The following is a 52,843-nucleotide window of genomic DNA, read 5'->3' on the forward strand; positions in this document are numbered from 1 at the left end:
GCTTCGTCGTCGATGTAGAGGTTCAGGTCAAGGCCGTTCGCCTCGTCCACCGTGTTCTGGAGGATGGACATATCCGCACGCATTTCCAGCTTGTCGATCGCTGCCTGCAAGTTGTCATATGCCTCGTCTACGTCCGCCTTCAGGGCGTCTTCCTCTGCATACACGTCCTTCGCCGCGTCGAGCGCTTCCTCGAAGCCCTCGGTCGTGCCCGGCTTGAACTGATCCAGCATGTCTTTCAGCTGCTCTGCAATGTTGATCAGCGGCAGCAGGGTTTCCTTATCGCCCGCTTCGAATTCCAACAGGTGCATCGCATCCAGCAGGTCGCTCCAAGCCTCGTTGACCTCTTCCTGGGTGGCATTCGCATTGTCATAAACGGTCTGCGCATTCTCCAGGGCGTTCTCGAAGAACTCCTTCGCCGCCGGCACCAGGCCGTCGATGACGTCCTGCGGCACGGCGTTGGCCTGCTCCAGGACAGCTCCCAGGATGCTCTTATCCACGCTTGTGAACGTGAAGCGCAGGGTCGTGCCCTCGTTCGGCATCGTGAAGATGTACGTGCAGCCGTCCGCTGCAAACTCGATGTCCTCACCGTTGAGCTGCGCTCCGGAGAATCCATCCTTGGTCGGGGTAAAGGTGAAGGTCAGCTCTTCGCCCGGCTGCACCTTCGCGCCATAGATCGCATCTGTGGAGATGATTGCCTCCGTTTCGCCCTCGACGCTCATGGATGCGTTGCCGCTCCACTGTACCGTCAGCAGCTGCGGTTCCTTCGGCAGTTCCGTCACATGTACGGATGCACCTTCTGCGGTGTACGGGACAGCTTCGATATTCCAATCCGCCAGGAAGACATCTTCCAGCGCCAGCGTGTAATCGCCTTCCGCCATATCCGGGGACGCGGTAAACTTCGCCGTGAACAGGCTGTCCAGGTCCGCCGGCAGGCCCTCGCCGATCATCTCCGCCAGGTACAGGAAATTCACCTGAAGTTCGCCGTCATGGATGCTGTATTCAAACGTATCTCCCAGCACTTCGTTCGGGACAACCTCTGTACAGGTCAGGCCTTCCGGATACGTCATGAGCATCTGCAGGGACGCCACCGGGCTTTCCAGCGCATCCAGGCCGCCGATCGTGCCCTTCACTTCAAACTCACTGCCCGCTTCCACCGTCTCCGGTGCTTCCAGGCCAAGCGCGACGCCGGTTTCCTCCGGGATCTCTTCATAGCTCAGGAACTTCGCGTCCGCCCAGTTGCCGTGGTCGCCGTTGATGGAACCGTTGCTGTCCAGTTCCAGGCGGATGGTCCGCACACCGGTCAGGTCGAGGCTGACGAATTCAGCCGGGACCAGATAGGACATTTCCGGGCTGGTATAGCGGGGCTCCGTCTCGTTGTCGAAATAGACCTTAAAGATCATGGAGTTGGCGTATTCCTTGAGGTGGTTTGCGCCTACCCAGCTTTCGAAGCGGCTATAGCCCTTGCCGGCGATGTCGTAGGTCACCGAGCAATAGGAATGCATGCCGATGCCCTTGCGTTTGCCATCGACCAACGGCAGGTCGAGCGCCTCCCCGTCGGGACCGGTGACCACCATGTCCAAACCTTCGACGCCGCTGTCCTTGACCGCATGTCCATAGGTCCCCTGGTTATCCAAGGAATCCCATTCCAGGTCGCTCAAATAGACAGCCTTTGTTGTGCAGAACGAAATGCGGTAGACAAACGTGCCGCCGTCCGGACGGTGGACCGTGATTTCGGTCACGCCCGGGACCTTCTTTGCCGGGGAAATCTCATAGGTGACCGCGTCATTGCTCTTTTCCACGGTCACTTCCGGCACCGCGTCGCCTTCTTCGATGGGATAATAATAGTCATACTGTCCCGGATCGAATTCCTGCACCGGTTCCCCGTCGATCGAAATCCCGGTGATCGTGCTGGACGGGTCGATCTCCTTCATCGTGAGGAACTTGGCGTCCGCCCAGTCCGCATGGTCGCCCGTATCCGGCCCGTTGGTATCCGCTTCCAGGCGGAGAATCTTTGTGTTTGCAACCGGGATAGAGATCTTCTGCGCTTCCGTCGCGCCGTTGCCGGACGGCTGGCTCTCATAGATCAGCACGTCGTCAGAATATACGCGGAAGATGATATCGCCCATATTGTCTTTGAGTGCATCGACGCCCACATAGGCTTCGAAGATCTCATAGCCTTTGCCTTCGATGTTGTAATAAATCTCAGACGTGGCATGGGCGCCAAGGCCCTTTTCAAAGGTGGTCCGCTCGCCGTTGACGATCAGCTCCAATTTGGGATTCTCATGCGAACGGTCTTTCTGGATGGCCGTATAAGCACTATAGGATTCCGGTTCAAAGTCCAGATCGCTGAGGTACACGGTGGTATCCAGCTCCAGGGCCTTCTTGACCAAACCGTTCAGAGCGTTCTCCAGTTTGACAGCCGCTTCGTCCAGCTGGCTCTGGGAAACGTCCTCTACGCTGGCGAGCAGCGCATTGGCCTCTTCCATCGCCTCTGCAAGCGGCGCCCAGCTCTCCGGCGTATAGTGCGCTTCGGGCAGGCACTTGGCCTTGTTGACCTGCTCCAACAGCACGTTCACCGAGCGCAGGCCCTCTTTGGCCGCATCCAATGCAGCTATCGCTTCCTGCGCCTGCTCATCCGTGATCGCATTGCCGGATTCCAGCAGCGCATTTGCCGCGGCAATGGCCTCTTCCAGCCGCTGCCACGTTGCAACGGTATAATCCGATTCCTTTAAAGAATCCAATCCGGCCAGATGGTTCTGCAAGCGCTCTGCATTCATATTGTAGACCGGCAGGCCCGCATCTTCCGCCGTCGCCGGACGGAAGCGGACTGCATAGCCCGTTCCATACGCCATGGGATAATACATCGTGTCCGTAGAATCCACGAGGTAGCTGATGCAGATCAGCGGGCTGCTGTTTTTATCGGAAGAAGTCCCGCTCAGGCCGATCTCATCCTCATAGACCTCCGCCACATACTGCTGGCCAGGGGTCAGGAAATCGAGCGGCATCTGCAGCTCGCGGTCGATCGCGGAGATGCTTCCCGCAAACCATACGTCCTCGCCGCGCGCTTTCCGCGCATAGGTCGCATATTCGGACATAGAAGCTTCCAGCACGCGCAGCTCATCCCAATTGCTGGGCAGGTCCTTCCAGAACTGCCGCTCCTGCTCCGGGATCTGCGGGATGTTGGTCGGGTTGCCGTACCAATACAGCGAGTGCATGCCGGTGCGGAACAACAGGGAGGACGCCAGCGCGTACCCCTTGGTGGCCTTGCCCGGATAGCAGAAGGTGTGGTCGGCCGGCCCCTGGATGGCGCGGGTGAACAGGGTGGAGATGTCCTGCGCGATCTGGTCGCCCTGGATGCCCTCGTCGCCCAAAATGCCTTCCGTGGTCAAAAGGTTCGGGTAGGTGCGCTCCAATCCCGTGGGGACGTATTCGTCGTGGATGGTCAGCACCAGATGATGGCGGGCGGCTGCCTCGACCATCTCTTGGTTGCGCTTTTCATACTCCTGGTCGCCCTCCTGCATAAAGCCGGGCTTTACGCCTGCGGCGCCCCATTCTTCGAAGCGTGCAAATAGCTCATCCACCGTATACCGCCCGTATTTGTCAAACATATGGCGGTTGTTGACGTACAGGATCATGCCGACGCCCTGGGAATTGGCGTATTCACAGATGGCGGGGATGTCCAGATGGGGCTTGAACAGGCCGCCTTCCGGCCAGCCGGGAACGGGTTCGCCCGTAATCAGGCCATACGGCGGGAAGCCCTCTCCGGCGTCAAACACGCCGTCCTCGGGGATAAATTCCTTCATGATGCGTTTGACTTCGAGCAGCTCCTCGGAATCGCCCGGCTCCGGCTCCAATTTGGACGGGTCCAGGCGCGGGTCGCACCGGTCGTCCAGCTCCGGCCCATACCAGCCGTAGTCCAGAAGGACATACTCAAAGTTCTCCGCTTTCGCGGTGTCGATCCAGTCTTTCAGGGTCTCCGTGGTCTCGCTGCCAGCGCCGAGCATCAGGTTGCGGCCCGGCTTGACCCACTCGGAGAATTTGTACATATCCTCGTCCGCCGGCTCGTTGAGGTTCAGGATGATGTCCTCGTTCTCCGGCAGGCGGGCCAGCTCTTCGGCCACCACAAAGGTGCGCCACGGGCTGCACTTCTCCGTATTGGCGGAGACGTTGACCACGCTCCCGTCGTATTTCGCCTGGAGCGTGCGGTCCGCACACTTCGTCATATACATGACGGCGTAATCGTCCAAATTGGCCTCGCAGATGGAGACCACTTCCCCGTCCGCATACTCCACGGTCATCGGGCGGCAATAGTGCCTGCCTTCAAACGATTCCACCGGGATGGTCTGCGGGACGGTCTGGTTGGTTCCCTCATGGATCTGGGCGACCGCGCCCTCCGGGAAGGCAAACTGCGTGTATTCGTCCGTGATCTGGTAGTCCGTTTCCATCTCGGGAAGGACATAGCGGAATGCCACGCCCGTATTGTAGGCGCGCATTTCAATGGTGACCGTCTTGCCCTCTGCGTTGGAAAGGGTGACCGCCGTCTCGTTGAAGCGGTCCTCGATCACCGACTTATCGCCTACGAGAGGGGTCCAGGTCTCGTCCCCGCTGCCAGTCTCCTCCGAAACCAGGGTCAGGTTGTTCTGGAACGAACCGGCCGTGGTATTCAGGCCCAGGGTCCCATCCTCCAGCAGGGCGGTCCCATTAAGCACAACATTATAATAGGGGACGCCTTCGTCCATCCAGAAATTGATCTGGAGGTCTTTGTCCGGCGCTGTTGTGCTTTTGGCGTCCGGCGGGAGCTCCGCGCCGCTCTGTGCAGCAAACGCCGCCGGGGTGGTCCCCAGGCCCGGCGCTGCCAGCGACAGTGCCAACAACAATGCTAACAGTCTCTTTTTCATACTTCTCCTCCTATTTGATCTGTGTACACGCGGCGTGTACATCGTTGTCCGGTCTGTGCCCCTCCTTTCGTATCTGAAAAAATAGCAACAAAACAATAGCCCTCCTTTCCAGCAAAAAATCGTTCATTCTATAATAGCATATCCTCTAATTTAGCAATTGCTTTGTAAAGAATTTTTAATTGATTTTTATAAATTTTAACTTGGAATGTATCATATCAATGATAGAGGCATTTCTTTCCACCCGGAACACGCGGCAAAGCGTTCCTTTCTCACCTGCTTCGCGCATGATATGGACAAATTTTCTAAAACAGGATTGGAACGTTTCCATCCATTGTTTGAAAGAATCCCTTGCTTCGCAAACAATATATGCACGTTTTGTATTAGGATTTTTTATATCGTGTATTATTTCTATTGTTCTTTTCTAAATTTACTTGTAGTTTAATCAGTAAATATATTTTTTGAAAGTGAAAATATTTCCTATATAACATTATGCTTTGTAAAAAATCGTGTATAGTGTAAAGGAAAAGCCCTATCCGCGACAAAACCGGCGGATCGGGCAACCCACTACAATCAACACTGGAGACTGCAATATGAACGCTTCAAATCAAAAAAGTATCAACCAGGAGAAGAGCCAGGCCATCAACCGCGCATTAATCATCGACCTCCTCCGGCAACAGGGGGTTTGCTCCCGCGCGACATTGGCCCACCTCTCGGGCCTGAAACAGGCCACCATCACCAATATCATCGCCGAATGCATAACGAGCGGGCTTGTGATGGAAACCGGGTTGATGAGCGGCAGCAAAGGCCGCCGCTCCATTGGCATCACACTGAACGAAGAGCACTGCCATGTCATCGGCATCCGTATGACGCGCAGCGCGTTTTATCTATGCCTGGCGGGCCTATCGGGGAAACCGTTCCACGTGCAGGAATTCCCGATTGCGCCCGGGGAACCCGTGCAGACGACCTTGCCGCGCATCCGCCGGGCGGTGGAAGACACGCTGGCCCAGTCGGAAACGAAGATCGCCGCGGCGTGCATGGCTATGCCCGGCCCATATCACGAGGACCGGGATTGCCTGTTCTTTGTCACGGAGCTCTCCGGCTGGCAAAACTACCCGATCCGGGCGACCCTGACCAAGGGCCTCGACCTCCCCTTCCTGGTGGTCAACGACGCGAACGCCAGCGCCTTCGCCCAGCTCTGGTACCACGGGCAGGAGCCCGCCACGCAGAATATGCTGTATGTGCTCGCCGGGCAGGGCGTGGGCTGCGGCATCATCTCGGAGGGGCGCCTTGTGACCGGGCAGCGCGGGCTGGCCGGGGAATTTGGCCATAATTCCATCGATTACAACGGACTGCCATGCGAGTGCGGCAACCGCGGCTGCCTGGAAAAATATTGCTCCACGCTGGCACTGCGCAGCCGCATCCGGGAACGCCTCGCCGCCGGGGAAGCCTCCAAGCTACAGGCGGACGCGCTCTCCACCGAGGCCCTGGCGCATGCGGTGGCACAGGGCGACCCGGTCGCCTGCGAGGAATACGACCGCGTGTGCGAATTCCTCTCCATCGGTATCACGAACCTGATCAACCAGCTCAACCCGGGCATCATCGTAATCGGCGACGAACTCGCAGAGATCGCACCGGACCGGATGCTCGCAACCGTGCGCGAGCGCGTAAAAGAGAGCGTCCATACTTTGTCCCCAGGCGAGGTGGCCATTGAGGTCAACCGCCTGCCGGGCAGCCCGGTCCTGTTGGGCGCCGCTGCCTTTGCCGCGCAATCGGTCCTGGCCGACCCCGGCAAGCTGATCCAGGAGGCGGCGGTTTCGCAGGAGATATCCTCCGCGCCGTTGGAATTGGCGGCTCTGTAAGCCGGCCGCATCGAATCATACAAAAAGGGCAGCAGAGATGTTTCTCCGCCGCCCTTTTCAGCGTTCTGCATGTTCCATGCAAATGCTTTTCTTTTCGAAAGGAACCTCCTTTCTCTCCCCTGTAGAGGTCTCTGCACCGCGGGAAAGAGAGGGGGTTTTTGCTGCGTTATTTTCCGGGAAAAGCCCCGCGCAGGGCTGCGCTTTTATAGGGTGATCTCTTTCGTGGCGATCCGCTCCCGGAACGCGCGGTCGTGTTCCACAAACAGCAGGGTGGGACGGCTGGCAAGGAGCAGGTCCTCGATCTGCACCCGCGAAAGCACGTCGATGAAGTTGAGCGGCTCATCCCAGACATAGAGGTGCGCGGGCTGGCAAAGGCTTTTCGCCAGCAGCACCTTTTTCTTCTGCCCTTCGCTGTACGTCTCCAGATCTTTGTCGAATTGTTCCCGCGAAAAATCCAGTTTGCGCAGGATGGCCTTGAACAGGGGTTCGTCCAAGCCCTCCCGCTGTGCCAGCGCGCGCAGGGACCCGTGCAGCCCGGCCGTCCCCTGCGGCACATAGGACACCACGAGATTCCCGCCGATGCGCAGGGCCCCTCTGTGCGCCACCGGTTCCCCCAGCACCAGTTTCAGCAAGGTGGATTTCCCGCATCCGTTTTTTCCGCAGACCGCCACGCGGTCCCCCTGCTCGATGGAAAAGCGCACATCCGAAAAGACCGTCTTATCCCCATAGAAGGCCGAGAGGTTTTCCGCCTCGGCCAACACGCGCTTGGGGTAGTCCATGGGGTGCAGGCGGAGCGCCTCCGCCTCCTCCAGATTTTTCAGGAGCTTTGCCTTTTCTTCCAGCGCCGTCTCCCGCCGCGCCTCGATGGTTTTCGAGCGCTTCATCATCTTGGCCGCCTTATGGCCCACATAGCCGCGGTCCGGGCGGATGCCCGAATTGCGGGTGTCGAATTTGCCCTTTTCGGTCCGGTCGCTCCAGTCCGCGGTGCGGCGCGCAGCCTGTGCCAGCCGGGCGGTCTCTTTTTTCAGCTTGGCCTGCTCCGCCCGCTCAAACTGGTCCTGCCGGTTGCGGTTCTCCTGCCAGGAGCGGAAATTCCCCGCCTGTACCTCGATGTCCGCCCGGTTGAGCGCGAGGATATGGTCCACGCAGCCGTCGAGCAGGGTGCGGTCGTGGGAGACCAGGAGAAACCCCTTTTTCCCGTTCAAATACCGGCACACGGCGTCGCGCGCCTCCTCGTCCAGATGGTTGGTCGGCTCGTCGATGAGCAGAAACCGGTCCTCGTCGAGGAACAGGGCCGCCAGCAGCACCTTGGTCTGTTCGCCGTTGCTCAAGGTACAAAACGGGCGGTCCAGCACCTCCGCATCCACCCGCAGCAGGGACAATTCCCGCTGTAGCCGCCACAATTCATACTCCGGCGCGAGCGCTTCCACCACAGCCTGGGTGTCCTGCTCCGGATGCGGGACCGGGAACGGGAAATACGCCACGGGGACCGGGCAGGAGATCGTCCCCCGGTACGGGTACTCCCCCAAAAGCAGGCGCAAAAAGGTGGTCTTGCCGCGCCCGTTCCGCCCGATAAACCCAAGCTTCCAGTTGGTGTCCATCTGGAAGGTGACATGTTCAAACACATTATCCGGGTTGCCGTCGTATCCAAACGTGAGATCCTTCACTTGTATCAAAGCCAATGCAATCGCCTCCACGCATAAAAATAAGCCGCAAGAAAGTCACCTTTCCTGCGGCCCTTTTTTACGCGGCTCAACAGAGGCGGTCTTGCCGCTCTGTTTTACGAGGTCCGGCCTTTTGCGTGCGCCAAGATGCGCAGGCGCTAAGGCGCCGGACGGTCAAAGGGGATTGCAGAACGTGTCGCTTTCTTGCAGGGCATCCCAAACCAGAGGAACGTCCCGTTCCCCTTGGAAATGCCGGTTTCTTTCAAACACTCAGCAAGAAAAAGTGCGCACGTTTTCAACTCCCATCGTATGAAATCGCTGTCACTATAGCACATGTCCGGCAGCGTGTCAAGGGATTTCAGGAAAAAGGGCCAGTGCGCGGGGGCCTCGCAGGGCGCGCCCGTCCTGGATGGCCTCTCATCAAAAAAAGAACAGCCGGACCCACGCCCACTTGCATGGGTCCGGCTGTTCTGTATCGGCGAATTCGCCGCAGGGTTCAAAACCCTGTTTACTCCCCAAATAACGAAGCTTGTTTGATCAATAGACACGCAATGCCTCTCGCGGGCACACAGTGCCTTTCGCGCCTACGGCGTTCCCTAAGAAAGCATTTAGCCAATCGTCACTGCACAATGTTTCACTGGGACATTGCCCGGCAGGGTGGTATAAACGCCCGTGCTCTGGCCCGGCGTGCCGGTCGCATAGACTCTGTAATAGTAGTCGTTGCCGATCTTCGCCACGAACTGCGTCTTGAGCACTTCGCCGTTGCCGGCCGTGAAGCCCGGCGTCATGGCGTTGCCGTTGACAACCGTCATCTTGAAGCAGTATGCGCTGCCTCTCTTCAAGGTGAAGTTCACCGTCGTATCGGAAACCACATATGCCTGCTGGCTCGTCACGCCCTGCGCTGCGGATACCACACCCGCTGCGCCATATGCGTTGCCAACATTCGCAGACGTGCTGCCCTTGCTGCTGTTGTTGCCCGTGCTCGGCTTCTCCGCCTTGACCAGGCCGTTCGCCGCAGCTTCCAGGTTCACATATGCACTGGTGACGCTCTGCTCATCCGCATTTGCGTCCGCCGCAACTGCCTTCGCAACGCTCAGCGCTGCCTTAAAGGTTGCCACACTGCGGTCCGTGTAACCATTCAGATCAATGGCTTCGGTCTCCGCAATCAGCTTGTTCAGCTCGTCCTTGTTCGGGATCTTCCGCAGGGCTGCCATCGCATCGGACAGCTCCAGTGCCTTCGCATCCACATCGGCCTGCGCTGCGTCTGCATTCAGAAGCAGTTCTTCCGCCTCTGCCAGCACCTTCTCGAAGGCCGCCATGGCTTCGTCGTCGATGTAGAGGTTCAGGTCAAGGCTGTTCGCCTTGTCCACAACCGCCTGCAACATCGAGAAATCGGTTGCACGGACCAACTGGTCAAACGCGGTACGCAGATCGTCGCATGCCTTCTCGATGTCCCCTGCAAGCGCTTCCTCGTCCGCTGCGACTTCCTCGGCAGCCTCGTAGGCCGGCAGGTAGTTTTCCCAGCTCTCCGGGGTAAAGTCCGCCTCTTCGAGCGCGCGGGCAATCTCCAACAGCGTGTTCAGCTCGGTTTTGTCGCCCGGCGCAAAGCTCAGGAGATGGATCATATCCATCAGGCCGCTCCACGCCTCGTCGATCTCCGCCTGGGTTGCCGTGAGCTCCGCTGCGGCTTCGTTCGCTTTCTCCAGCGCCGCGTCAAAGCGCTCCTTGACGCTCGGGATCACGTTTGCATACTCGTCGCCTTCCTGAAGCGCTTCGGCAATGGCAATCGTCTGCCGCAGGGTCATCTTGTTGACAACCGTAAACGCAAAGTTGAGTTCGGTGTCGGCTCTCGGCATCGTAAGCGAATAGACATATTCGGCCGGGTCGTCAAAGGCCTGCGCCTCGTTGTTGACCATCACGCCGGCGATCTCCCTGCCGTCCACCGCCGGGGCAAACGTCAGATCCAGCTCTGTGCCGGACAGCACGCCGTCCGTATAGCGGCCGATCAGGTCCGCAATGTGCTGGCCTTCTCCGTCCACACTCAGGCTGACCTTGCTGCCGTCGTACTGTACCGTCAGGCTGTGCTCCACCGGCACGTCCTCTGCAAACTCCGCGTCTGCGGTGACGTCCGTGGTCACTTCCATCGTGTACGTATTTTCGGCTGTGAGCGGCACTTCCTCGCCGTTGATCAGCGCGCGGCTCACATAGTACCCCGCATCCGGGGTGAAGGTAAAGGTGACTTTTGTTCCGACGGCTACGGTTTGGCCCGCAACGATTTCGCCACTGTCTGTAGCCGCCGAAATCTTACCGTTAACGGGCTCTGTAAAATTTACGCTAACCTTTTCTTCTTCACTGCTATTCTTTCCAAATATCTGAAGCTCGGTGATGACAGCGTTGACACCCCAATTGGCGTCATACGAACTGTTCACATAGATGCGCAGGCCCAAAATATCCTCCTGCACCGAATCAAAGACAATTTCCTTCTGCTGCTGCTCGCGGTCGGCCGGGTTCTGCTTCCAAGTGATGTCGCCGGAATTGGCAACCGTCTCCCAGGAGCTGCCGTCTTTGGTCACGAGGACGTCAAAGTTCTTCGGGCCCTGGTCCTTGGCAAAGTAGCTCCACAGGATCATGCGCTCGACATCCTTCGGGGTATCCCATGTCACCTGGACATAGCGGTCCTCTTCCGGGATCTGGTCGAGCACCTTCATGCCGAACACGCCCTTGCCGTCTGCGCCGGGCGCCTGGTCGTCATAGATGCCGTCGTTGACAAACGCGGCCTCCTTCTTGTTGCCAAGGGCGGTATCCGGCGCATACGCGGTGCCTTCCGGCGCGATGTTGCGCACGGTTTCCTCGCCTACCGTGACAACGGCGGCGGCCTTCACGTCATTGGTGTTGACAATACATGCCGGCAAGGTGAGTTCGCCGGAGACAGTCTGCTCGCCCGAGGTATACGGGTCGTAGCTCTCGCTGTCCCAAACCACCGGGACCGTCGCGCGCAGGCCGTCCTCCAGGCGCAGCGCAATGGTATCCGGCAGGTCCAATGCATCGAATGCCGTGCCGTAATCCACTTCCTGCGCATCCGGGTTGGCCGCGGAAACAACCGCAACCTGGGTGCCGGTCCCGCCTTCTGCGACGAATTCTGCGGAAATCGTCACATCTTCGGTGATATTGGTCAGGGTGTACTGGTTGTCAACCGGGATCACAATCTCCCCATTGACAACCGCCATGTATGTCACATAGCCTTCCGCCGGGGTGAACGTGATCTCCACCGGCAGGCCGTCCAGGACGGAACCTTCGGGGTCGGTGGTAATCGTGCCGTTTTCGGTGTCTGCGATTTCGATGTTGTATGTCTTTACGTCTTCCAGTTTGGTGACCGTTGCGTCCGCCCAGTCGCCGTGGTCGGAGCCAATGCCGTCGCCCGCATCGGTCACGCGCAGGGTCAGCACACGGCAATCGTTAAGGACCACATTGACCTCTTCGCGGTCGTTCGCGTTCATCACTTCGGACTGATAGACGCGCTCGCCGTCGGCCAAAACCTCAAACTGGATGCTCGAGGCGGCAACCTGCATCTCCTGGTCCACGCCGATGAAGGAATGGAACTGGTAGTCGCCGCCGCCCAGATAGATCTGGACCTCGGAGGCCGCATGGACACCGATACCGGAGGCGTAGGTCTCCCCGCCCAAGCGCAGGGGGTTGCCGTCGATGGACACATTGCGGCCCGGCTCGTCGCCCCAGCCGACCGTCGCGCTCAGCCACGGATAGTCGCCCAGCTTCGTGACGGTGTTTTCAGGCGCTTTGGAAACCCGGACCGTCTCGGTGTCCAGCGTTGCCGTATCCTCGCTGTCGCCGTCGTAGCGGTAGGTGGCCGTTGCAGACAGGATATAGTCGTCCGCCGGCTTGTCGATCGAGCAGGACGCATCCTCCGGCATGGTGACCTGGAAGGTGACGGTCTTCGTCTCGCCCAAGGCCAGCTCGTCGATGGTCTCGCCGCCGGTGACGGTGAAGCTCTCCGGCGCGTCAAGCGCAATGGAGATGTTCTTCATGGTCTCGCTGCCGACGTTCTCGACTTTCACGTCGAACGCTGCAGTTTCGCCCGCGTTGTAAATGCTGGAATCCGAGCGGATCTGGACCGACGCCATCTTATCGATGCTGCCCGGCTCCGCCGCCTTGACGCGATAGAGCTTCACGCCGTGGGCCGGGATTGCGCCGGAGGACAGGGTTTCGCTGCTGACTTCCTCGGTCCCGTCGCCCCACAGGTCCGTCACCATATAAATGGAGCTGGACGGGAGCGTAATGCGGTCGTCCTCGTCCGCCAGGGTGGACAGGTCGACGCTCGCCGCCGCGCCGTCCGCCGCGCTCTTATTGAAGAAGCAGACCGCTGCTTCGCCGTTTTCCAGCGGCTTCACCAGGATGTCGATGCCGTCCGCTGTGGAAATGCGGCTTGCCTGCAGGAGCAGCGGGTCCTGGTTCAGCGCGATGACCGCGTCGTTTGTGACGATGTCGTATGCGCCGTTGTGCACTTCATGGTCCACGCCGTCCGGGCTCGTCTCAGAGACAAAGTCGCGGATGTCACAGCCCAGGATCAGCGGGGAATTCATCATCGCCCACAGGGAGAAGTGCGCCTGGTTCTCCGTCTCCGTCAGGTTGCCGTTGCCGACCTCGAGCATGTCGGGGTCGTTGTAGGTGCCCGGCTTCTGGTAAGACCAGAGGGTGACCGCTTTTTCGTAGTTGCTTATGACGGAATTCCAGTTTGCGGAAATATCACCGGAGGTCCGCCAGGAGTTGGCAAATTCGCCCGCCCAGGTCCAGGGGCTGGTTCTGCCGTGCTCACAGACGGAGAAGAAAATCGGCTTCTCTTCCGCTCCGGTCTGCTCGGCAACGCTTGCCGTCGCCTCTTTCAAGGCGTTGCCCATCTTGGAATACCGGCGGATGGAGTCCGCCTTCTGGCCGTCGATGGGGTTGAAGATCTTGATGGTGTTTTCGCCCGCGTCCAGGTCGATATAGACCTGCTGGCGGCCGGTGTTGCTCCAGCCGCTGGTGCGCGCGATCGTCGTCTCATAGGTGCGCTCCCCATTGACCTCGATCTGCGCATATTTGGACGTGGTGGAGGCGGTCTTCTTAAAGCCGATGGTCAGGACGTACTGCCCCGGCTCGTCCACCGTCTTGTGGAAGGTGATGGAACCGCCGTTTGCGCTCAGGCCGGTCACGTAGCCGGTGCCGTAGCAGCCGCCCCCGTTGACCACAGCGGCGTTCCCCTCCAGAATGGCGTCCTCCGCCTGGAGCTGTTCGCCCTCCGGCGTGCCCGCCTTTGCGACCGTGATGTAGTCCACATCCGGCGCCTTTGTATAGCTGGTGTAGCCGATATCGGACCCCATATCGACCACATGGCAATAGTCATACTTCAGGTATTCGACGCCCCACTCCGCAAAGGTCTGGGCGTCCAGTTCTTCATTCCCCGCCGCACCGGGCATATCCTCGCAGGTGAGGTCGCCGCAGGAGCTGTATACGCCTACCTTGAGCGGGTTCTCCGGGTCGAGCGCGTTAACCTGCTTGATGAAATCCGGGCCGCTCGGGAAGCCCGTGAGGTCAAACTGCATCCGGCCGTTTTCGTCGCGCATATTGGACTGCCAGCAGTCGTCCAAATTGAAATACACGTATCCGTGATCGTTTAGATTGGTGTTTACCAAGGCTTTGGCCGCATCCATCGCCTTTTCTTCGTTGATTTTCTCGCGGAAGAAGTTCCAGGTCGACCATCCCATCTGCGGGGGCAGCTTCCCTGCGGCGGCTTTCTCCTGTGCCTTCAGGGTTTCCTCTTTGTCTCTGGCGCTTTCCGCTGTCTCCCCCGCCGCCGGTTCTTGAGCGGTGGCCGGTACGGAAAGGACCTTCTGCAGGACGCCTGAGGCCGCAGAGGACAAAGCCGTCAGGTGGGCGGCGCTTTGGGGCTGCACAGTGTAGTCCGCCGCTGCAAAAGCGGAGGTTGTCGCCGGCGCCATCAGCGCTGCGCAGAGCAGAAGACTTACCAGTGCTTTTACTCTCTTCACGTTTTTCTCTCCTTCTTGTACAGGTTCGGTTCCTGTGTACTTTATGTAAAAATGGCTGCTGGACCATTTTCACAACGCCAGAAAATCTCTATGGAACAGATATTTACGGTGAAATACCTAAAAAATAAATCTCTGTGTTATTATTTTTTATACTATCATTTGTGCAGCGTTCTTTTTATGCTTACAAGAAATTAAAACAATAATCCATATTTCTGCAACAAAAATCCATATAGATTGAGTTTTTATTCATCCTCCGCCGGACTTTTCAAAACGGCAAGCCTTTTCTTTTCCGGGGGATGCATTGAGGAAAGCGTTTTCCAAACAGATCCCTGCCCGCTCCGCGCAGGGAAATCCCCGCAGGGCCGCGCCCCACCCCCCCGAAGACGGCGAAAAGGCAGCTGCGCGGTTGCACAGCTGCCTTTTCGATGTTTTGGGAAATGGTTGTTTATCGTAGATAGAGTTGCAAACAAGATTATTCGGCGACTACCTCAAAGGTAACTTCCGCTGGATTCGGCACGCCGTCCTTCACCACGATGGTTCTCCACGGGTCCTGGTCATCGGGATAGGAATAGCCCTCCGGGATCTCCACCTGGGAATTCTTTGCATAGAGCATATACCTCCCGTCGCCCGGCTTTGGCATCTGGTAATCCATCGAACCGACAATCGTATCCGTGCCGCGCAGCTGGAAGTTCACCTTGACGGATGCATATTCCTCTTCCGGATTTGGATCGGGCTCCGGCTCTTCTGCGCCGACGATATCGAACTGGAAGGTGATGTTGCCCCAATAGGTGCCGGTCACCGGGATGATCTTGGACGGGATGACTCTGTAGCGGTACTCGCCGTCCTCATCAAAGGACATCACTTCTTTATTGAGTTCGCTGACAAAGTGGGATGTACCGTCCTTATAGAAGCCCTGCACCTCATACGGCACATAGTTGTGGCCGCGATACAGCGCGAAATCCGGGCAGTCATCCGGCATGCCGGACTTGCGGGTGCTGGTAATCGAGAGCACAATCTTGCCGCCGTTCAAATTCGAGATGCCTTCCGCCTTGAACGTGGAGGTTGTGCCGCCCTTGACGAGCTGTACGCCCATCGGGATGGTGATGGTATAGGTCGGCTCCGCCACAGCGTCATATTCCAGTTCTACGCTGGCTTTGCCATTGATAAAGGAATCCTGATCAAACGTTACACTGCCGGGGTTCACGTCCTTTGCCGCTGCAAACGCGGAGGTCGTCATACCGGCCGCCATCAGCGCTGCGAGGCAAAACGCCATTGCTTTTTTCATAATGATTTTCCTTCTTTCTTTGAACCAGTTTGTTTTTTACGGCAAGAGTATAAGCTCCCAATATTAAGAGCGGGTTTTATTTTGTTAAAAATTGGCTAAAGAAGGGATATTTTGCCGTCTAACGGATACGCGCGCTGTATATTTCCCTTCGAAACGGGAAAAATGGGGACTAGCGGATTTATCCGCAAAAGTTAAAGGCCCCGACGGGCCAAAGGAGAGAAAGCATATGTTGGATAAAATCGCATTGACGCTGCTGATTATCGGCGGCATCAACTGGGGCCTGGTTGGCCTTTTCCAATTTGACCTCGTGGCCTGGATCGGTGGTGGACAGGCCGGCATTATCAGCCGAATCATCTATGTGGTGATCGCTCTGTGCGCCCTTTGGTGCGTCAGCTTGCTGTTCCGCCGCGATGACCATCCCGTCCCCCACGTGAGCTAGACGGGCGTCTTTCCGCAATCTGCTTTTAACGGGTATGCGGGCGTTTCTCTGTGGAGTCTGATTTTACATTCCCGTTTTCCATGCACCTATGGGGAAGGGATGCCAAAATTGCCGCCATGGGTTGTACCCGCCGTCAAAAGCAAACAATACAATCCGTATTTTTATATAGTAAAACAACCTGTGGTATCAGAGATGGATACAACAGGTTGTTTTTCTATCCATCGCGTACTTTTCGTTTTAAATGGCTTGTACAGGCCCCGGATGGACGTCTATCCAGCTGCTGCCGGGGGATGCAAAGCCGCATCCCGGCGTTTTTTGCGATCGTTTTGACAAACAAACCGCTCCTTCCTATAATTAGAAAAGAAACGCCCTTCTATGCGAACGGCCGTAAACCAAATGTTATCACCGCCCGGCGGGGGCTTTCCCCGCATTCCGGGCAAAATTTGTTTATTGAAATCAAATGGCTTCTTTCCGAAGCCGGAAAGGTGGTCTCCATGGCAGAAATCGCACCCCTGCGCGCCCTGCGCTATACGGCAAAAGCCGGCAGCCTGGAAAACCTCGTCTGCCCTCCCTATGATGTGCTCGCCCCGGGCGACCGGGAAACCTATCTGGCGCGCAGCCCGTACAACAGTATGCACCTGGAAGTCCCGGATTCTTACCCGCAAGCGGCGGACCTGTTGAGCGCCTGGACCCAGCAGGGAATCCTCAAGCGGGATTCCGCCCCGGCCATGTTCATTTATGAACAGGAGTTTTCCGTCCGCGGGGAAACCCTGCGCAACAAGCTCCTTTTGTGCCGCATGAGGCTCTCCGATTTTTCGGAAAACGTCGTCCTGCCCCATGAGAATACGCTCGACGCGGCAAAGCGCGACCGCTTCCAGCTGATGCAGGCCACGGGCTGCAACATCAGCCCCGTATACGGCCTGTACGAGGACCCAAAGCGCGAGACGCGCGAGCGCATCGAGCGCCTTTCCATGGATACGCCGCGCTACACCTGCACCCTGGATGGGGTCACGCACCGGCTTTGGGTGGTCAACGACCGGGTGGTCCTCGGCGCACTGTGCGAGGATTTCCGGGACCGGCGCATCTACATAGCGGATGGGCATCACCGCTACGAGACGGCGCTGCATTTCCGCAACTGGCGCCGCGAACAGGGGCTGCCCGGCGGGGAATTCATCCTGACCGGCCTGGCGGACCTCCACAGCGCGGGGCTGGCCGTGCTGCCGATCCACCGGCTGGTGCATGGGTTGGAACACTTCGACGAAGCGGCCCTGCTCAAGCAGTGCGAGGCCTATTTCCAAGTGTATGAGATGGACACCCCTCCGGAATACATCGAGACCAACATGGATGCGCTCCACCGGCAGGCGAAAAAGGCGTTTGCCTACTATTCCGGCGGCAAAACCTGGCATCTGCTGCTCTTAAAAGACGAAACGCTGATGGACCGGCTCTGCCCGGAGCAAAGCCCGGCCACGCGGAACCTGAACGTCTCCCTTTTGCACAAGGTCATCCTGGAGGGGATGCTGGGCATCGGCGCGGAAAGCCTCGCCAAGCAGGAAAACCTCACCTATACGCGCCATTTTTCCGAGGCCCTGGCATCGGCGCGTTCCGGGGAAAGCCAATGCGTCTTTTTTGTCAATCCGGCCCGCGTCAAAGAGATCCGCGAGGTTGCGGACGCCGGGGAGACCATGCCGCAGAAGTCCACCTGGTTCTATCCCAAGCTGCTCACCGGCCTGGCGTTCCACCCGCTGGACGAATAATCCCGCCGTTCTATGCGCGCAGTTCATTACGTTTCGTAATGTTTTCCACTGTTTCAACAATCCGTTGTTGAAAGTTTTGCTTCTTGAAAAAGCAAGTGGCTCACTTAATAAAACAAATAGGAGGATTTTGCATGTCTTATACCGCTAGTAATACCCGGTATGCCACGATGACCTACCACCGCAGCGGCAACAGCGGGCTGAAATTGCCCGCGCTCTCCCTGGGCCTCTGGCATAATTTCGGTTCCAACGGCAACTACGAGAACATGAAGGCCATGTGTTTCACGGCGTTTGACCACGGCATCACCCATTTTGACCTCGCCAACAACTACGGCCCGGAGCCGGGCAGCGCCGAGCGCAACTTCGGCCGCATCCTGCGGGAAGAACTGCACGCCTACCGCGATGAGCTGGTCATCAGCACCAAGGCGGGCTACACCATGTGGGACGGCCCTTACGGGGACTGGGGCAGCCGGAAATACCTGCTCGCCAGCCTGGACCAGAGCCTCAAACGCATGGGGGTGGACTATGTGGATATCTTCTATCACCACCGCATGGACCCCAACACCCCCTTGGAGGAAAGCATGATGGCGCTGGATACGGCGGTCAAGAGCGGGAAGGCGCTGTACGCCGGGATTTCCCGCTACGACCTGGAGCACACCCGGCAGGCGATGGAGATCCTCAAGGAGCTCAAATGCCCGTTCATCATCCACCAAACCCGCTATTCGATCTTCGACCGCCACATCGAGACGGACGGCGTAAAGTCCTTTACCGCGCAGAACGGCTGCGGCATCATCGCGTTCAGCCCGCTGGCGCAGGGGCTTTTGACGGACAAATACCTGAAAGGCATCCCGGAGGATAGCCGCATCAAGACGGACGGGCGCTTCCTGCATGCGGACCAGCTCACGCCGGAAAAGCTCGCGCAGATCACCGCATTGAACGAGCTGGCCAAAAACCGCGGCCAGACCCTGGCGCAGATGGCCCTGAGCTGGGTGCTGCGCGATGGCGAAGTGACCAGCGTGCTGATCGGCGCTTCCAAGCCGGAACAGATTCTGGAAAACCTGGAGATCGTCGGCCACACCTCCTTTACCGAGGAAGAGCTTCGGGCGATCGACGCGATCAGCCCCGCGGAATAAGCAAGCAAAAAGGAACTTCTCTCCCCTTGGAAAAGAAGTTCCTTTTTTACGTATCTGCCTTTTGGGAGTCGTTTTTATCCAGATATACCGATTGCCACGCAGCACACCACATATGCGAACGCAGCAATGAGTAGAGGCACCATCGTGGGCGTCTGCCAATCCAATGCCGTCCCCTTTCTCCAGTGATTCCAAAGGAGGCGAATCGCATCTTCGTTGAGCAAGGCCCAGGCCAACAGGAGCAGCACACACCGCCAGACCTTCCCGATTCCGAACGTCCCCGCCAGCGCAACATAGCTTGCCCCGACTACAAACAAGGTACTCAATACACGGAACAGGATGGAAAAAAGCTTCTTCCCTTTCTCCATAATCCAACCCCCAGTCTCCTCAAATGCCTGTGTTGCCATGCTATATACGTCTTCTGGACCCACTTGGCGGCCCACGCATGGGGCCTGTGGAAGCTCCCTCTGCAAAATGGGTGGAGGGTTTCCTCCATTTCCATATCCACGCCAATAATATTCACATTTCAACAAAACGATCTATAAATTTCTATTAACATTTTATCACGCTATGCGTTTGGTTTCTATATCTCTTATTTACAAATAAATTGTATCTATTTCGATCAATTCCCTTATAAAATCGGATTTCTTTCCCTTTCGAGGCCCATACCGATGAAAAATAGACGGCCGGACCTATACCGCAGGGCGCCTGCCGCCAAATAAAAAATTTTTTTAATCGTTTGAAGTCATCCCGATGGGAACCTCGTTTTATCAAGTGAACGGCCGTGAAGCACATGCGGATGGAGGGGGTGGACACGGGCAGTTATGACAAATGAATCGTTTTCCGAATTTGTCGGGCAATACGAGAAGCTCGTGTTTACCGTCTGTTTCCAGATGGTGCGGGACTATCAGGAGGCGCAGAACCTCGCGCAAGAGACGTTCCTCGCCGCCTACCGCAGCATTGACCGCTGCCCGCCCGAACACTACAAACCTTGGATCTGCCGCATTGCGGCGAACAAGGCAAAGGATCATTTAAAAAGCGCCTATGCGCGGCGCGTCAGCGCCCCGGGCGAAGAGGCTCTGGACGCTTTGCCGGCCCAAGGCAGCCCCGAAGAAGCGTTCCTCGCGGAGGAGGGCGAAGCCCGCATCCAGGAACGCATCCGGGCGCTGCCGGAGCCCTACCACAAGGTTTCCATCCTCTACTTTTTGGAGGAAAAACCGGTTGAGGACATCGCAAAGCGGCTCAACCGGCCGAAAAAGACCGTACAGACACAGCTCTACCGCGCGAAACAAATTCTGCGCGAGCAGCTGGGAAAGGAGCTTGACCGATGAAACCCTATTTTGACCAAGACGGCCATCTGACCGGCCGCGCGTTTGACGACCTGCTGCATGGGGAGCCGGATGAGCTCGCCCGGCTGGAAATCGCGGAGCACCTGGCCTTCTGCGACCACTGCACCGAGCGCTACACCGCGCGCCTCTGCGAGGACGAGCTGCTTCCCGCCCCGGAAACGCTGCGGCCCTCCGTGATGCGCAGCATCCGGCAGCGCGCCGTGCAGCTGTTCTTCAACCGCTACGTGGCGGCGGGCGTCGCGGCCTGCCTCACCATGCTCTTATGGCTGGGCGGCGTGTTCACCGTGCCAACCAGTTCCCATACGCCGGACCCCTTCCAAAACCTGACCTCCTTTTCGCAGCAATTTTCCGATAAAACCAGGGAGATCGGAGACCGGATGACGGACGGCATCCAACAATTTTTCCAAAGCTTCACCTTGAAAGGAGATTCCGGCAATGAAAAAAAGTAGTTTTTGGACCTTTGTGTTCTCGTTGTTCCCGGGTGCGGGCCACATGTACCTGGGATTGATGAAAAAGGGCGCCTCCCTGATGCTGCTCTTCTGTTTGACCATCGCCCTGTCCGGCTTTTTGAACCTCTCGTTCCTGCTGATCCTGCTGCCGGTCATCTGGTTCTATTCCTTCTTCGACGCCATGAACCTGCGCAACGTCCCCTATGAAGAGCGCATGGCGCGGGAGGATCACTTCCTGTTTGACATGGACGGCCTTCTGAACAAGGACTGGAAGGTGGTCTTGAAGCGGCGCCACCTGCTGGTCGGCATCATCTGCATCTTCTTTGGCGCGTGGATCCTGTTCCAGAACATCGTCGGCCCCTATCTGTACCAGCTTTCGGAGATCATGCCCTGGCTGTACCATCTCATCAACAGCCTGCCGACGATCCTCGTGGCAACCGCCATCATCCTGCTGGGCATCTACCTGGTGACCGGCGGCAAAAAGAAGTATACGGTCCACGAGCAGGACGATCAGGACTATGTGGAATATGGAGGCGACGACCATGATACAAAATGAGACTTGGATGGACATTTCTTCCGGCATCCCGCAGCCTTCCGCTGGGGATACCGCCGCCGGCTGGGAGACCGAAAAGAACCCCTCCCCGGAACCCGCCGGCTACACAGAGCACGCGGCCCCCGGCCCCCAGCCGCTGCAAAAGCCCCAGCGCGTGCGCCGGGTGGGGAGCTTCACGATGGGGGTCGCCCTCATCGCCTGCGGCGTGCTGGTGCTCCTCTTCCTGCTGTTCCACAACATGGAGATGCTCTTTACCGCCGCAAAGTGGTCGCCGGTGCTGTTGATCCTCCTGGGCGTGGAGGTGCTTGTAAGCAATTTCCTGTTCCGCAAGGACAAACTCAAATACGACTTCCTCAGCGGCTTCTTCTGCCTGTGCGTCATCGGCGGCAGCCTGCTGCTCTCCGCGGGTTCGGTCGTCTATGAATACGGCGAGGGCCGCTATGAGGCGGAGGCATCCATCTCCCAGCAGATCAGCGACCAATGCTATGAGCAGCTCCAGGGGACGCAGGAGATTTCCTCCCTCTCGGTCCACGTCTCGCTGAACGGCGGCAGCCGGGACCTCCCGCAGACCTACCAGGACCTGCGCGCCTACGACGACGTCCACATCGACGTCCGGCTGGTGGGGCAGGACGCGGACGCCCAGGCGTTTGCACAGCGCTGCAAAGCGATCTCCGACCGGTTGGACACCGGCAACCTCCCCCTGGTTTCGGTCTCCTTCTATGCGGGCAATCTGGACAACGGCCAGGCGGAATACGACCTGACGATCCACGACCGCTTCCAGAAGGAGCTCTCCGCCGAACAGTTGGCGGAGCTGGTGGACGTCACCCAGCCCGAACCGGACGAGGAAGGAACCGTATGACCCCTTCCCAACCAAAAACATACGCCCGGAACCTCCCTTCTGGAGGCTCCGGGCGTATTTCTTTTCTTCTCTCTATCAATACATCCCTTTGGGATTGGGGCCATACTGGTTGGAACCGGGCTGGCTGTCCATGCAGGCAAACACAAGCAGGATGAGCGAACCGATGCCGGGGATCAGGTTCAACAGCAGGAACCAGGCGCTCATATTGATGTCGTGCAGCCGTCTTGCCCAGAGGGCGAGGAACGGGAGCAAAATAGCCAACCCATAAATCGTCTGGACCACACCGAAGACGGAAAGAATCCTGGTCAGGATGCTCAGGATCAACGTAATGACGAAGTTGACGAGGACGGCCATCCAGAAATCCCTGCGGCGGGTACGGCCGGAAAAGTTTATATAGTTGCGGAACATATTCACGTAGGGCTGAAAGAATTCCATAGTGGCAACTCCCTTTCATCATTTGTCCAGGATTATCGTATATGCTGCTCTGCAAAAAAGTCTCTTTGTGCAAAAGCAGTTTAAAAATAAGGATGGGCTGTTCCCATGATTTGCTTTCTGTCTTGCAAAGAGGTTGGCTTGTTCCGGGCACTTCTGTGGGGCGAAACATAAATCCCGCCTGCCTTTTTCGAACGCCCCCTGTGGAGCGGGAACGAATCCCTGTTGGCTTTCTTAGAGCGTCCCCCGTGGAGTAAGAAATATCACGATTCCGCTTCGCTTCCGTGGCCCTCGCCGGAGGCGCGAAATGACGCTGTGCGTCCGCGAAATGACGCTGTGCGTCCCCGTGGAGCGGGAAATATCAGGATTCCGCTTCGCTTACGTGGCCCTCGCCGTAGGCGCGTCCTGACCGGAGGTCCGCATGGTGAGGGAAATGCGCTTCTTTTTGGTGTCTACGGAGAGCACCCAGACCTTCACAATGTCGCCGACCTTGAGCACCTCGCTGGGGTGTTTGATGTACCGGTCGCTGATCTGGGAGATGTGTACCAGGCCGTCCTGGTGCACCCCGATGTCGATGAACGCGCCGAAATCAATCACGTTGCGCACGGTGCCCATCAGCTCCATGCCGGGCTTGAGGTCCTCCATGCTCAGCACGTCCGTGCGCAGCAGGGGCGGCGGCAGCTCGTCGCGTGGGTCGCGCCCCGGACGCAGCAGCTCCGTGACGATGTCCCGCAGGGTCGGGACGCCGGTGTCCAGCTGTTTGGCAAGTGTCTCCTCGCCGGCCTGTGCCACCTTATCCCGCAGGCCGTCCAGCCTTCCCGCGCGCACATCCTCCAACGTGAAGCCACAGCGCTCCAAGAGGGCCTTCGCCACCGCATAGCTCTCCGGGTGCACGGCGGTATTGTCCAACACGTTTTTGCTCTCGCTCACGCGCAGGAAGCCCGCGCACTGCTCAAACGCCTTGGGGCCGAGCTTCGGCACCTTCTTGAGCTCCGACCGGCTTTGGAATGCGCCGTTCTCCTCGCGGTACTTCACAATGTTCTTCGATACGGCGGACGATACGCCGGAAACCTTTTCCAGCAGGGCCGGGGACGCCGTGTTCAAGTCCACGCCCACGGTGTTCACGCAGTCCTCCACCACGCCGGAGAGCGCCTCGTTTAAGCGCTTGGGCGGCATATCGTGCTGATACTGCCCCACGCCGATCGCCTTCGGGTCAATCTTGACCAGCTCCGCGAGCGGGTCCTGCAAGCGCCGCGCGATGGAAACCGCGCTGCGCAGGGTCACGTCGAAATCCGGGAACTCCTGGGCGGCCAGCTTGCTGGCGGAATAGACGGACGCGCCCGCCTCGCTCACCACCATGTACGAAACCCCGGCGCCCAGCTCGTGGATCACTTCCGCGGCAAAGATTTCGGTCTCCTTGCTGGCCGTACCGTTGCCGATGGCGATCACCTGCACCCCGTGCTTGCGGATCAACTCGGAGACGGTCTTCTTCGCCTCCTCGACCTTCGCCTTGGAATGCGTGGGATAGATCACGCCCGTATCCAGCACGCGGCCGGTCGCATCCACCACCGCCACTTTGCAGCCCGTGCGGTAGCCGGGATCCAGGCCCATCGCCACGCGCCCCTTGACCGGCGGCTGCATCAAGAGCTGACGCAGGTTGACGGAAAAGACCTTGATCGCGGCTTCGTCCGCGTTTTCCGTCAGGGTGTTGCGCACCTCCCGCTCGATCGCGGGGAAAATCAGGCGGCTGTAAGCGTCCTCGGCCGCCTCGCGCACCGTGTCCGTGCAGGGGGACCCCTCCTTGACCGCGACCGAATACACGATGTTCAGCCCGCGCGCCGGGTCCAGCGCCACGCTCACCTTCAAGAAGCCCTCGCGTTCGCCGCGGTCGGCCGCCAGGACGCGGTGCCCCGCCAGCTGCCGCAGGGGTTGCCGGAAGTCGTAGTACGGCTCATAGACGGATTCCTCCTCCGGCTTGGCGGCCTTGCTGACCAGCTCGCCCTGCGCCATCGTCACCACGCGCAAACGCTTGCGGATCCCGGCGTCGTCCGAAATCCACTCCGCGATGATGTCCTTTGCGCCCGCAAGCGCGTCCTCCGGCGTTTCCACGCCCAATTCGGGGTTGACGTAGGCTTCCGCCAGGTCGATGGGGTAGGAAGCCTTTGGGTCCTGCTTGTAGATTTCCTGCGCGAGGGGCTCCAGGCCCTTCTGCCGCGCCACGGACGCGCGCGTCTTGCGCTTCGGCCGGAAGGGGCGGTAGATGTCCTCGATCTCCGACAGGGTCGAAGCGCCGTCCAGGGCCGCGGCAATCTCTTCGGTCATGCTGCCCGCGGCCGTGATGAGGCTCGCCACCTCCTGGCGGCGTTTCTCCAGCCCGCGCAGGTATTCCAGTCGCTCCGCAATTTCGCGCAGCGTCTGGTCGTCCAGGGAACCGTGGGCCTCCTTGCGGTACCGCGCGATAAACGGGATGGTGTTTCCCTCGTCGATCAACTCTATGACCTTTTCCACCTGCCAATTTTTGAGGTGGAACTGCTCTGAAAGTATCGTTACAAAATCCATCCGCTCACCATACCCTTGCCATCTGCGCCGCCGCGCTCTTCGCCTGCTCCATCCGCTCTGCGACCTCTTCCGGCGGGAGAAGGTCCGTCCCCTCTGCAAAGAGGCAATCGAAGCCCGGGATGCCGAAGAACTGCGAGAGGGCCTTCATCTCTTTTTCGCCCAACTCCAAACCGGACGCCGCCCCGGTATAGAGGCCGCCCCGGGTGGTCAGATAGAGCAAACGGCTCGCCTTGCAGCACCCGATGCAGCCGGTATCGCCCTCGCCATAGCGGAACGTGATTCCCGGCACGGATACCGTCTCGATATACGCTTTCAGGATGGCCGGGAAGCTCAGCTCCCACATGGGCGCGGCGACCACGATGCCGTCCGCCGCGGCGAACCGGCGGGCCTCGGCGAACTCCGGCGCGTCGATCTTGCCTTGACTCTTGAGCGCCTCCCGGCGTTCCAGCTCTTCGCCGCGGATGCAATGGATGTCCGCCTCTGCCAAGCGGACCACATCGACGGTATCCTGGGGATGCGCCTTCCGATAGGCGTTGAGGAACGCGTCCGCCAGTTCGCGCGTCCGGCTGCCCGTGCGCAGGCAGGTATCCACATACAGGAGGGTGCGGGGCGCAACCCATTTTTCCATCACATAGTCGTCCATCACAAAGCCGTTGCCGATGTCCGTCACGAGCGGATAGGCGACGGTAAAGCCCCGCGACCGGTAGCAGGCGATGGACCCGTCGTTGTGTTTATTGACCGTGAGCCAAATTTTCCGCAATCCCTCGCGGCGGCAGAGGTCGGTCATAAAGGCGATGCCGTGGGATGCAATCCCCTTGCGCCGGAAGGATTTTTCCACATAGATTTTGCTGAGGAACAGGCTGTCCCCGTCGCGGCGGATGCCGGTGTACCCGGCCTTCTGGCCGTCGTATAAGAAGAAATAGTAGTGATACCCTTCGTTTGCCATCTGTGCGCGCATGGCCGGGGCCGACTGGAATTTTTCAATCATGTAAGCGGTCTGCCCGGCGCCGATGATGGGGGTAAAATGATCCGTCCAGATGGGCTTTGCCAAAGCGGCCAGCTCGTCCACCTGTTCGGGAAAGACTTCAACCATTTGGATAACAGGCATGGAATGTTTCTCCTTTTTCTTGGATTCTTGGGTTCTATTATACGTGCTTTTCCAAATGGACGCAAGAAGGCCCCCGGCATCTGCCGGGGGCCTTGATTTGCAAGAAACGTTTCTTAGGGCAGCATCCGCACCGAACCTCGGCCCAAAGCCGTTTGGTCCTTGTGGATTCTCTGCTTCTTATCCCAGGAAGCCAAAGAATGCATCCAGCATAGCCAGCGTGTCGAGATTGTCTCTCTCTGCCACATACTGCGTCAGCACCAGGGCAACCTGTACATCCATCGGGTCGACCGTATTCGCTGCAAATGTGGTGATACCGTTGGTGTTGTCCTTCAGGCGCAGGTTCATCAACGCATCATTCAGATCATACATCGCTTCCTTAATCTCGGATTCCGGAGCGGTTGTATCTTCCCTGACTTCCTTTGCTTTGGCGAGCGCTACGCGGAATTCCTCTATGCCTGCTTCTTCATACTTGCCCGCATCGATCGCAGGTACGATGGATTCCGCCTTCTCGATGATATAGTTCAGGCTATCTTTTATTTCCGACTCGTCAATACTAATCAGGTTCGCAAGGCTGTCCGACAATTTTTCATATACATTGGCAACCTCGTCGTCGGTCGCATCCGCTTTGTTCAACACCTCTTCGGCCTGCTGCAAAGCGTTTTCAAAAACTGTCCATCCGTCCGGAAGGAACCCATCTCCTCCCAACTGATAGATGGGATATGCATACATATCATACAGGTCCTGGAGCAGGTCCTTGTTCACTTCGTTGATCACGATGTCGTCCGGGTCGCCGCCATCGGTCGTATCCATCTGATAGGCGTTCAGGACGAGCTTGCCGTGGTAGTGCTGGCCCTGGTAAGCATTGTCGGCCTTCGTCGGCAGATAGCCCGCGATCACATAGCGCACGCTTCCGCCCGCCGGGATCATCACGGTTGTGTATGTATCATTGGCTTCGTCTGCAACGCCGCCTTCGGCAGGATTATAATCCGTGTTCAGGTTGACGTCTTCAATGCGCGTCCAAGCGCCAGAAGAAATCGAGTTGCTATTATAATAGACAAACACCTTGAGGGCTTCCTTCAGGCCGTTGTCGCATGCTTCCGTCTTGCCCTGCGTGATGGTGAAGCCATCCTCGGTCAGAACCGGCTCTCCGTCTGCACAGCCTTCGCCCAATTCCAGGGAAATCTGCACCTTGGTGGGCAGGGTGCCGTCGTTTGTGATGACGACCGGCTTAAAGTAGGCCGGGACCGGGTCATAATCGCCAGGATATACGCCCGTGGTGTTGTCCTGCGTGACATCGTTGGTCCATTTGTCCGAACCATTGGCTGCCAGTTCCGCTTCGAAGTTGTCAAACTGCATCGGGCGGAGATTATCAAAGGTCAAATCTGTGGACTCGGCTTCCCCCGGCTTGACGCTGATGTCCAATATGCCGGCTGTAAAATTCGTGTTTACCTTTTCCGTATCCGTGAACCATGCCATTGTTCCTCCCGCCAATAGGCACAGAACCAGCAATACAGATATACCCGATAGAATCGCTCTGCTCTTTTTGGTCTTTTGCATGATGTTACCTCCATTTCATTTTCTAACCAGTTTGTCCGAACAAAAGGATTTTTCCTCTTTACGGGTAGTTCGTGTCTAGTATAGCATAAAAGATCATAAAAAGATATACCCAATCTATAAATTTTAAATATTTTTTTCTCTTTGTTCTGTCTGTTTTCGTTAAGTTTCTACCTAATTTGAATCGCTGCCCTACGAATTTCGCGTTTATATTTACCTTTTTAGATCCTTTCCATTTCCTATTTATTCCTGAGAATCCCTTTGCCAACACAGAATAAACCGTGCAGGCATTTCCCTCTATCGAGCGAAAACCGTTGTAACATATTCTACAAACACAAAAAGCCCCAACCCTGGGAACTCCCGGGGTTGGGGCCTTACCGTTATCGGGAAGAAGTCTTCCCTTTTATTTTGATGTCCAGTCCACGATTACGCAATCGTCACGGCACAATGGACGCGCCTACGGCGTTCCCTACGAAAGCAATCCACAAGGAGTTTGCTTTCTGCTCCACAGGGGAAGCAATACGGAAGCACTTATCCAATCGTCACTGCACAGTGTTTGACTGGAGTATTGCCCGGCAGGGTGGTGTAAACGCCCGTGCTCTGGCCCGGCGTGCCGATGGCATAGACTCTGTAGTAGTAGTCGTTGCCGATCTTCGCCACGAACTGCGTCTTCAGCACTTCGCCGTTGCCGACGGTAAAGCTCGGCGTCATGGCGTTGCCGTTGACCACGGTCATCTTGAAGCAATACGCCTGGCCGTGCTTCAGCGTGAAGTTGACCGTCGTGTCGGAAACCACATAGGCGTTCGCCGCCACGCTCTGGCCTGCGGAGACAACGCCCGCTGCGCCGTACGCATTGCCAATGTTCGCGGACGTGCTGCCGCCGGAGCTGCCGGCGTTCGAACCGCCGTTGCCCACTTCGACCAAGTTGGCCTTTGCTGCGCGCGCCTGTGCGACCGCGTTATCCACAACCGCCTGGCCCTCTTCTGCGTCGAGGGTCTCGTCCGCGAGCAGGGTCTTCAGGTTTTCAATCGAAGCCGCAACCGCTGCATAGCTCGTCGCTGTGTAGTCGGAAGCGTCCAGTGCTTCGAACTCGTTCAGGATAGCTTCCAGCTCGCTCTTATCTGCCTTCTTGCGGAGCGCTGCCATGGCCTCGGTCAGCGTCTGTGCCGCCGCGTCGATCGCCGCCTGCGCGTCGTCCTTCGTCAGCGCCTTTGCTGCATCGAGCGCCGCCTGGAAAGCTTCCTGGCCGTCCGGCAGATACTTGCCCTCTGCGATCTCTGCCGCAACCGCTTCCGCCTTCTCGATCAAGTCGTTCAGGCTGTTCCGATCGGAGGCACGCACCAGGCCCTCCGCTGCGTTCAGCAGGCCGTCGTATGCCTTCGTGACGTCCGCTTCCAGCGGCTCATCCTCTGCAAGGACTTCCGCTGCCTGCGCCATTGCGCCGGCAAATGCCGCCCAGCTGCTGCTCGTGAAGTCGTCCTCCACCAGGCCGCTCAGCAGGTTATACAGTTCTTCCAGCGCGCTCGCGTCGCCCGCCTGGAAGTCCAGGTAGTGGATGACATTCAGCAGGCCGCTCCAGGCTGCATCGATCTGCGCCTGGGTCGCTGCGTCGTCGGCCAATACCGCTGCCGCCGCGTTGTAAGCCTCCATGAAGGCTTCCTTTGCCGCCGTGACCAGCGAATCGACCGTGCCGTCGTCCACATAGGTCTTCGCGTAGTTGTAAGTCTCTTCCAGGATGCGCTTGTCCGTCACTTCGAAGACGAAGTCCAGAGCAATGGAACCGTTTTCGACCGTCGCCGTGTAGGTGTAGGAATCGCCGCTGATGAGCTGCGGTTCGCCGCCGTTGATGCTCACGGAGCGGAAGTTCTTGCCTTCCACGCGCGGCGCAAAGGTCAATTCGGCTTCCGTGCCGTCTGCGACGTCTTTCATCTCGAACTTGCCGAGCAGATCCGCGATCTTTTGCGGCTCGCCATTCACCGTCAGGGTGACGTCTTTATTGTTGTAGGTCGCCGTCAGGTTCTGCTCCTGCGGCTCTTCCGCCTTCTTGCCAAAGGCCTCAATTTCGTTGATGCAGGTGTTGCCCCAGGCGTGCAGGCCCTCTTTCAGCACCATCCGCAGGTCGGTGACGCCGGTCAAAGGCTCTTCAAAGCTGACTTCATGGCTCTCCTGGGTCTTATCGGCATATTGCCATTCCGCTGTGACGTCCTCCGCCACGGTCTCCCAGGTTTGACCGTGATCTCTGGAAACTTGGTAATCCCATCTGATCGGGCCCTGCTGCGCGCCGTAGAACGTCCAGACAAGGACCTTTTCAAAGCTCTGCGGCTCGTCCCAGGAAAGGGTGATGAAGTTGTCCGGCGTTCCGTCGGGCGCGACGGTGAGGTGGGTCGTGGTCGAACCATCCAGGCCGTGGTGTCCGTCGATCAGGCTCATCGGGTTGGTCGCCGGGCCCTGGATGCGGGTCGCGGTGACGTTCGACGCCTTGCGCGCCACGTTCTCATAATCGCCCATGGTGGAAACCGTCACCGTATAATTGGTTTCGGTCGCCTGGTACTGCGATTTGACAACGATCGGGATGGTCTTTTCCTGCATAGCGCTGTCCATGGTCACGGTGTAGCTCTCGCCCGGAAGGACGCGGGTGCCGTTGACATAGACGACCGCGTGTTCGCTGTTCGCCGTCGGGGTGATGTCCACCGTGCCCGCCTGTGCGCCGATGTCCACGGTGTATTCCAGCACATCCGCCTGGAAGGACGGGCTCAGCTCGCCGTTGCTCACGGTCAGGCTGCTCAGGCTGGAATCCTTATCGCCATTCTCAAAGTCTGCTGCGTTCTCTTCCGTGGAAACCCACTGCGGCAGGCCCGCGGAAACCGTTGTGGACAGGTCGCCGTTGTAGAATTTCACGGTGACGTTGGTGTCCTGGTTGACCTGCACGCTGACGTTGGAGACGACGTCTTCCGCCGGCGTGATCACCAGGCCGCCGTCCGTCTCTTCCACGGTGCAGTTGTACGCTTCATAGGCGCCGTCGTCCTTCTGGAAGACATATGCCTTGGTCAGGGCGACTTCGCCCAATGCCTTGAACACCTCGTGCACGTCGTTGTCGCACGCCGCGCCCTGTGTGACAGCGCCGCCCATGGCGGTGTAGCCCGGCACCCAGGTGTTCTTCGGTGCTCTCCACCAGTAGGAGATCATATCGACGTACTCTTCGCCGATGACCGTGTTGACATGCTTGCCGACGATCACATCGTCGTGGGAAGCTTCTTCATCCTTGACCCACAGGCCGGTGTTGCGGTACGGGTCTGCGATGAACGCCCAGCGGAGGGTGCCGTCGAAGCCCATCAGCTGTGCGCAGGAGCCCATGGCGTTCATGCCGCGCTCCAGGTACTGCTGGTCGCCGGTCAGTTCATACAGGTTGAACAGCGCATAGATGTTCCATGCGGACCAGCCGTGCGGCGAGTTCATCATGTTCGGGGAATCGCCGGTGAGCTGCATCTCTACGTCATACTGGGCTTCCCAGAAACGCAGGGTGCCGCCGTTCATGCGGGAATCCGGGATGATGGACTGCTGGTGTGAGGTGTGGTAATTCATGATCTTGAGCGCTGCGTTCGTATACTTTTCGCGCTCCGCAGACCCCTCCGGGAACATCAGGGCAAATTCGCTGAGCTGGGTCGCCGAGCAGGAGTTTGCGCCGTCCTCAAAGGTCTGCTGGCCCTCGGTCTCGAAGTGGCCGTCCAAGTTGACCAGGTTGTCCATGGCGCGGGTCACGGAAGCGAAATGGCGCTCGTAGCGCTCCGCCCAGGTTGCGCGGTCTTCTTCGGAGAGGCTCTCATCGTTCATGAGGTCCTTTTCCACATAGATCAATTCCATGATGGACTTTGCGGGATAGATGACGGAGGTGTAATCCGTGCTGCCGTTGTAATAGCCGCCGCTCTCGCCCTGCGTGGTGAGCAGGAAGTCCGCCAGATGGACGGCGCTCTCCAGTTCGCTCATATTGCCGGAGCTCTGGTATTTATCGACAAAGACGCCCAGCATACCGGAATGGTTCTGGATACGGCTCTGCCAGGAGGTCGGCAGGTCGGTCGTCACGTCGTACATCAGGGGATAGATTTCTTCGAACTTCTCGTCGATCGCCATGTCCAGCTCCTCGTCCGGGAAGTATCTCTTGGCGATGTACGCCGAGTACAGGCCATACCAGGACTCTGTATGGGAGGTCGCCTTCTGCGGCGCTTCAACCGCCGCTTTGCGGGCCTGCTTCGTATACCAGGACCACGGCATCCGGACGGTGAACATGCCCTCCGACTTATAGCCGGATTCGTTCTCGGCCCAGAGCTTATAGACGCCCTCTGCCTTGCCCTCCGCCTCGAAGGTGCAGGAATAGGTGTTGTCGCCGTTGTCCGTCACGGCCAGGGGCGTCTCGTTCCCGTCCTCATCGACGATCGTGACCACGCCGTCCTTCAGCGGGGACTGGGAGTAGATGGTCACCTGGGAAACCTCATTTTCCGCCATGGTGTAGCGGTCTGCGTCGATGGTCGGGAGCATGGTGTTGTTGGAGATGGTGGGTTTGACCTCGTCGATCGCATTCAAATTCTCGACCGGCTTCAGATAGACGTTCCAGGTCTTGGTCTCGTTGGCTGCGAGGTGGTCCATCCCCTCCGGATGGCGCTCCGGCAGCTCGCCGGACTGCAAGACGTCCAGGGACGCCGTATAGATGCGGTGCGCACCCCATTCATAGTCCAGGGTATAGGAGGCCACGGGCGCGTCGGTCGCAATGGTCATCAGGCGGCCGGACGGGGTGGAAAGGTACCCCCAGAGATGCGTCTTCTCGCAGCGCAGGAGCGTGGGGAAGAGCTGGTCGTTGTACTGCGGATAGCTCTCCAGATAGGTGTTGAAGCCCAGGTTCAGGGAGAACTTGTCCACCGGCTGTTCGGTATCCTTATTGTTGGTCACCGAAGCGGTCACCACAAGCTGCTTCTGTTCGTCCACGGAATACCGCAGCGTGAAGGTCAGGTCCTCGTTGGAGCTGCGGGAACGGCCGGTATACGTGATGCTGCCGTCCTCCGCTGGGTCGCCGGAGGTCATCGCAATCTGGCGGCCGTTGTACTTCCAGATAAACCCGCCGCGGTCGTCCGTGCGCATCGGGATGGTGTACATCTCGCCGTCGATCAGGGTCTTCATGGACTGGATCTGGCCGCCGGTGTGGTCGATTTCCCACTCGTCCGTTGTGATCTTTTCGTCCAGGCTGACGGGGGCGGTATCGGAAAGCGTGACCGCCTGGATGCTCATGTTGCCCCAGTTTACGTCATAGCCGTGGGAGATCAGCACGCGCACCTCGACCTCGTCGTCCTCGCTGGGCGTATAATACTGGAGGCGGGCGACGTTGCACACAGCGGGGGTGCCCGCGGTCGTGACGCTGTTGCCATAGGTGGCGCTGTATTCGACTTCGCCGTTGACCAAGAGCTCCAGCGTGATGTCGGACGCCCATTCGCCCGTGTAGATGTTCAGGTACTTCAGATCCGGGCCGCCGGGTACGTTAAAGGTGACGCCGCTGCCCTCTTTGACAAAGACAAAGCCGTTGTGGGCGCCTTCCTCCGTCTCCGGGTCCACGCCGTCCGTATAGACGTACGCGGTCTTGGCGTCGCGGATCACCGGGCTACTCTGCTGCTCGCCAACCGGGGTCACGTTGGTGATCTGGGATTCCTCCACATTTTTCCGGTTGTAATCCGCAAAGCTGGCATTGTTGAAATAAGCCCAGTCGATGTTGCCCTCGCTGGTTAGGTCTGCGGAAACCGGCGCGGTGGAAACCTTGCCCGCCGCAACGGAGCCGGTATCCTCCACCAATGCGTCGTTCAGGGTGATGGCGGAGACGGACATATTGCCCCACTGGCTGTCGTATGCCCTGGAAACCACCATCCGGACGCGCACCTCATCGCCCTCATCCGCACAGCTGTAGGACAGCTGGAGCATCTTGTAGTCTGCGGGGGTGCCCGCGGTGGTGTCGGCGCTGCCATAGGTCTCTGCATAGACGCGTTCATCATTGACATAGACTTCCGCCGTGATGTCCGCGGCCCATGCGCCTGTATAGATGTTTACATAACGCTCTTCCTTGCTGGCCGGAAGCGTGAACTCCAAGCCGTTGCCCTCGCCGGTGAACACCAGGCCCTTGTGGTTGTCGTCCTCAACGGACTGTATGGGCGAAATGCCGTCCAAAAACACAAAGTTTGTCTGGGTGTTTTGGGCGACATAGTCCTGTGTTCCGATCAACGTCGGGCCGCCGATCATGGGGTCCTCGGTATCCTTGCGGTTGAACGCGCCAAAATCGGTCTGGTCGAGCTGGACCCAATCGATCCCGCCCTGCTTGGTGAGGTTTGCCGTTTCGGGTGCGTCGAGCACCTGGCCCGTCACGAGCTGCTCCTCCTCCGGGAACGCCTCGTCGGTCAGGGCGATTGCCTGGATGCTCATGTTGCCGCTGCCGCTGCTGTCGTAGACGTCGGTAATTTCAGCGGTCACCGTGACCTCATCCTCTTCGGATTCGGTCTGATACGTAATCCAAGATACATAGCAGTCCGCTCCGGACGTTGTGTTCCGCTTTCCAAAGGAACGGGTGTACTGCTCCTCTCCGTTGATGGAGACGCGCAGCGTGATTTCGGACGCCCAAGAGCCGGTATAGACGCGCAGATAGCGCGGTTCCGTGCTGGCCGGGACGTGAAACGACACGCGGCCGCCCGTCCCGTTGATGACCTGGCCTTTGGTGTTGCCCTCCGGCGCGTCCGTATAGCGGAAATCGGTTGCGGTATCCCCGGCGATCTGCGCCAGCGTGCCGGACAGCTCGACATTGGTGATGCCGTTGTCCCCGTCCTTCTGCGGGCAGTTTTCCAGGGTTTTGTCGCTGAAATGGATCCATCCCAGCGGGCCTTCCTGCTCAAGGTCTGCCTCGGCCGGTGCTGCATGCAGCGAGCCGGTGACCTGGGTGTCCTCCAGTTCCCACACGGCGCCGCTGTCCAGGGACCCGCGCGCGGAGTAATCCGCCGCCATCCCAACAGCGCCCGATCCAGATGTTTCCATCAGAGCGGCCAGCAAAAGCGCGGTCGCCCTCCGTTTCACCTGAAACATTTTTCTCCTCCTAAAATGACAATCTTCCTTGTTCCCCATTGGAACCTTTCTCTTCCACCGTGCCTTCTCCTTGCATCCCCCTTTCAAAACCCTTGCCGGAAAGAAGGCGATTCCGGCCTTTGCAATGGTCGTTCATCCCATTGTAAAGCAATACCAATTTAATACTTATTCCAATGAACTTAGTAAACATATTAAAACATAGTTCCCCTCCCTTGTCAATATTTCAACTGAAAATTCATGAATTGTTCGCATAACTTTTATTGTTTTTGCCGCTTTAAAAGGGAACCCTATCTATTTCTGACATTTTTATGTATTCATGAATACAAATTATTAAAGTGAAAAAACGATTCAAATGTTAGAGATACCCCGCCCACTGTCCCATCCATAAAATCCGAAATAGCGCTTGACAATGCCGCACTGAAGTGATATATTTATCACATAAGATACAAATATATCACACGGAGAGGAGAATCCCCTATGAAACTTCCGGAATTGTCCATCACCCGCGCCAAACAGCTGGACGTCATGGGCGGCGCGCTGATCCTGTGCTTCCTGCTGCTGGGAAAATGGCCCTTTGAAAAACCTACCTGGCTCCGCGTGGCAGCCCTCTGTGTGGCCGTCGTGGTCATCATTGGCACCCTGCTGGTGGCATTCCTTCCCCGGGAAAAGATGGATGAGCGCGCGGTCAAAAACGAGCGGCAAGCCAACTCGATCATCTGCAACCTGCTGTATGTCCTGGCGGGCGTTGTGTTGGCGTGCACCGTGTTTGCCGGGGACTTCGCGATTGCATCGTACGACCTGGCCCTGGGCTTTGTGCTGCTTTGGCTGGGGCGCAGCTCGCTGTTCCTGGCGCTGGAACGCTTTGGAGGTTGACCATGCTCAAGACAAAGATCCGGGAGCTCCGCATGGAGCGCCATATGGAACAGAGCGAGCTGGCGCGCCTGGTGGACGTCCGGCGGGAGACCATCGGGCGCTTGGAGCGGGGGCAGTACAACCCCTCCCTGAAGCTGGCCATGGACATCGCAAAGGTTTTCCACACCACAGTGGAAGACATCTTCGTTTTCACCGAGGAACCCGAAAAAAAGGGCCGGGCTTGAAGCGTTATGCGGCCCACATACAGCAAGCAACCCCCTGCCAGGGGCATGTTCCCTCTGGCAGGGGGTTGCATCTCTTTTTTATAAAGCCAAACCGCTTTTACCGCTGCGGGTTCCCGGCCTCTGTTTTTGCGTTGCATTTTGCGGCTTCTTCCCGCAGCACGTTTTCCACAAATGCGGCCGGAAGGGTGGAAAACGCATGCGGCGGCTCTGGGGGAGCAAAGGGGGGCGACAGCCGCTTTTCCATCACGATCATATCCCGCCACTGCCCAAACTTGTAGCCTGTGCGGGGATAGAGGGCGGCCCGCTCAAACCCCAGCTTCGCATGCAGCCGCTCGCTGTTATCGTTTGGCACGGTAATCAGCGCGTAAAGGGTGGAATACCCCTGCTCTTGCAGGAACGCGATCAGGCAGGTATACAGCGCCCGCCCAATCCCCCGTTGCTGCGCACACGCGGCCACGTAGACGCTCAGCTCCGCGTCCCACTGGAACGCCGCGCGCTCGTGGAAATGGGACGCATATGCATACGCCTGCGGCTTCCCGTCCACCTCGCAGACCAGATAGGGGAATTGCTCCTGCGTTTTCCGGATGCGCCGGGCAAACTCCGCGGCGTCCGGCGGATCGTATTCAAAGGTGATCGCGGTGTCCCGCACATAGGGCGCATAGATCCCCGCGAGGACGGCCGCATCCTCCGGCCGGGCCTGCCGGATGCAGCACACGCCTTTGCCTGGGTTAGACATTGAACCGAAACAGGACGATGTCCCCATCCTTCATCACGTAGTCCTTTCCTTCGGAGCGGACCAGGCCCTTCTCCTTTGCCGCGGCCATGCTGCCGCACGCCATCAGGTCGTCAAACGAAATAACCTCCGCGCGGATAAAGCCGCGCTCAAAGTCGCTGTGGATCTTGCCGGCCGCCTGGGGCGCCTTCGTGCCCTTCTTGATGGTCCAGGCGCGCACCTCCGGCTGCCCGGCGGTCAAGTAGGAAATCAATCCCAAGAGGGAATAGCAGGCGTTGATGAGGCGGTCCAGACCGGACTCCTGCAGGCCCATGTCCGCAAGGAACATCTCCTTCTCCTCCGGGTCCATCCCCGCGATCTCCGCCTCGATTTCCGCGCAGATCGGCAGCACGCCGGCGTGTTCGCTGTCTGCAATCTCCTTCACCTGGTGGAAATAGGCGTTGTTCTCAATGCCGCCCTTGAAGTCGTTTTCGCTCACATTGGCGGCATAGATGACCGGCTTGTTGGTCAGCAGCGACACCGTGGAGAGCAGCTCCGCCTCCTCCGGGGTGCATTCCACGCTGCGCGCGGACTTGCCCTCGTCCAGCGCTTCGCGGACCCGCTTGAAAAAGTCGAGTTCCTCCTGGTATTTCTTATCCGCCTTGAGCATCTTCTGCGTCTTTTCGATGCGGCGGTCGAGCACCTCCATATCGGAGAGGATCAATTCCAGGTTGATGGTTTCAATATCGCGCTTCGGGTCGATGCTTCCCTCGACATGGACGATGTCGTCGTTGACAAAGCAGCGCACGACATGCACAATGGCGTCCACCTCGCGGATATTGGCGAGGAACTTATTTCCCAGGCCCTCGCCCTTGCTGGCGCCGCGCACCAGCCCGGCGATGTCCACAAATTCAATGGTTGCGGGCGTGTATTTTTCCGGATGGTACATCTCCGCGAGCTTGTCCAGCCGCTGGTCGGGGACCGCCACCACGCCGATATTCGGCTCAATGGTGCAGAATGGATAGTTTGCGGACTGTGCGCCCGCATTGGTAATCGCGTTAAACAGGGTGCTTTTGCCGACGTTCGGCAAACCCACGATTCCTAATTTCATATATCTCTACATCTCCTTAAAAAATGCTGTATTTACAAGGTTTTTCGCACTTTGGCGTTTTGGCTACTACGCCATTTTTACGCCATTTACGCATGGACTTGTATGAAGTTATATCAACATACGCTGCTGAGCTGAAATTGCTTGACCGCCTGATCCAGCGTTTCATCGGTTACATGGACATACCGATCCATTGTGGTTTTGATGCTGGCGTGTCCCAGCAGCTTTTGCAGCACTTTCGGCTGCATTCCGCTTTCAATCGCACGGGTTGCGTAAGTATGGCGCAGCGCGTGCATACAAAAACGGTTGATCCCCGCTTCATCGCAAAGCTTATAGAGGTGGGTATCATAGGAACTGTTTTTCGCCGGTTCCCCTGTGCGCCAGTTGATAAAGACCAGATCATGCATCACAAGCCGGGAAGTAACGCCGGTATGCCTGTCCATATATTCCAGCGTTTGCGACAGCAGGGGGGATTCTTTTCTGCCGCTCCGGCTATCCCACACCTCTTTCAGAATGTCATACGCCTTATCCGTCAAAGGAATGGTGCGATAACTCTGCTGCGTTTTGGGAGGACCGGCACGCCAAACTTTCTGTGCGTGACGAAACTCCAAGGTTTTGTTTATCGTAAGCGTTCGGCGCTCAAAGTCGATGGCATCCCATGTTAAGCCAATCATTTCCCCGGTGCGCAATCCCGTTTCGAGGATGAGCGCATACTGGTTATAATTGTGGGAGCGCCGTGCTGTTTCGAGAAATAGGCGCTGTTCCTCCCGCGTCAGATAGTGAATATCATCCACAGCGCGAACAGGCTTTGTAAACCGAACGCCATCCATGGGGTGCTTTGCAATCAGGTCGTTCATCTTCGCCGCCTTAAACATTGTCCCCATTGTGATGTATGCCTGACGAATGGTGGAACCTGCGTAATCCGCATCCATCTGGATAAACACCTTTTTGCAGTGCATTAGTTTTACATTGGCGATCAGCATCTTTCCGATCACCGGCTGAATATTGCGGGCATAGCGTTCCCGGTAATTTCTGAGCGTGTTGGGAGCCAGATCCCCGACAATATTTTCAATCCAGAAATTGAACCACTCATCAACCGTCGTATCGGTAGCGACAAACACATCGTCATGCTTATCGGCGTACTTTGCGTCCTCAATCCAGTTCCGCGCCTCGGGCAGCGTCTGAAAATACTTCTCATGCCGCTTCCCGGCTCTATCAACAAATCGTGCGCTATACAATCCGTCCTTTCTTTGGTAGATACCCTTACCGCAGTCTTTTCCCTTGAGATTCTTTCCCATGGACGAGCTCCTTTCCCGCAGAGAAGAAAAGAGCATACTACTACACTATATAGTATAGCGCATGGTGCTCTTTTCCTCAAGGCTTCTCCGCGAATTTTTCAAATGCTATGTCAGATCACGAGCGCCTGACTGATGTACTGTTCAAACTCTTTGCGCTTCACCAATTTCTTGCTACCCACAAAAAGCACAAACGGGCAGTTTGGCGAACGCAGCATACTGTCAATTTTATTGATTCCGATATTGCTGTACTCGGCGGCTTCCTTTGCCGTGAGCGTCATTTTCAGGTGGATCGGTACCTTGCCGATGGAATTATCCATGTGATTGCCCCTTTCGTAGAATAGAAGTTCATCAATTTTCCTGGTTCAAAATTTTCGCCGCCCGTTTCACATTTTCCGCAGCATTGCCTTTTCGGAAATTCTCACCGTTAAACTTGATGGGGACGTAAACCTCCAAAACCCTGTCGTAGATACGGCGCTCGTCCAGGTCGGCAGCTTTCTGCATCACGGAGAGCGGGATGTTGGTGGTGACAATCATCGGTTTGCCGGTCAGAAGCCGCTTATTGACCACATCAAATACGCGCTCCTTGCCGAAGCTGGTGTTCCGTTCCGCGCCCAGGTCATCCAAAATCAGCAGCTCCGGGCGCATCAGCATTTTCAGGTAGGCATCCCGGTCCGCTCCGAAATTGCCCTGCATCCGGTTCACCACATCAGACAGCCCGACAAACAGGACGGAAACCATTTTCTCAATCAGGGCGTTGGCAATGCAGCCTGCCGCATAGGATTTTCCGGTGCCTACATTGCCGAACAGAAGCAGCCCGGTTCCATCTTGGCGGAAAGCCTCCCAGTTTTCGGAATATCTTCTTGCTTTCACAAGCTGTGGGGTCATCACTTCGGCATTTTCAAACCGCCATCCGGCGGCGGGAATGTCCCGGAACGCTTCGGAGCGGAGCATGGCAATCCGGTTCAGCCGTTCCAGCTCCCGCTGTTCTGCTTCGCGCCGCGCCCGTTCCTCAACCGCGCATTTACAGGCAACCGGATGCTTGTCCAACCCGTTTTTGCGGTACTGTTCGGGAAAATAGGCTTCTTTGGGCGTGTGGCACTTGCCGCAGTATTTCAGCCCGTCATCCGGGTTGATGTAATCATCCGGGGCGGTGTTTAGGGTCTCTGCTGCCTCAACGATTGCAGCCATAATCGGGTTCACATTCACAGACATTCTCCTTCCTCATAGGTCTCTGTATAGTCGTAATTTTTACCGGGCTTCGGTTTGCTGTCCTCGTCCAGCCACTTGCGGATTGTAGCGTAATGGTTGGCATAGTGCTTTCCGCTGGATGCCATATAGGCCGACAGCCGGTTGATGTAGTCCTCATACTGGTCTGGATATGTCGATTGCAGTTCAGCCAGTTCACTGTCCAAAAGAAAAACATTCTGATACTGCCCAAAACAGCGGCGGGCGTTCTCCCTCCTGTTGTTCTGACTGGAATCTGTTTTCTTCTTCTCTTTCTTACTTATGGGCAAATTTTGCCCCATACAAGGGGAAGATTCCAGCCCATCCATTGGGCAGAACTTGCCCTCTGGACGGGAAGAAAGCTGCACCTCATCGGGCAGTTGCAGGAAAATACGGTTTGCCCGGTTCCAGCCCTGCCGGACGCGGATAATTAGTCCCGCATTCTCCAACTCGGCCAATGCAGCCTTGACCGTTCGCTCGCTCCGGTTCAGGTCATTCGCTATCTGCCGGATGGTATAGATCACATAGACATCCCCATCCTCCGACACCCAGCCGGATTTCTGGGAGAGCTGTGTGCGCCCTAGAAGAATGGCATAGAGCAGTTTGGCATTGATTGAGTATTCTCCCCGAAGGATAAACCGAGGCAACGGCACGAAAGGCGGCAGCGGGGTGTTGGTTTTGTAGTAGATGGTGCATCACTTCCTTTTTCCGGCAAAGGGAAATTAAGGCGGGCGGTGGGATCGTTTGGAGTGGTAATGCGGGCAGACAATCACCATTGCACGGAAACTTTGCTTGCAGTTGTGAACGCACCTGCGGCAAAGGGCGTTATAGGCGATGCGCCTGCGGTCATTCAGAAAGAACGCCCATTCTTCTTTTCGCTTTTTACTCATACGCGGCATAACGGCCTCCTGTCATTACAATTCCTTTCGCTGGTTTTCTTTGAGCAGCGACCAAATCTCGACTTGCCGTTCTTTCAGCTCCGCAACATCCTCAGCGTAGAGATGCCCGGAGCTGTTAATCCGGCGGCAAATCTGGTTGATATTGCTGGCAGCCCGGCTTACGGCTGCGGCCAGCTTTTTCTGCTGGGTGTAATCCACTTTGATGATGTAGCCGTCGATTGCCATTTTTCTGAGATATGCGCCCATGTTCTTAGTACCGAGCTGAGCCATCTTGCTTTGGATAAGCTGACGCTCCTGCTCGGTGACACAGAACTCGATGCGGATCGGCCTTGTGCGTTCAGCCATTGGATATTCGCCTCCTTCAAACTACAACGGACAAATTTTTACGGATTGGGGGGCACCCGAAAAAATATTCCCTCTCATATTCCAACGGACAGTTTCGAGCAAAAACTTGGTACCCGCTCAGGAAAAATTTCCTTTCACTTTACAACGGACATTTTTTGCGCCTATTAGCGGGTAGGGCAAAAGTAATATTTTGGAACCGAATACCACCTCCTACTTTACAACGGACAATTTTTTGTGAATTGGGGGGGATCTCCCCAAAAAACTTTTCAATTTACAACGGACATTTTCTCCGAGAAAAACAGGGGTCTGCTTAAAAATAAAAATGCTCCCGGCCTTGGAAAAAGCGGAAGCATCGTGATCTGCGGATATGAGATTTCAGAGAACAGCAAGCACAGCCGCTGTCCGTACACAGCGGCGAAATGTGTGCTCCGGCCTGTCGGCCAGTCTGCCCATTTGTTCTTGTTGGGAATACCCAAACCCCGTTGATTTTATGCAAGAATGTTGACTACTATCATAATATTAAATCCGGTTTTATGTGTATGGTTTTGCTGTCGTTGTTGACTATCATCGTGATTTTGGATATACTATTATCAGGTTGTTATTGCGAGGTGAGCGGATGGACTATATGGCGGAACTGGCCGCGATTGCGAATAAAAACGGCGGCATCATCGAAACGAAAACAGCGGCGCAGCACGGCATTTCCAAGGCGATGCTCTACAAGCTGTGCAAGGCGGAAAAGATTCACCGCATCGTCAAGGGGCAATATGTTCTCCCGGAGGATATGCAGGACGAATTACTGTCCATCAGCCGCCGGTCGAAAAACATTATTTTTTCCCACGAGACGGCGCTGTTTCTTCACGGAATTTCCGACCGGACACCCTTTGAGCACACCGTAACTGCGCCCTCTGGCTGCATTCCGTCTGCGGCTATCAAGGCGGAGTGCAAGGTGTACTACATCAAGCCGGAGCTGTTCGAGCTGGGCAAAACAATGTTGCAAACCCCCGCCGGGAATCCCGTTCCCTGCTATGATCTGGAACGCACCATCTGCGATGTGATCCGCAGTCGCAATAAGATTGGGACGGAAACTTTTTTATCGGCGCTGAAACAATACGCTGTCAGCCCCAAAAAGGACTTGAACCGGCTGGATGAATATGCCCGGCAGATGCGGGTGTCGGGCGTTCTGCGTCAATATTTGGAGGTGCTACTGTGAGCAATGCTATGAGCCTGAAAGCGAAAATCCGCAACATCGCCAAACAGAAAAATATCCCGGCACAGGTCATTTTGCAGAACTATATGTTCGAGCGTCTGCTTGTCCGCCTTGCGGCCTCCGCATACAAAGACAAGTTTGTGTTGAAAGGCGGGATGCTGGTGGCGGCTATCGTGGGGCTGGATAACCGGGCAACGATGGATTTGGACACAACGCTGAAAAATCTGCCCCTAACCCCGGAGGCTATCCGCAACGCATTGGAGCAGGTGGCCGCCGTTTCCTTTGACGACGGCGTGACCTTTAAGGTGGGGAAAATCTCGCCTATCCGGGAGGATGACATTTACGGCGGCTACCGTGTGATGCTGAACGCCCATTTTGACACGCTGATTACCCCGCTGAGCATCGATGTGTCCACTGGGGACGCTATCACGCCTCATGCGGTGCAGTACCAATTTTCAGAAATTTTCGATGACGAAAAATCCTACGAGCTGTGGGCATACAACATCGAAACCGTCATGGCGGAGAAGGTAGAAACTATCCTGCGGCGGGGTGTGTTCAATACCCGCCCCAGAGATTTTTACGATGCGTACATACTGGCGACCACGCAGAAATTTGATAAGGCCGTGTTCGCCGAAGCGTTAAACGCCACCGCAGCCCATCGCGGCACCGCCCGGCAGATTGCGGATGTGCCTGCCATTTTGCACAACATTGAAACCAGCCGAGAACTCAAATCCATGTGGGAGAAGTACCGCAAGCAATTTGCCTACGCCGCCCACATTGAGTATAGCCAGATCATAGATGTGCTGAAAACGCTGGTTGGCTGACAGTGAACTGCACTCGAAATTAAGATGCCCGCAACACGGTTCGGGTTCGATTAGACAAAATACGGCCCTCCCGATACGGGAAAGGTCTTTTGCGACAACAGCGACAGGGAGGAACGACCCATGCCCACATTGGAATGGATTGGAAAAGAGAAGGTCATCAACCATCATCAGGAGGTGCCCTTCCGGGTGTTGGAACGCCAATACAGCTTTGACGAGAATGGCCAGCACACCGAGGACAACGGCAGTGAGAATATGATCATCCACGGGGACAATCTGGACGCACTGAAGGCCCTGCTGCCCCGGTATGAGGGCCGGGTGAAGTGCATTTACATTGATCCTCCCTATAACACCGGCAACGAAGGTTGGGTGTATAACGACAATGTGAACGACCCGAAAATCAAGAAGTGGCTGGGCGAAGTGGTAGGCAAAGAAGGCGAGGATCTGACCCGCCACGATAAGTGGCTGTGCATGATGTACCCCCGGCTGAAATTGCTGCAAAAACTGCTGGCGGAGGATGGTGTTGTCTTTATTAGCATAGATGATCGTGAGCAAGTCAGCTTACGCATGATATGCAACGAGATTTTTGGCGAGCATAACTTCTTGGCACAATTCATCTGGCAAAAGCGTACATCTCCCGATATGCGTAAATTAGTTAGTACAGCGCATGAATATATCTGTGCTTACAGTAAAAATATTGCTTTTTTGACGAGTGCTATCAATAAAGTTGCTTTAAGCGAAGAAGATGCTGCGAATTATAAGAATCCTGACAATGACCCGCGAGGTCCGTGGGCTTCCAGTGACTTTACAGCGCAAGGATATAGACCAAATCAAATGTATGAAATTGTAACTCCTGGTGGAGCCAGATATACACCTCCTGAAGGTCGATGCTGGAAAAATATTGAAAGTGAATTTATCAAACAGCGTGATGACGGGCGTATATGGTTTGGTGCTGATGGGATGGGAATCCCTCGCAGAAAAACTTATCTATCTGAGCGCGAAGGAAAAAATGTTTGGACTTGGTGGGACAACAAGAGTGTTGGGCACACACAAGAAGCCACAAAAGAAATTTCTAAGATATTTTCGACCCCGACAGCTTTTGACTATCCTAAACCTGTGCGTTTAGTACAGCGCATTATTCAAATTGCCACATCAAAGGATTCCGTCATCCTTGACTCCTTCGCCGGTTCCGGTACCACCGCCCACGCCGTCCTCAACATGAACAAGGCCGACGGCGGGCACCGCAAATTCATCTTGGTAGAGATGGAGGACTACGCCGACAGCATCACTGCCGAGCGGGTGCGCCGGGTCATCCGTGGCTACGGTGAGGGCAAGAACGCCGTGGAGGGCACCGGCGGCAGTTTCAGTTACTACGAGCTAGGCGATTCGCTGCTCATCGGCGAAAACTTGAACGAAGCCGTAGAGCCAGAAAAAATCCGGGAGTACATCTGGTTCATGGAGACCAAGACACCCTACACGCCCGCCGCCGGGGACAACCCCTATTACCTCGGCCAGCACAACGACACCGGCTATTACTTCTACTATGAGCCGCAACGGATCACGGTGCTGGACTATGATTTCTTGGCTACCGTCACCGAAAAAGCAGGCGGCACCGTAATTTACGCCGACCGCTGTTCCATCAGTGACGATAAGCTGTCGCAGATGGGGATTGTTTTCAAGAAAATCCCCCGCGACATCAGCCGGTTATAAGGAGGCGACATACATGGAACTGAAAACCTATCAGCGGCAGGTCATCGCCGATTTGAACCGCTATCTGGAATTGCTGGGCGAAACCAAGGATTATATCGCCTCCTTCCGCCTCTTTTGGCAGGAGAAGGGCGCGCCCACGCTGGGCATCTATCAGGATGTATTGCCCGGCGTTCCTAACCTCTGCTTCAAGGTGCCCACCGGTGGCGGGAAAACCTTTCTTGCCTGCAACGCTGTCCGGCCCATGTTTGACGCGCTGCCGTTTACCAAGACAAAAGCGGTGGTGTGGCTGGTGCCGTCCGATGCAATTCTAACGCAGACCGTCAAAGCCCTAAAAGACCCGCGCCACCCATACCGCCAGAAAATCGATGTGGATTTTGGCGGGCGTGTGGAGGTCTACACCAAACAGGAGCTTTTGAACGGACAGAACTTCAACCCCACCGCCGTTACCGAGCAGCTCTCCATTATGGTGCTGTCCTACGATTCCTTCCGTGGGCGGGGCAAGGAGGGATTGAAAGCCTATCAGGAGAACAGCAACCTTGCCGCCTTTGCCAAGGTGCTGGGCGCACCGGAAAATCCCATTGAGAAGGCGGACGAGACGGCACTGTTTCAGGTCATCAATCAGCTCAACCCGCTGGTGGTCGTGGACGAGAGTCACCACGCCCGGTCGGAGCTGAGCATTGAGATGCTCGCCAATTTCAACCCCTGCTTTGTGCTGGATCTGACCGCCACCCCCAAGAAACGCAGCAACATCATCTCCTATGTGGACGCGGTGCAGCTTAAGGCGGAGCACATGGTCAAGCTGCCGGTGATCGTCTATAACCGGGACAGTCAGGCAGAAGTGCTGATGGATACAATCGACCTGCGGGACAGGCTGGAAGAAATCGCAGCGGCAGAATATCAAAATGGCGGAAAGTACATACGCCCCATCGCCCTGTTCCAAGCCCAACCAAAGGGCAAGGAGGATGCGACCACTTTTGAAAAACTGCGGGCGGAGCTGATGAACACCGGGATTCCCGCCGAACATATTGCCATCCGCACCGCCGATGTGAATGAGCTGAAAAATGTGGACTTGTTGTCCCCGGACTGTCCGGTGCGGTACATCATCACGGTAAACGCGCTGAAAGAGGGCTGGGACTGTCCCTTTGCCTATATTCTGGCTTCCCTTGCCAACAAAACCAGTCAGGTGGATGTGGAGCAGATTTTAGGGCGTATTTTGCGCCTGCCCTATACTGTGGAGCACAGGGCAAAGGCCCTGAATATGTCCTATGTTCTGACTTCTTCCAACGACTTTAACGACACGGTCCAGCAGATCATCCGTGGTCTGAACAGCGCCGGGTTCAGCGACCGGGATTACCGCCTTGCAGAGACGGCAGAACCGGTTAAGCCCGCACCAGTACCGGAGCAGCTTCCGATCATCGAGCCGGAAGCCCCGCAGGAGGATTTTGCTGGGCTGGACGGGAAATCCATCGGGGCAGAGCTGCAACGGCGCAGAGAGAGCGAAAATTCGCCGGAATCCGCCCCGAAAGCGGACAGTATGCTTGCTGAGGCCCAGCAGGCGGGCGACGCATACAATCAGGCGGTGCAGGGCGCGGACAACGACCCGTTTGCAGCCGCTCTGCCGTGGGAGGTACGGGACAAAGTGAACACATTCCATATCATCCCTCAGTACCGGGAAAGCGTGGACGGGCTGCTGATCCCACAGTTCTTTCAAGTGATTCCGCAATCCCTGTTTACCGATGGGGATAAGGTGCTGTTGAGCAAGGAAATGCTTGCAGACGGCTTCACCCTGAAAGGCAAGGCATACGACATTGATTTTGCCGCAGCGGACGATGAGATCGTCAAAGTCGATGTGGAAACTGGCCGCAGTGTGCCGAGGGCTTACCAGATGGAAGCTGCCGACCAGCGGTATTTCAAGGAGTATTTCAGCAGTTTACCCCCGGAAAGCCGCGTGCGCCAGTGCAAGGACATGATGATTCACCAGTTGGACAAGCTGAACATGGTGGATGGCAGCGATTTGCGCGCCTATGTCAATCTCATTGTGGACGGGATGGATCGGGAACAGCTTGCCGCGATGGAAAAAGCCCCGCTGGGCTTTGCCGCAAAAATCCGAGCTAAAATCGAGACTCTGCTGGATCAGCACTATAAGGAGACTTTCTTTACATGGCTTGACCGGGGCAAAATCGTGTGCGAACCGTCCTACCGCCTGCCATCGGCAATCCACCCCACGAGCAGTACGGCGATTTACGGAAGGTCGCTCTATGAGGCCGAGGAGGACATGAACGCGCTGGAACAGGATTTGGTGAAGCGACTGACGGCCATTCCCAATGTTCTGTGGTGGCATCGGAATATCGCCCGGCATGGGTTTGCCATCAACGGATACTTCAACCACTACCCGGACATTATGATTATGACCAAGAGCGGTAAGATCATCCTTGCCGAAACCAAGGGCGAACACCTGAAAAACGACGACAGCCGCGAGAAAATTGAACTGGGTGCGGCTTGGCGGAATGCGGCAGGAAACCAGTACCGATATTACATGGTGTTCCGGGATGAAGAAAATCTGCCACACGGAGCGGTGAGCATGGGACAGTTTGTGGAGACAGTCGAAGCCCTATAATAAGTGAATAACCGCATCTCATATTTTCTGATGGGGCAGCAGAGAAATCTGCTGCCTTTTTCTTATGGTGACTACCCTACCGGGATTCGTCCCGGTGGGCTTGTCATAAATAAACGCACAGGGAGGCGATACAGGTGAAAAGACAAATTTGCGCAAAGGAGGTGGCATACCCATGCAGCACAAGAAAAAGGCTGTAAATTCGATGGAGGCAGGATATGGCAAAACCGCTTGACCCCAAGAAGATAGAATCGGCCCGTCAGTTTAGCAGCCGTGCCGAGCGCAGGGAACAGCGGCGGAAGCTCATGCAGGACGAAATTGCGGAAAATCAGCGCAGCAACGGCGTGATTGTGATTTCCCCTAAAAAGTTGCAGGAAGTACAGCAAGAGTGCCCAAAACTGCGTGTTGCGGCGTACTGCCGCGTCAGCACACAGGAAGAAGAACAGGTTGGCAGTTTTGATATGCAGGTCCGGCATTTTACCCAGCGGATTGAAAGCAATCCCGACTGGGAGCTGGTGGAAATCTATCAGGACGAGGGCATCAGTGCCACGACCGTCAAAAAGCGCTTTGGCTTTCAAAAAATGATTGCCGATGCGGTGGACGGCAAAATCGATCTGATCCTTACCAAGAGCATCAGCCGCTTTGGCCGCAATATTGTGGATATATTGGACAACCTGAATGTTCTTTCTGCGCTGAATCCTCCTGTCTCGGTGGAATTTGAGACGGAGCACATCACCTACACAGGCGATGGGAAAAACAATCTGCTGATCGTCCTTCTGTCTGCGCTGGCCGAAATGGAGTCCCAGCAGAAAAGCGAGGCCATCAAAGCGGGGATTCGCTGGCGCATGGCGGAGGGGATTTACAAATTCTCTGTACAGAATACGCTGGGGTTCTACCGCGACCACTTTGGCCGGTTGGTCATTGAACCGACCGAGGCGAGGATTGTTGAGTACATCTACGAGAGCTGCTTGGAAGGGGGAACGCCGTCTGAGATTGCGGCTGCACTGACCGAACAGGGGATTAAATCCCCTATGGGCAACGATAGCTGGTCTGCCGGTACTGTCCGCAGCATCCTCCGAAACGAAAAATACTGTGGTGATACCTTGATGCAGAAAACCTATACCAAGGATTTCCGCACCCACAAGTCTGTGAAAAATACAGACCTGAATATGTACTTCAAGGAAAATCACCATACAGCAATTATCAAAAAAGAGGACTGGCTGAAAGTGCAAAAGCTGCTGTCTGAGCGGCACACTTCACCCCATAAGGCGAAACTGCGTTTCCTGAGCAATCGATTTGTCGCTCACCGCGTCAAAGATGGCCTGTTCAAAGGGTATTTGATTCTTGATTCCCGGTGGTCTCCTGCTGAACGGCAGGAATTTATGAAAATTGTCGATGACACACAGGATAACACGAAATGAAAGGATTTTTACAATGAATTTTGATTTTTCTTCTCTGAATTTTGAAACGATTGACTCCAACATCAACGCTTACCCGGATATGTACCTCAACCAGAGCGGTGTCACCTTCAGCAAGAAGGTGCTGGAGGATCTGGGTTATCCCGCCTATGTGCTGTGCCTGCTGGATGCCAAGGCAAAGGTGTTTGCAATCCATATGTGCAAGAGCAACGAGCCGAAGGGCTTTAAGTTCTCCAAGCCGAGGGGCGAACAGAAGGGCGTTGTGACGATTTCCAGCAAGAATTTGCTGGAACCGCTCCGCGCCGCCACGGGCGAGGATTGGGTTCCGGGCAAGCGGTACCGCGTTCGCGGTTTCTGGGTTGCTGACGCGAAAACCATGTGCTTTGATCTGAACGAAGGCGTTCGGGAAGATTTTCGTCAGAATCCCGCCAATAGCGATGACAAGTAAGCACGGAACCATTTGACCGTATGAAAAAGATGAGCACGACCCATTTGTATAGGCCGTGCTCATCTTGTGTTTTCTAAAAGTAGTAGTGCTCTTTTCATCTGCAAAACAGCCGATTCCTCTACGCCATTTTTACGCCATTTCCGCGTGAGACTGCATAGAGAAATATGAAGTTATAATTTGGTTGGTTTTGCGTAAAACCGCGCTGTATCAGGCTTTAGCGGCGTTTATAGAGAGGTATAGAGATATGGAATCCAGCGTTTGAACGCCAATACCCAACTTCATGGATGTGAACCCCTTCTCTTATCGAAATCGTTTCCGGCGCAAACGCCGGTTGCCGTGGGTATTATTATATCTGTTTTCCCGGCAAAGCGCAACACCCGCCCCCATGTGTCAACGGCTTTCCCAGAGATTCCGCACCGCGCAAACGAGCTCCCGCATTTCCTCGCGTTCCAATCCATGCGCCTGCAAGAGGATCCTTCGGACCCTTGGGCCGCCCTCCTCCAGCACCTTCATCCGATGCGAGGCATCCATCGCCCGCACCAGGGATTCCTGGCTTTCGCCCATCATGGTGTCCATGGAGACGCCGTAGAGGTCGGAAATCCGTTTGAACGCCGGGACGGTTGGGGTACTTTTTCCGGTTTCATAGTAGGTATAGCTGGACCGGTCCAGTTCGAGCATATCGGCCAGCTGTTTCTGGGTCAATCCTGCGCGATGCCGCAACATGCGAAGTGCTTCATTTAGATTCATCATAATAAACGCCCCTTATTTTTTGTGAAGAAAAATCACTTCAATAGCACATCTATATAGTTGTATTTTCCTAAACACTATATGTATTAATTTTGGGTCCCTTTCATACTATAATAATAGAGTATCATAAAATGCATTTGGAGGCGAAAAATGGATATTGGCATAAGCTTCAAAAATCTACGCGAAGGCAAAGGCAAGAGCGTTTATGCCTTATCCAAAGAGACGGGTGTATCGGAAAACCATATTCATTCGATTGAGAAGGGGTCCACGCAACCGTCCGTTGCGATTTTGGAAAGGTTGCTCAACGCACTGGGGGTAACATTGCCGGAATTTTTTAACGAAGACCGGGAAGTCCTCTATCCTTCTGCATATGAGCGGGAGTTGATCGCTTCCGTCCGGAAGCTCGACGGGGAACAGGCCCATGTACTCCTGCAACTTGCAAAATGGCTGGAGCTATGACGGTCTAATAACAGAAATTGCACCAAAAATGAGAAAGCAAAAAATTGTATATAGAAACAAAGGCTGTTTCATACGGTACTCGACCGCGTTGATGGACGGACGGGCCTATGAAACGCCTTTTTTATTTTCCGGTTACAGACGCCCGCAGGGGAGGTTCCATTCATCAGCCTTTCATCCCGCACAAACGGCCGGAGCAATTTCCATTTTTGAGCGGACGCTTTGGGGGATTTTAAATAAAGGAGTGGACAGACTACTTTTTGGCACACCTTTTTAGGAGCCCGTTTCCCATGGGCAATTTTTTCTGGCGAAACGTCCTCCTGCGCTATGTTGTTTTCGTTTTATATTTTGAGAGGCAAATATGTAAGAGAAGTTCCGTACATCCATACATGCCTTCTAACCATCTTCGTTTGCTAACTGGTTGAGCCCCTGATGAAAAACCCGGTTCTGTATAGTTCCGATTTTTTTATCTGTGATTAAAATCGACTTAAAACGTGTTGTATAGTCTCTATTTATCTTCATTATACTCAATATATTAGGTATAGTCAATCTATTGAGTATGGTAGGATAGGGTCTAGCAGAGGTGCATTTTATGATCAGCTATGAGCCCTTTTATCAGACCCTGTTTCGAAAAAACATCACGGAATACCAGCTCATTTACAATTTCGGTTTTTCTGCGAACACCCTGCACCGGATGAAACACGGTAGAAACATTACGCTCAAGACGCTGGACACACTCTGCTGTATTTTAGAATGCGATATTGCGGACATCATCGCATACCATCCCGATGAAGCTTAAACAATCTGCAAAGCATCCTTCGCAGGCACACGGACGCGCGGCGTCTTTTCGCGGACCTCCGGTCAGGACGCGGACGCACAGCGTCTTTTCGCGCCTACGGCGGGCACAAAGTGCCTCTCTCGCCTACGGCGTTCCCTAAGAAAGCAAACGGAAAAGAGTTTGCTTTCTGCTCCATAGGGGAAGCCCTACAGAAGCAAGGCAAGAATCTTCATAAAGGCAACCATCGCAGTCCCACCACATGTGGGAAATAGAAGCATCAAATACAGAAGGACCCAATCCCGGGAGCTCCAGGATTGGGTCCTTGCTGTTTATTAGGGAAAAGCCTTCCCTCTTATCTCGATGTCTCGTCCACGATTACGCAATCGTAACTGTGCAATGCTTGACCGCGTTCTGGCCCGGCAGGGTGGTGTAAACGCCCGTGCTCTGGCCCGGCGTGCCGATCGCATAGACTCTGTAATAGTAGTCGTTGCCGATCTTCGCCACGAACTGCGTCTTCAGCACTTCACCATTGCCGACGGTAAAGCCCGGCGTCATGGCGTTGCCGTTGACTACCGTCATCTTGAAGCAGTATGCGCTGCCTCTCTTCAGATTGAAGTTGACCGTCGTGTCGGAAACCACATACGCCTTCTGGCTGGTCACGCCCTGCGCTGCGGATACCACGCCCGCTGCGCCATATGCGTTGCCAGCATTGGCAGACGTGCTGCCCTTGCCGCTGTTGTTACCCGTGCTCGGCTTCTCCGCCTTGACCAGGTTATTCGCGGCAGCTTCCAGGTTGGTATATGCCTTTGCAACCGCCTGTTCGTCTGCATTTGCATCCGCGGCAACCGTCTTCGCAACGCTCAATGCCGCCTTAAAGGCTGCCACGCTGCGGTCGGTGTAGCCGTCCAGATCCTTCTGCTCCATCTC

General features: G+C 56.3%; 38 protein-coding genes. 18 read left to right on the plus strand and 20 right to left on the minus strand.

Annotation, left to right across the window (positions count from 1 at the left end; all coding sequences use genetic code 11):
• On the minus strand, positions 1 to 4,898 hold a 4,898-nt coding region (locus I2G69_RS12755; RefSeq protein WP_195560879.1), incomplete at its 3' end, for an NPCBM/NEW2 domain-containing protein.
• A 590-nt stretch (positions 4,899 to 5,488) separates the two neighbouring features.
• On the opposite strand from I2G69_RS12755, the gene I2G69_RS12760 reads away from it, so the two are divergent.
• Positions 5,489 to 6,757, plus strand: a complete 1,269-nt coding sequence (locus tag I2G69_RS12760; protein WP_191441919.1) for an ROK family protein — start codon at positions 5,489 to 5,491, stop codon at positions 6,755 to 6,757.
• 203 nt (positions 6,758 to 6,960) lie between these two features.
• On the opposite strand, the gene abc-f is transcribed toward I2G69_RS12760, so the two are convergent.
• From abc-f to I2G69_RS12775, 3 genes are all read right to left on the minus strand, one after another.
• Entirely contained in the window at positions 6,961 to 8,439 is a 1,479-nt protein-coding gene (abc-f, locus tag I2G69_RS12765; RefSeq protein ID WP_195560880.1) for a ribosomal protection-like ABC-F family protein, read from the minus strand.
• A gap of 590 nt (positions 8,440 to 9,029) precedes the next feature.
• On the minus strand, positions 9,030 to 14,462 hold the full coding sequence (locus I2G69_RS12770) for an NPCBM/NEW2 domain-containing protein (RefSeq protein WP_195560881.1): 5,433 nt from the start codon (positions 14,460 to 14,462) through the stop codon (positions 9,030 to 9,032).
• Between the two features lie 472 nt (positions 14,463 to 14,934).
• Positions 14,935 to 15,747 (minus strand): hypothetical protein, encoded by an 813-nt coding sequence (locus tag I2G69_RS12775; protein ID WP_195560882.1) that lies wholly within the window; start codon positions 15,745 to 15,747, stop codon positions 14,935 to 14,937.
• Between the two features lie 226 nt (positions 15,748 to 15,973).
• Here I2G69_RS12775 and I2G69_RS12780 point away from each other — a divergent pair, with 226 nt between their 5' ends.
• From I2G69_RS12780 to mgrA, 3 genes are all read left to right on the plus strand, one after another.
• Positions 15,974 to 16,186 carry a DUF378 domain-containing protein gene (locus tag I2G69_RS12780; RefSeq protein WP_191441728.1) on the plus strand — a complete coding sequence of 71 codons (213 nt, stop codon included), beginning with the start codon at positions 15,974 to 15,976 and terminating at the stop codon, positions 16,184 to 16,186.
• Positions 16,187 to 16,680: 494 nt separating this feature from the next.
• Positions 16,681 to 17,940 carry a DUF1015 domain-containing protein gene (locus tag I2G69_RS12785; RefSeq protein WP_195560883.1) on the plus strand — a complete coding sequence of 420 codons (1,260 nt, stop codon included), beginning with the start codon at positions 16,681 to 16,683 and terminating at the stop codon, positions 17,938 to 17,940.
• Positions 17,941 to 18,071: 131 nt separating this feature from the next.
• Positions 18,072 to 19,070, plus strand: a complete 999-nt coding sequence (gene mgrA / locus I2G69_RS12790) for an L-glyceraldehyde 3-phosphate reductase (protein WP_087235246.1) — start codon at positions 18,072 to 18,074, stop codon at positions 19,068 to 19,070.
• Positions 19,071 to 19,144: 74 nt separating this feature from the next.
• Here mgrA and I2G69_RS12795 read toward each other — a convergent pair whose 3' ends face one another.
• Positions 19,145 to 19,435, minus strand: coding sequence for a hypothetical protein (locus I2G69_RS12795; protein ID WP_195560884.1), 291 nt, complete (start codon positions 19,433 to 19,435; stop codon positions 19,145 to 19,147).
• A gap of 456 nt (positions 19,436 to 19,891) precedes the next feature.
• Between I2G69_RS12795 and I2G69_RS12800 the strand changes: the two genes are divergently transcribed.
• From I2G69_RS12800 to I2G69_RS12815, 4 genes are read left to right on the plus strand one after another with little or no spacing between them, the layout of a single operon-like run.
• Positions 19,892 to 20,398 carry an RNA polymerase sigma factor gene (locus I2G69_RS12800; protein ID WP_087235248.1) on the plus strand — a complete coding sequence of 169 codons (507 nt, stop codon included), beginning with the start codon at positions 19,892 to 19,894 and terminating at the stop codon, positions 20,396 to 20,398.
• Positions 20,395 to 20,865, plus strand: coding sequence for a hypothetical protein (locus I2G69_RS12805; RefSeq protein WP_087235249.1), 471 nt, complete (start codon positions 20,395 to 20,397; stop codon positions 20,863 to 20,865). The genes I2G69_RS12800 and I2G69_RS12805 overlap by 4 nt, the downstream gene beginning before the upstream one ends.
• Entirely contained in the window at positions 20,852 to 21,421 is a 570-nt protein-coding gene (locus tag I2G69_RS12810) for a hypothetical protein (RefSeq protein ID WP_087235250.1), read from the plus strand. Before I2G69_RS12805 ends, I2G69_RS12810 begins: the two co-directional genes overlap by 14 nt.
• Positions 21,408 to 22,277 carry a hypothetical protein gene (locus I2G69_RS12815; protein ID WP_195560885.1) on the plus strand — a complete coding sequence of 290 codons (870 nt, stop codon included), beginning with the start codon at positions 21,408 to 21,410 and terminating at the stop codon, positions 22,275 to 22,277. The genes I2G69_RS12810 and I2G69_RS12815 overlap by 14 nt, the downstream gene beginning before the upstream one ends.
• A 75-nt stretch (positions 22,278 to 22,352) precedes the next feature.
• Here I2G69_RS12815 and I2G69_RS12820 read toward each other — a convergent pair whose 3' ends face one another.
• The 5 genes from I2G69_RS12820 to I2G69_RS12840 all read right to left on the minus strand — a co-directional run bounded on the left by I2G69_RS12820 (position 22,353) and on the right by I2G69_RS12840 (position 35,034).
• On the minus strand, positions 22,353 to 22,712 hold the full coding sequence (locus tag I2G69_RS12820; RefSeq protein WP_195560886.1) for a DUF805 domain-containing protein: 360 nt from the start codon (positions 22,710 to 22,712) through the stop codon (positions 22,353 to 22,355).
• Positions 22,713 to 23,087: 375 nt separating this feature from the next.
• Complete coding sequence (locus I2G69_RS12825; RefSeq protein WP_195560887.1) at positions 23,088 to 25,268, minus strand: Tex family protein; 2,181 nt, start codon at positions 25,266 to 25,268, stop codon at positions 23,088 to 23,090.
• A 4-nt stretch (positions 25,269 to 25,272) separates the two neighbouring features.
• Positions 25,273 to 26,376 carry a GNAT family N-acetyltransferase gene (locus I2G69_RS12830; protein WP_195560888.1) on the minus strand — a complete coding sequence of 368 codons (1,104 nt, stop codon included), beginning with the start codon at positions 26,374 to 26,376 and terminating at the stop codon, positions 25,273 to 25,275.
• Between the two features lie 177 nt (positions 26,377 to 26,553).
• Complete coding sequence (locus tag I2G69_RS12835) at positions 26,554 to 27,933, minus strand: TasA family protein (RefSeq protein ID WP_195560889.1); 1,380 nt, start codon at positions 27,931 to 27,933, stop codon at positions 26,554 to 26,556.
• A 528-nt stretch (positions 27,934 to 28,461) separates the two neighbouring features.
• Entirely contained in the window at positions 28,462 to 35,034 is a 6,573-nt protein-coding gene (locus tag I2G69_RS12840; RefSeq protein WP_195560890.1) for a cadherin-like beta sandwich domain-containing protein, read from the minus strand.
• Between the two features lie 477 nt (positions 35,035 to 35,511).
• On the opposite strand from I2G69_RS12840, the gene I2G69_RS12845 reads away from it, so the two are divergent.
• Positions 35,512 to 35,907, plus strand: a complete 396-nt coding sequence (locus tag I2G69_RS12845; RefSeq protein ID WP_087235048.1) for a hypothetical protein — start codon at positions 35,512 to 35,514, stop codon at positions 35,905 to 35,907.
• A complete protein-coding gene (locus I2G69_RS12850) occupies positions 35,904 to 36,131 on the plus strand; it encodes a helix-turn-helix transcriptional regulator (protein WP_442856132.1) in 228 nt (75 codons plus the stop codon). Before I2G69_RS12845 ends, I2G69_RS12850 begins: the two co-directional genes overlap by 4 nt.
• A gap of 97 nt (positions 36,132 to 36,228) precedes the next feature.
• Here I2G69_RS12850 and I2G69_RS12855 read toward each other — a convergent pair whose 3' ends face one another.
• From I2G69_RS12855 to I2G69_RS12890, 8 genes are all read right to left on the minus strand, one after another.
• Positions 36,229 to 36,867, minus strand: a complete 639-nt coding sequence (locus I2G69_RS12855) for a GNAT family N-acetyltransferase (RefSeq protein ID WP_087235046.1) — start codon at positions 36,865 to 36,867, stop codon at positions 36,229 to 36,231.
• On the minus strand, positions 36,860 to 37,954 hold the full coding sequence (ychF, locus tag I2G69_RS12860; RefSeq protein WP_087235045.1) for a redox-regulated ATPase YchF: 1,095 nt from the start codon (positions 37,952 to 37,954) through the stop codon (positions 36,860 to 36,862). Before ychF ends, I2G69_RS12855 begins: the two co-directional genes overlap by 8 nt.
• A gap of 113 nt (positions 37,955 to 38,067) precedes the next feature.
• Positions 38,068 to 39,249, minus strand: coding sequence for a tyrosine-type recombinase/integrase (locus I2G69_RS12865; RefSeq protein WP_195560891.1), 1,182 nt, complete (start codon positions 39,247 to 39,249; stop codon positions 38,068 to 38,070).
• Between the two features lie 110 nt (positions 39,250 to 39,359).
• Positions 39,360 to 39,566: an excisionase gene (locus I2G69_RS12870; protein ID WP_195560892.1), complete on the minus strand. Its 207-nt coding sequence runs from the start codon at positions 39,564 to 39,566 to the stop codon at positions 39,360 to 39,362.
• A 31-nt stretch (positions 39,567 to 39,597) separates the two neighbouring features.
• Entirely contained in the window at positions 39,598 to 40,461 is an 864-nt protein-coding gene (locus I2G69_RS12875; RefSeq protein WP_195560893.1) for an ATP-binding protein, read from the minus strand.
• A complete protein-coding gene (locus I2G69_RS12880; RefSeq protein ID WP_195560894.1) occupies positions 40,452 to 41,126 on the minus strand; it encodes a replication initiator protein A in 675 nt (224 codons plus the stop codon). The genes I2G69_RS12875 and I2G69_RS12880 overlap by 10 nt, the downstream gene beginning before the upstream one ends.
• 69 nt (positions 41,127 to 41,195) lie before the next feature.
• The gene (locus I2G69_RS12885) at positions 41,196 to 41,363 is read right to left on the minus strand and encodes a hypothetical protein (protein WP_162611382.1); all 168 of its coding nucleotides are present in this window, start codon (positions 41,361 to 41,363) and stop codon (positions 41,196 to 41,198) included.
• 24 nt (positions 41,364 to 41,387) lie between these two features.
• Positions 41,388 to 41,717, minus strand: coding sequence for a plasmid mobilization protein (locus I2G69_RS12890; protein ID WP_195560895.1), 330 nt, complete (start codon positions 41,715 to 41,717; stop codon positions 41,388 to 41,390).
• 616 nt (positions 41,718 to 42,333) lie between these two features.
• On the opposite strand from I2G69_RS12890, the gene I2G69_RS12895 reads away from it, so the two are divergent.
• The 6 genes from I2G69_RS12895 to I2G69_RS12920 all read left to right on the plus strand — a co-directional run bounded on the left by I2G69_RS12895 (position 42,334) and on the right by I2G69_RS12920 (position 49,935).
• Complete coding sequence (locus tag I2G69_RS12895; protein WP_195560896.1) at positions 42,334 to 42,927, plus strand: type IV toxin-antitoxin system AbiEi family antitoxin domain-containing protein; 594 nt, start codon at positions 42,334 to 42,336, stop codon at positions 42,925 to 42,927.
• The gene (locus I2G69_RS12900) at positions 42,924 to 43,748 is read left to right on the plus strand and encodes a nucleotidyl transferase AbiEii/AbiGii toxin family protein (RefSeq protein WP_330610168.1); all 825 of its coding nucleotides are present in this window, start codon (positions 42,924 to 42,926) and stop codon (positions 43,746 to 43,748) included. Before I2G69_RS12895 ends, I2G69_RS12900 begins: the two co-directional genes overlap by 4 nt.
• A 120-nt stretch (positions 43,749 to 43,868) precedes the next feature.
• Positions 43,869 to 45,455: a site-specific DNA-methyltransferase gene (locus I2G69_RS12905; RefSeq protein WP_195560897.1), complete on the plus strand. Its 1,587-nt coding sequence runs from the start codon at positions 43,869 to 43,871 to the stop codon at positions 45,453 to 45,455.
• Positions 45,456 to 45,468: 13 nt separating this feature from the next.
• On the plus strand, positions 45,469 to 48,072 hold the full coding sequence (locus tag I2G69_RS12910) for a DEAD/DEAH box helicase (protein WP_195560898.1): 2,604 nt from the start codon (positions 45,469 to 45,471) through the stop codon (positions 48,070 to 48,072).
• Between the two features lie 215 nt (positions 48,073 to 48,287).
• Positions 48,288 to 49,490, plus strand: a complete 1,203-nt coding sequence (locus I2G69_RS12915) for a recombinase family protein (RefSeq protein WP_195560899.1) — start codon at positions 48,288 to 48,290, stop codon at positions 49,488 to 49,490.
• 13 nt (positions 49,491 to 49,503) lie between these two features.
• On the plus strand, positions 49,504 to 49,935 hold the full coding sequence (locus I2G69_RS12920) for a hypothetical protein (protein WP_195560900.1): 432 nt from the start codon (positions 49,504 to 49,506) through the stop codon (positions 49,933 to 49,935).
• 390 nt (positions 49,936 to 50,325) lie between these two features.
• Here I2G69_RS12920 and I2G69_RS12925 read toward each other — a convergent pair whose 3' ends face one another.
• Positions 50,326 to 50,685: a helix-turn-helix domain-containing protein gene (locus tag I2G69_RS12925; protein ID WP_087235005.1), complete on the minus strand. Its 360-nt coding sequence runs from the start codon at positions 50,683 to 50,685 to the stop codon at positions 50,326 to 50,328.
• A 147-nt stretch (positions 50,686 to 50,832) separates the two neighbouring features.
• On the opposite strand from I2G69_RS12925, the gene I2G69_RS12930 reads away from it, so the two are divergent.
• Together I2G69_RS12930 and I2G69_RS12935 are read left to right on the plus strand one after the other, a co-directional pair.
• Complete coding sequence (locus I2G69_RS12930) at positions 50,833 to 51,141, plus strand: helix-turn-helix domain-containing protein (RefSeq protein ID WP_087235004.1); 309 nt, start codon at positions 50,833 to 50,835, stop codon at positions 51,139 to 51,141.
• A gap of 589 nt (positions 51,142 to 51,730) precedes the next feature.
• Positions 51,731 to 51,937 carry a helix-turn-helix domain-containing protein gene (locus tag I2G69_RS12935; RefSeq protein ID WP_087235003.1) on the plus strand — a complete coding sequence of 69 codons (207 nt, stop codon included), beginning with the start codon at positions 51,731 to 51,733 and terminating at the stop codon, positions 51,935 to 51,937.
• Positions 51,938 to 52,291: 354 nt separating this feature from the next.
• On the opposite strand, the gene I2G69_RS12940 is transcribed toward I2G69_RS12935, so the two are convergent.
• A partial coding sequence (locus I2G69_RS12940) for a hypothetical protein (RefSeq protein ID WP_195560901.1) occupies positions 52,292 to 52,843 on the minus strand: 552 nt, incomplete at its 5' end.

The sequence above is a fragment of the Anaeromassilibacillus sp. D41t1_190614_C2 genome (assembly GCF_015558525.1).
In the GTDB taxonomy this organism is placed as follows: domain Bacteria; phylum Bacillota; class Clostridia; order Oscillospirales; family Acutalibacteraceae; genus Anaeromassilibacillus; species Anaeromassilibacillus stercoravium.

Coding starts and splice junctions, on each gene's coding strand:
- I2G69_RS12760 (WP_191441919.1), top strand. CDS start 5,489: ATGAACGCTTCAAATCAAAAAAGTATCAACCAGGAGAAGAGCCAGGCC.
- I2G69_RS12775 (WP_195560882.1), bottom strand. CDS start 15,747: ATGAAAAAAGCAATGGCGTTTTGCCTCGCAGCGCTGATGGCGGCCGGT.
- I2G69_RS12780 (WP_191441728.1), top strand. CDS start 15,974: ATGTTGGATAAAATCGCATTGACGCTGCTGATTATCGGCGGCATCAAC.
- I2G69_RS12785 (WP_195560883.1), top strand. CDS start 16,681: ATGGCAGAAATCGCACCCCTGCGCGCCCTGCGCTATACGGCAAAAGCC.
- mgrA (WP_087235246.1), top strand. CDS start 18,072: ATGTCTTATACCGCTAGTAATACCCGGTATGCCACGATGACCTACCAC.
- I2G69_RS12795 (WP_195560884.1), bottom strand. CDS start 19,435: ATGGAGAAAGGGAAGAAGCTTTTTTCCATCCTGTTCCGTGTATTGAGT.
- I2G69_RS12800 (WP_087235248.1), top strand. CDS start 19,892: ATGACAAATGAATCGTTTTCCGAATTTGTCGGGCAATACGAGAAGCTC.
- I2G69_RS12805 (WP_087235249.1), top strand. CDS start 20,395: ATGAAACCCTATTTTGACCAAGACGGCCATCTGACCGGCCGCGCGTTT.
- I2G69_RS12810 (WP_087235250.1), top strand. CDS start 20,852: ATGAAAAAAAGTAGTTTTTGGACCTTTGTGTTCTCGTTGTTCCCGGGT.
- I2G69_RS12815 (WP_195560885.1), top strand. CDS start 21,408: ATGATACAAAATGAGACTTGGATGGACATTTCTTCCGGCATCCCGCAG.
- I2G69_RS12820 (WP_195560886.1), bottom strand. CDS start 22,712: ATGGAATTCTTTCAGCCCTACGTGAATATGTTCCGCAACTATATAAAC.
- I2G69_RS12825 (WP_195560887.1), bottom strand. CDS start 25,268: ATGGATTTTGTAACGATACTTTCAGAGCAGTTCCACCTCAAAAATTGG.
- I2G69_RS12830 (WP_195560888.1), bottom strand. CDS start 26,376: ATGCCTGTTATCCAAATGGTTGAAGTCTTTCCCGAACAGGTGGACGAG.
- I2G69_RS12835 (WP_195560889.1), bottom strand. CDS start 27,933: ATGCAAAAGACCAAAAAGAGCAGAGCGATTCTATCGGGTATATCTGTA.
- I2G69_RS12840 (WP_195560890.1), bottom strand. CDS start 35,034: ATGTTTCAGGTGAAACGGAGGGCGACCGCGCTTTTGCTGGCCGCTCTG.
- I2G69_RS12845 (WP_087235048.1), top strand. CDS start 35,512: ATGAAACTTCCGGAATTGTCCATCACCCGCGCCAAACAGCTGGACGTC.
- I2G69_RS12855 (WP_087235046.1), bottom strand. CDS start 36,867: ATGTCTAACCCAGGCAAAGGCGTGTGCTGCATCCGGCAGGCCCGGCCG.
- ychF (WP_087235045.1), bottom strand. CDS start 37,954: ATGAAATTAGGAATCGTGGGTTTGCCGAACGTCGGCAAAAGCACCCTG.
- I2G69_RS12865 (WP_195560891.1), bottom strand. CDS start 39,249: ATGGGAAAGAATCTCAAGGGAAAAGACTGCGGTAAGGGTATCTACCAA.
- I2G69_RS12870 (WP_195560892.1), bottom strand. CDS start 39,566: ATGGATAATTCCATCGGCAAGGTACCGATCCACCTGAAAATGACGCTC.
- I2G69_RS12875 (WP_195560893.1), bottom strand. CDS start 40,461: ATGTCTGTGAATGTGAACCCGATTATGGCTGCAATCGTTGAGGCAGCA.
- I2G69_RS12885 (WP_162611382.1), bottom strand. CDS start 41,363: ATGAGTAAAAAGCGAAAAGAAGAATGGGCGTTCTTTCTGAATGACCGC.
- I2G69_RS12890 (WP_195560895.1), bottom strand. CDS start 41,717: ATGGCTGAACGCACAAGGCCGATCCGCATCGAGTTCTGTGTCACCGAG.
- I2G69_RS12895 (WP_195560896.1), top strand. CDS start 42,334: ATGGACTATATGGCGGAACTGGCCGCGATTGCGAATAAAAACGGCGGC.
- I2G69_RS12905 (WP_195560897.1), top strand. CDS start 43,869: ATGCCCACATTGGAATGGATTGGAAAAGAGAAGGTCATCAACCATCAT.
- I2G69_RS12910 (WP_195560898.1), top strand. CDS start 45,469: ATGGAACTGAAAACCTATCAGCGGCAGGTCATCGCCGATTTGAACCGC.
- I2G69_RS12915 (WP_195560899.1), top strand. CDS start 48,288: ATGGCAAAACCGCTTGACCCCAAGAAGATAGAATCGGCCCGTCAGTTT.
- I2G69_RS12920 (WP_195560900.1), top strand. CDS start 49,504: ATGAATTTTGATTTTTCTTCTCTGAATTTTGAAACGATTGACTCCAAC.
- I2G69_RS12925 (WP_087235005.1), bottom strand. CDS start 50,685: ATGATGAATCTAAATGAAGCACTTCGCATGTTGCGGCATCGCGCAGGA.
- I2G69_RS12930 (WP_087235004.1), top strand. CDS start 50,833: ATGGATATTGGCATAAGCTTCAAAAATCTACGCGAAGGCAAAGGCAAG.
- I2G69_RS12935 (WP_087235003.1), top strand. CDS start 51,731: ATGATCAGCTATGAGCCCTTTTATCAGACCCTGTTTCGAAAAAACATC.